Genomic DNA, 57,144 nt, shown 5'->3' on the forward strand with positions numbered 1-57,144 from the left:
CGACCAGACCAGCCACCCCCAGCGCAGCCGTGGACCGCGCAGCGCCGGGACGGCGGCGCAGAGACTGAGCACCTGGAGGGCGAGGGCCGGGACCTCGGACATGAACGAGACGCTGAGCCCACCCCACAGCGGCCCCACGGCGAGGCAGGCGACGCTCGCGAGGGCCCAGATGACCGGGAGGAAGTGCCGCAGGAAGAGGTAGGTGGCCGCGAGCGTCACCGCGGACAGGAGCGCCACCGCGATCTGCAGCGGGGCGATCGCGTCGCCGAACACGGCGATGACCGGCTGCGCGGCGATGATCTGCCCGACGAGCAGCGTGCTCGTGTAGGGATCCACCTCCAGTCGGCCGGTGTGGAAGAACTCGAACGCCAACCGGTAGTAGACCCAGTCGTCGTTGCGGGCGGCCCCGAGCGCACCGTGCACGGCAGCGTTGACGACGTAGAGACCGGCGACCACGAGCGCGGCCAGCCAGGCCAGCGCCATCTCGCGGCCAGAACGGCGGCCGGCTCCCGAGCTCCCCCATCGCTCGCCCACGAGGGCCGACCACATCTTCATCCCTGTCGTGCCTTCCTACCGAGGTGCTGGCGCCAGAAGACCACGGACTCCCCCACGGAGAGCACGGCGAGCACGAGAGCTCCGACCCCGAGTGCGACGGCCGGAGCCGCCAGACTGCCCCCGATCCCTGAGAGAACGACGATACGGACCTCAACGCCACTCGTGCGCCTTAGCCACGCCGCACCGTTCTGACCGGTCTCGCGCAGGCGGTAGACGTTGTCGTAGACACGCCAGCACACGACGGCGAGCCAGGCGTAGGCCGCGGCCCGTGCGCTCGTGTCCGCACCCGCGGCCAGGAGCAGGGCGCCGGCCTCCACGACGAGCAGCACACCGGGCAGCTGCCAGGCGATCCGGCCCGTCCCCGAGGGACGCGGCAGCACGGCGAGGTCGCACAGGTCGGCGAGGCGACGGTCCGGGCGGTCGCTGCGGAATCCGTCCCGACCACTGAGGGCCCGCGCCAGTCGCCCGGTCTGCGTCCATGCCAGGGCGATGACCGAGGCGATCCCCAGGGCCCAGAGGACCACCGCTGGGCTCATCGTGAGCAGCCCGAGCGACATGATGAGGTAGCGCTCGGCGACGGGCAGGTGCAGCACCTGCTTGGCGTCGCGCACGAGCCGGGCCCGACGTCCGGGAGGCGGTGGCACCGCCGTCGACACACCCGTCACGCGCTCGGCGCGATGCTCCGGCCACCCGTCCCCGCCGAGCAGCTGTGCCCGTGCCCGCATGGCGTAGGCGTGGTCCTCGACGTGCCGGAGGGCGAAGATCGCGAGGACGACGATCGCGAGCCACCACAGGTCGCTCCCCCGCCGCGCGGCGACCCAGGCGAGCGCCGCGACCATGGCGAACTCCTTGACGCGGTCGCTGACCGCGTCGAGCCAGCCCCCCAAGGGGTTGGAGACGCGGGTGAACCGGGCGATCTCGCCGTCGACGCAGTCGACGACGAGCGAGGCCTGCAGCAGCACCGCCGCGAGCAGCCACGCCCACCAGAGCCCGGTCGCCACGGCCGCGCACGCGGCGAGACCGAGGCCGAGACTCACCGCCGTCACCGCGTTGGGAGACCAGTCGTGCCCGAGGCCGTATGCCGTGAGCCGCCTGGAGATCGGACGGATCGCGAGCGTGGAGAACACCCCGTCGTTGCCCCGGGACGCCGCACGCAGGCGCTGCTGCCACGGGGAACCGGTCGCTCCGGCCAGCTGCCAGGCACCGCGTCGGACCTGCTGGTGGGCCAGGCTGACGGCCCGGACCGCGAGGTCGGCGCGCACGGCGGCGAGCAGGGCCACGTCGAAGGCGTCTGCACGCGTGCCGGCGACGGCCTGCGGCTCCGCGTCCGGGGCGTCGAGGTCGTCCAGTGCGTCCGCCAACGCGGCGCGGTCGGCGCCACGCACGCGCAGGACGCCCACGGCATACGCCGTCGGACCGGCCACGGGCCGCCCCGCCGCACCCACCCCGACGACGAGACGGCGGGCCGGCGAGACCCGGACGGGCGCCGGGGCGGACGTGCGGTCCACGACCGCGGCCGCGTCGACCACGAGAGCGATCGTGTCGTCGGCGCCGTCGAGCACGTCGAGCAGCGCGACCGGGCTCACGGTCAGGTCGGCGGCGACGAGCACGAGAGGAACCGTGTCGTCCGAGCGCGCGAGCACCGCCAGCGTGGCGAGCGCCGCCGGCAGGTCGCCGCCGATGCGGTGCGGGACCAGTGCGTAGTCCTCGGCCAGCCCGTCGACGTCGTGGGGACCCGCGACAGCGTCATCGGCCCCGAGGACCGCGAGGGTCCCGCCGGCGGAGCGGCCCCGGAGGGCCCGAGCGCGCGCACTTCCGACGAGGGGCGGCTCGCTCCAGGTCACCTCGTCGCGTCCACGTCGGCGTTGTACTGGTCGATGATCTCCTCGACCGGGCCGTCACCGACGAGGCTGCCCTGCTGGAGGTAGAGGCCACGCTTGGCGAAGCGGCGCAGGTCGGCCTCGCTGTGCGACACCATGAAGAGCGTCTTGCCACCGTCGAGCATGTGCTCCATGCGGAGGTAGCACTTCTCGCGGAAGGCACGGTCGCCGACGGCGAGGACCTCGTCGACGAGCACGATCGGCTCGTCGAGGGTCGTGATGAGCGCGAAGGCGAGTCGCACCTGCATGCCGGACGAGAAGTGCCGGTAGGCCATGTCCATCCCAGCCCGCACCTGCGGGCCGGCGAAGTCGACGATCTCGTCGTAGCGCTCGTCCATCTGGGCCTTGCTGAGGCCGTGCAGGCCGCCGGCGAGGTAGAGGTTGTCGCGGGCCGTCAGCTCGCCGAGGAAGCCGCCGGTCAGCTCGATGAGGGGGGCGACGCCCCCGCGGACCTTGACGCCGCCCTCGTCGGGGATCATGACGCCGGCGATCATCTTCAGCAGGGTGCTCTTGCCACTGCCGTTGCCGCCGACGAGGCCGACGGCCTCACCCGGGGCCACCGTGAACGAGACGTTGCGCAGCGCCCAGAAGGTGTCCTTGGGGGCGGTGTTCTTGCCCTTGAGGACGATCTCGCGCAACGACATCTTGCGACGACGGCTGCGGTAGAACTCGATGCCCAGGTCGTGGGCCTCGATGACGGGGCGCATCAGATCTCCTTGAGCACAGGAGCCTCGAGCCGTCGGAACACGATGGTCCCGGCGACGAGGGTGACGAACGTGATGACGACCGAGGAGATGATCGAGGGGATGTTGAGCTCGTGGGGGAAGAAGCCCCCGCGGTACATCTCCAGGATCCCGGCCATCGGGTTGAGCAGCAGGATCTTCTGCAGGAACTCCGGCGCGGCGTGGACGCCGTAGATGATCGGTGTGGCGTAGAAGCCCATGCGCAGGGCGATGCGCACGATCCTCGGCATGTCGGTGAAGATCACCGTCACGGGCGCCAGGATGAGGCCGAGGCCGACCGAGAGCAGGAACTGCAGCCCGATCGCCAACGGGAACAACAGGATCCGGTAGTGAACGGTCGTCTGCCCCGCGACGATGAAGTAGATGGCGAAGCCGGCCAGGACCGGGAGCGAGAGCAGGAACTCGATGCCCTTGGCGATGACGATCCGGACCACCCACAGCTCACGTGGCAGGTTGGTCGAGCGGACGAGTCGCGCTTCGGCGAGCAGCGCCCGTGAGGTCTCCGTCGCGCACTGGGAGAACCACTGCCAGGCCAGCACGCCCACGAGGATGAACAGCACGTAGGGCTGGTAGCCCACACGGCGGGCCTCGAAGATGTAGGTGAAGACGACGAAGTAGATCAGCGCCATGGCCAGCGGATCGATGATCGTCCACAGGTAGCCGATGGCACTGCTGGCATAGCGCACGCGCAGGTCGCGACGCACGAGCGTGTCGAGCACCTGCCTCCGCGCGATGACGCCTCGCGCCTGGGGCAACAGGATCATGCGAGCGGGTCCTACCTTCTCGTTTCGGAGCGGTCGGCGGCGACCGTCCCGGTCACCGCCGATGGGCAGTCTAGGCCCCGCCCCCGCATGGGGGTGCACTCCGCCGCCGCGGCGGCCGGGGCCGGTCCGGCACCGCTCGATGCCACAATGGACCACCGACGACACCGGACCGCGACGCCAGCGCACCTGTCGTCGCATCCGACGACAGGGACAACGAGGGGCTGTTACGTGCTGGGCCGATCTGAAGTGAAGCGACGGGCGAGCCGGGCGATGCAGGCGGTGCGTCGCTCGATCCCCCACCACCGCTGGGAGGTGCTGCGCGACCGCGTCCACCCCGCCCTGCGCCAGACCGTCGCCTCGGCCCTCAGCCCCTCGCCCGCCGGCATGGGCCGGGTGTCGGTGATCGTGCCGTGCTACAACGTCGAGGAGTACCTCGCAGACTGCCTCGACAGCATCGTCCGGCAGAAGTACCGCGACCTCGAGATCATCGTCGTGATCGACGGCAGCCCCGACCGGAGCCTCGACATCGCTCGCGGCTACGCGCGGTGGGACCGCCGGATCAGCGTCGTCGAGCAGCCCAACGCCGGCCTCGGCGCCGCTCGCAACACCGGCATCCGGCTCGCCCGAGGCGAGTTCATCGCCTTCGTCGACTCCGACGACACCCTGCCCCCCAAGGCCATCGAGACCATGGTGTCGTGCCTCTCGGCGTCCGGCTCGGACTTCGTCGTGGGCAACCTGGAGCGCCGCAACGCCGCGCGCTCGTGGGTGCCCCTGTGGGCCCAGGACGTGCACCGTCGGGACCGTATCGGCCTGCGCCTGGACGACTTCCCGGAGGTGCTGGCGGACGTCTTCGCCTGGAACAAGCTCTTCCGCCGCGAGTTCTTCGACCGCGCCGTCGGGTCCTTCCCCGAGGGCATCCGCTACGAGGACCAGGAGCCGTCGGCCAAGGCCTACTCGAGCGCTGCTGCCTTCGACGTGCTCCACGAGGTCGTCTACTCCTGGTACATCCGCGGTGACGGGACCTCCATCACGCAGCAGAAGTCGAACATCGCGGACCTCACCGACCGCCTCACCGTGATGTCCAAGGTCGCCGACGTGCTCCGCACCCGGGCGAGCGAGCACGTGCTCCACGAGTGGCAGGCCAAGTCCCTCGGCCTCGACCTGCGCTCCTACTACAACGAGGTCCCGCGCACGGGCGACGACTACTGGCAGGCCCTGGCCTCCGGGGTCGCCGCGGTCGCCCAGGGCATGGACCCGCAGACCTGGGGCCTGGTCAGCCTGCACGACCGGCTCCTGGCCCGGATGGTCGAGCAGGGGCACCGCGACGACATCCGCACGGCCCTGCGGCGTCGCAGCGAGGTGGGTGACGCCTGGGAGGCCGACTTCTCGGTCGAGCCCCCGCAGGCCCGTCCTCTCTACCTCGAGGACCTTCCGACCTTCCGGCCGACAGCCGCGGACCTCGCCCTGACGGCCGTCGACAACCGGATGCGCGTCACCGTGTTCGGCTACGAGGTCGAGGAGGACGACCTCGTCGTCACTGGCATGGCCTGGGTGCCCGGACTCGACCTGGCCTCGTCCACGACGTCGCTCACGGCTCACCTCGTCGACGAGTCGGTGGACGGCCCCCTGACGCCTGACTCCGACCTCGTGCTGTCCGTCGAGCGCTTCGACGACGTCGTGCTCGACGAGCTCGCCGCGCAGGCATCACCCAGCCAGGCGACGTCGGGCTTCCGGGTCCGGGTCGACCTCGCCGACCTCGCTGCCGCCCTCGAGGCGCGGCACCCCGCCGTCGACGACGTCGTCGAGTCGCACCCGGGCTGGCACCTCGAGCTCGAGCTGGAGCTCGACCGCGGCGACGAGAGGGCACCGCACCGGTGGCGCTCGCCGGTCACCGCCTGGGACCGACGCTGGACCGGCAACGAGCTCGAGGTCTCCCCCCTGCACGACGGCAAGCGCGTGGTCCCGGTCCACTCGGCCGCGCGGGGCCTGCACTTCCACCTCTTCGCGCCGCGGGTCGCCGCCGCGCAGGCGCGCCTGGACGGTCGCGACCTGCACCTCGTGGCCTCCAGCGACGAGCCGATCTCCGAGTTCACCATCTCGTGCGGCGCCGTCGGTGTCCGTCGGAGCTTCCCGGCGGTGCCGGTCGACGGTGGCTATGCCGCCACGATCACCGTCCCACCGCTGCCCTCGGGCGCCTCGCCGACCACCGACCACCGCTGGGGGCTGCGCGCCGTCGTGCCGAGCGGCACGCTGCCGGTCGTCTACGCGGGCTCGTCGGGTGAGCTCTCGAGCTCCTCGCCGCACACCGGCGGCCTGCGCCTCGGGCTCGTCGGCCCCGGGCGCCTGCGCATGCTCGACCGCAAGCTGCACGCCTCCGTGCACGCGGTCGACGTCGCCGAGGACCTCCGCTCGTTCACGGTGACGGGGTATGCCGCGGCCGACGTCGGTGCAGAGCCGATCCTCGCGCTCGTGTCCGACCAGGACACCTGGCTCCCGTCCGACGTGCGTCTCGACGCGTCGTCCGGGCGGTTCGAGTCCGACTTCGAGCTCTCGACCGAGCGGTGGGGCACCTCGGTCGCCCGCTCGACCGGCGGCTACTCCCTACGACTGCTGCGCGCCCCGGGCGTCGTCGACCGCAGCGTGTGGGTTCCCGTCGCTCCACACACCGTCGAGCACGTGAGCCCGCACTTCCTGCACTGGCACCAGGGCGACGACGTGTCGTTCCGCTTCACCGTGACCTCGCGCGCCCGGGCTCTCTGGGTCAACACGAGAGCGCCGGTCCCCGAGCAGGACTGGACCCGCGCGGGCCAGTTCGCCGCGCGCCGCGGCATACCGGCCCTGCTCGGCTCACCGGTCGAGGAGGGAGTCCTCTTCTCGACGTTCGGCGGCCGGTCCGCCGCCGACTCGCCCCTCGCCCTCTACAACGAGCTGGTCCGGCGGGACTACCCCCACCCCCTCGTGTGGGAGGTCGCCGACGGGACCGCCGTCGTCCCCGAGGGCGCCCGGTCCGTCGTCATCGGCACCCGCGAGCACCTGCGGGCGCTGCACACCTCGCGGCACCTCGTGGCCAACAACAACTTCCCGTTCTACTTCCACAAGCACCCCGACCAGACCTACCTGCAGACCTGGCACGGGACCCCGCTGAAGAAGATCGGCCGGCACGTGCCGGCACCGAACCTGTCGTTGTCCTACCGCGACCTCATGGTGCGCGAGGCGAGGGCCTGGGACCTGCTGCTCGCCCAGAACGACTTCTCCGCCACCGCCCTCGCCGATGCCCTGGGCTTCGAGGGCGAGGTGCTCAACGTCGGCTACCCCCGCAACGACCTGCTGAGCACGGGCTCCGAGGCCGACCGGGCGCGGGTCCGGGCGCGGCTCGGCGTGTCGCAGGCGGCGCGCCTCGTGCTCTACGCACCCACCTGGCGCGACAACGTCCGCACCGCCTCGGGTGGCTACGCCATGGTCAACCACCTCGAGCTCGACGCCGTCTCCCGGGCGTTCGGGTCCGGCTCGGTGCTGCTCGTGCGCGGGCACAGCAACACCCCAGGTCTCGGCGACAGCACGGCCGCCAACATCATCGACGTCTCGAGCTACCCCGACATCACCGAGCTGATGCTCGTGGCTGACGTCCTCATCACCGACTACTCCTCGGTGATGTTCGACTTCGTCGGCACCGGTCGCCCGATGCTCTTCCTGACCCCGGACGTGGCGGAGTACGCCGGGTCGACGCGCGGCTTCTACCTCGACTTCGCCGAGATCGCGCCGGGCCCGCTGCTGTCGTCCACCGACAGCGTCCTGCAGGCGCTCGAGGCGCTCCCCCGGACCGAGACGGCGTACCGCGACCGCTACGAGGCGTTCCGTGACCAGTTCGCCCCCCGCGACGACGGCAAGGCGGCGATCCGGGTCGTCGACGCGGTCTGGGGTCGCTGAGGGCACGCAGCCTCGTCCCGCGCCGCGCGGGACGAGGCCGTGACGGGGACCTGACCTAGACCGTGGCGCCCACCGCCCGCTCGAACTCCTGCAGGACGACCTCGTTGTAGGCCACGGGGTCGAAGCCCGGCCGGGGCACGCGGCCCTCGGCGGCGGCCACCATGCCCGCTCCGAGGGCCGGGGCGGACCGCTCGACGACCAGTCCCTCACCGTCCCCGACGGCTGAGCCCACCGAGTCGAACGACGTCGAGACGACGGGGAGCCCGAGGGTGCGTGCCTCGAGGATGACCATCGGCTGGCCCTCGTAGTCGCTCGACAGCACGAAGCACTGCGCCGCGGCCATGATCGCCCAGGGGTTGCGCAGCTGGCCGGCGAACAGCACGAGACCGTCCAGCCCGAGCCGGCTCGCGCGCGCCGTGAGGTCCGCGCGCAGCGGCCCGTCCCCCACCACGACGAGGCGGATCTCGGGGTGCGTGCGGTGCGCGATGCTGAACGCCTCGAGCAACCGCTGGTGGTTCTTCTCGGGTGAGAGGCGGCCGACGGCCACGAAGACGAACGGAGCCGTCGCGTCGGTGGCCGGCCTGAGCGCGCCGAACACCTCCTCGGGAGCGTCCTCGCTCGCGCCGCTGACGATGCGCTGGACGTCGATGGTGTTGCGCGCCGCGACGAACTTCTCGGGCGGCGCCCAGGCCGCGAGGGCGTGGGCGTTCACGTCACGCAGCGCCTCGGACACGGACACGAGGTGGTCGAACCGGGCATAGCTGGTGAAGACCGCACGGAGGTTGTTCTCGTGGGGTCGGCGACCGCCCACCTCTCGCATCTGGTCGGCGAGGAGGTCGTTGTGCTGCCACACCGACCGGGTGCCGGCGGGCGCGTGACCGAGCAGGAACGTCCAGGCAGGCGAGTAGCCGCTGAAGTCCACGACGTGGTCGAAGCGCGCCGCTCCCACGACGCGACGCCAGTCCTGCTCGAGGGCCGCATCGACCCGCGCGAGGGCGGCGGGAGGGATCTCGTCGAGGTGTCCGCGCATGAGCCGACGCCGGGTGCGCCAGAGCGACTTGCTCATCGTCGCGCTGCCCGTGCGGACGAACTGCCGCACCCGCGGGTCGATGGAGTCGGCGTTGGCGCGCCGGTCGTCGTTGTTGATGGCGCCCATCACGACGGAGACGTCCCAGGCGGAGTGGTCGATCGTGCGCAGCAGGTTGAGCGCCGCGCTCGTGATGCCGTTGGACATCATCCCGCCGAGGTAGAGCATCAGGGTTCGCCGACCGTCCCGGCGCGTGTGCCGCACCGCGTGCCCTTCGCGCCGCCCACGGACGACGACGTCGAGGACCCGTTGCGTCGCGCCACCGTCGTCCTGCGACGCGAAGCGCGCCCTGGCGGCGTCGTACCTCTCGCCGTGGGTGACGACGGGGTCGATCGAGGTTCCGCTGCCGACGGCCCCGATGAGGTCTGCGAGCTCGGCTGCGGTGCCGCTCTGGGGTCCGGGGAGCTCGTCGAGCGCCAGGTAGGAGCCGCGATAGCCGTCGTACTCGTCGCGGTCGGGGGTGTGGAAGAGGATCGGACGACCGGTCGCGAGGAAGTCGAAGAAGATGCTCGAGTAGTCGGTGACGAGCACGTCCGCGAGGCCCAGGACCGCGTTGGTGGGGACGGAGTTGGGTACGAGCCGGCCGGCGAGGCGCGGCTCGGCGACGGCATGCCGGTAGACCTGCTGGTGCACCTTGAGCAGGACCCGGTGTCCCGCCGGAAGCCGTCCCTGGAGGTCGTCGACGAGCGCCGCGAGGTCGGCGGCGTCGTTGCGGGGCGTGTGGAAGGACTCTCCCTTCCACGTGGGCGCCAGCAGCACGAGCGTGTCGTCGGCGGCGAGCGTCACCCCCGCAGAGCGAAGCCGTGACCTCGTCCGCTCGAGCCGGTCCTCGCCACCGAACTGAAGGTCGGTGCGGGGGTAGCCGACCTCGACGATCTCGCCCGGCGCGACGTTGGTCAGGCGGTAGGCGTGCTCGTACATCTGCTCGCTCATGAACGGCCCGGTGGAGAGCAGGTAGTCCGCCATCATGAAGTTGCGCAGCACGTTGCGGGCCCCCCAGCCGCCCTGCGCCTCGTCGTAGCCCATGGCCTTCAGGGGCGTGCCGTGCCAGGTGTTGAGGTAGGTCTGGCCGGGTCGCTTGCCCCAGTCCGGCGGGAACGTCGCGTTGTTCACGAGCAGCCCGGCCGTCGCGAGCGCGTGGTGGTAGCCGAGTGAGCCCCGGCGCACGAAGCGCACCCGACCGTCTCCCGAGAACTCGTCCACGGTCGAGGCATGGGCCGACAGGTCGTCGAGCACCCAGACGTGGCGCAGGTGCTGCTGCTCGGGGTCCCCGAGCAGGGCGCGGAAGATCGCCTCCGGGTTGCACAGCATCCCGTTGCCGGCGAACGACTCGTAGACCACGAGGTCCGGGTCGACGGGACGCGACCGGAACGCCACCCGGAGCTCGTGGGGGCCGGCGCGCCCGATCTTGCGGACGAGGCGTCTGACCGTCCGCGCCGGTCGGCTCTGCAGTGCCATGAGGGTGGGGGCTCCTTCGTCTCCGGAGTCGCTCCGGGCTTCCGGGGTGGGTGGGGGGTGCCCGGGCGACGCCCGCCATCGTAGTGACCAGGGCCCCTGCACTCCCAGCCCGGCCCGGCGCCCGAGGGTTGTCCCGATGAGGTCGTTTCGCGCGATTGTCGGTAGGGTCGGCGCGGCAGTCGACGACGACAACCGCGACGAAAGAAGGGAGCTGGTGAGTTGCTCCTCCCGGGCACCACGGGATGGACCGACACCATCTCCGTCTTCCTCACGGCCACGGCCCTGGTCGTCCTGCCGGGCCTGGCCGCCGGGCTGCTGCTCCGGCTGCGCCCGCTCGCCGCCCTGGGACTGGCACCGGTCCTCTCGACGACCTGTCTGTCGGTCTCCGCCGCCGTCGCGTCCCTTCTCGGCGTGCGTTGGGGGGTGGGTCCGCTCCTGCTCGGCACCGTCGTCATGGGCGCCGTGGCCGCCGGTGTCGGGGCGCTCGTGCCGCGCGTGGCCGCCTCGTTGTCAGCGCGTGGAGGATGGTGGGGCCGCTGGCAGGAGCGCGCACCGGGACCGCGGTTCGACAGCGTCTGGTGGTCGACGGTCGCCAGTGTGGTCCTGGTCCTGGTCATCGTCCTCGTGACCATCCGCACGGAGCTGCGCACGCCGGAGGTGCTGCCGCAGGGACCCGACACGATCTTCCACGTCGCGGCGCCGCAGTGGGGGCTGGAGAACGGCACGCTCTCCTCGTTCGAGATCGGGCGGTTCAACTCCCCCACCTGGTCCGGCTTCTACCCGGCGGCGTTCTACGCGTTCACGGGAACGATCTCCCTCCTGTCCGGCGCTTCGGTCGTGGTCTCGTCCTCGGTGTTCGTCGTCGTCCTCGTCGGGGTCGTCTGGCCTCTCGGGTGCATCCTGCTGGCGCTCGCTCTGCTGGGTCGGCGAGTCGTCGTCGTGCTCTCGGCCGCCCTGCTCAGCGTGGCGTTCACCACCTTCCCCTACCTGCTCATGGGTTTCGGGGTGCTGTGGCCCAACCTGCTCGGTCAGGCGATCCTGCCGGCCGCGCTCGCGGCCCTCGCCGGTGTCTTCCGCCCTCTCGGACGCCCCCGGTATGCCGTGGCCGACCCGTTGCGCTCGCTCCTCGTCCTCGTCGCTGCCGTCCCGGGCGTCGTCATGGCGCACCCCAACGCCTTCGTCACCCTGTGCCTCTGCGGCGGGCTGCTCGTCCTGGGTCGGGTGATCGGTCTCGCCGTGCGCCAGCCGTCGTGGCCGCGACGCGCCGCCGTCCTGGCAGCAGCCCTGCTGGCGGTCACGGCTGCTGCTGCCGCGTCGGTGGCCGTGCGCTCGGCGTCCATGTTCGCCACCGGCGCGGCGGGTCCGGAGCGCGAGCCGGGTCCAGCGCTGGAGGACCTCCTCGGCTTCGCGCCACGCCACACGCGGCCGCTGCACGTGCTCGCGGTCGTGGTCGGCATCGGGGTGGTGGTCCTGCTGTGGCGTCACCGCGGTGCCCGCTGGGTCGTGCCCGCCCTGGTCACCACTCTCGCCCTCTTCTGGCTCAACATCGCGGTCGACAGCGACGTCGTGCGCTGGTTCACCTGGCCCTGGTACAACAACGCGGTCCGGCTCCACACGGCGGCGATCCTGCCGGCGGTGCTCGCGGCGACGGCCGGCCTGGTCGCCGTCGCCGACCTGGTCGCCCACGCCGCCACGCGGCGGTGGGGCGCGACTCGCGGCGTCGCCCTCGGGGCCTGCGTCGCGCTCGGGATCCTGGTCCTCGATGCCGGGACCCAGCTGGGTGCCCACCGACACATCCTGCACCGCTACTTCCACCCCCAGCCGGCGGACTCGTGGGCGTCGGCCGCGGAGCTTCGCTCACTGAACGAGCTGGCCACACGGCTGCCGCCGAAAGCCGTCGTCGCGGCCAACCCGTGGAACGGCGGCACCTACCTCTACGTCGTCAGCGGACGCAAGCTGCTCGTCCCGACCGAGAAGACGAACACCCCCGGGGACCGGCAGCTGCTGGCCGCCTCCCTCGACCGCGTCGACACCGACCCGCAGGTGTGCGCCGCAGCGATGCGTCAGCAGGTCACCTACGCGATCACCGGAGGCCAGCCGTTCTCGTGGGCGGGCAACCGCGTCGAGCAGTACGCCGGGATCGACGACGTCGGCAGCTCGCCCGGGTGGCGCCGGGTGGCGGCCGCCGCCCCGTACACCCTCTACGAGAGGGTCGGCTGCGCCGACTGACCGGCTGCCGATCGCCTTGTCAGACGACGTCGGTCGTCGACGTCAGTCGGCGGCGGCGTCCGTCGGCCGGGTCAGGCGGCGTGGACTCGTGAGGAAGCCGACCCCCCAGGCCCAGTGCATGGTCGCCAGGACGACCGGCGTCACGGCGCGGGCGCGAGCGGACTCGCCCCGTGAGATGGCGGCTCCCCCTGCGACGACGCCTGCGGCATACCCGGCCGGCACGAGCCAGGCAGGCGCCCAGAAGAAGCCGGCTACCGTCGCGGCCGTCGTCACGACGACCATGGTCGGCGGTGCGAGGTAACGCGGGTTGATCGTGCCTTCGTGGTGGCGCGCGACGACGCGGCGCCACCGGCCGTAGTGGAAGTACTGCTTGGCGAGCGCCGTGACGGAGGCGCGAGGACGGTAGGTCACCTTGAGGTCGGGGGTGAACCACACCGTGCCACCGGTCTCCCGGATGCGGTGGTTCATCTCCCAGTCCTGGGCTCGGGCGAAATGGGCGTCGTAGCCGCCGACCCGCTCGAGAGCGGCACGCCGGAAGACACCGAGGTAGACGGTGTCGGCCTCACCGGCCTCGCCGCCGGTGTGGAAGCGCGAGCTGCCCACACCGAGCGGGCTGCGCATCGCAGCGGCCACGGCTCGCTCGAAGGCCGTCGTGCCCTGCGCGTCCATGATCCCGCCCACGTTGTCGGCGCCCACCCGCGCCAGCTCCCGGACCGCGACACTGATGTAGTCGTCGGGGATCTCGGCATGGCCGTCGACCCGGACGATGACCTCACCGGTGCTGGCGCCGATCGCGGCGTTCAGCCCGTCCGGCGTGCGTCCGGTGGGGTTGGGGACGACTCGCACCCGCGGGTCTCCCGCCGCGAGCGCGGCGGCGACCTCGTCGGTGCGATCACGCGAGGGGCCCAGGGCGAGGACCACCTCGAGCGGGCCGGCGTAGTCCTGCGCCAGGATCATGGCCACCGCATCACGAAGGTGCCTCTCCTCGTTGAGGATCGGCATGATGACGCTGACCGCCGGCTGGTGGTCGGAAGTCAGGTCCACGAGGGTGTCCTTGTCGTCGTCGTCGGGTGTCGGCTCGGTGGCCCGGCCTCCCCGCGCGAGCGGCGACCAGCCTACTTGAGGACCTGGCGTGCCATGACCAGGCACCGGACCTGGTCGGTGCCCGCGTGGATCCGGATGCGCTCTGAGCGCGGCACGGAGCGGGCTCCCCTTTTCAGGCCGGGCGGGTTGCGGACACGGTCACCGTCACCACGGACTGGCTGCTGGCGGGAGCCTTGTCGCCGGGCGTGACGCGCCGGGCCAGCACGTTCGCCACGGTGCCGGCATCGCTGACGAGGGCCCCGTTGCCCTGCCAACCGCCGGGTGGTCCGCCTCGGTTGTCGACGAAGCGCCATCTCGAGTCGAACCGCGAGTGGAAAGCCTGCCCGACCTCGGCGGGCGCGTGTGTCGTGGCGTACACGACGGTGGCCGTCGAAGAGTTGCGGATGGCCTGGTTGCCGCCGCCCTTCGCGCTCGTCCGGGACAGTTCGGAGCCGCCCCGAGGAACGGTCAGGACGTCGAGCGCAAAAAGGCGGTCGACGACCTTCTGGTCGGCGGCGTCGGTGTTCGTGCACGCTGCGAGGCCGACCGTGGCGGCGACCGCGGCGGCTACTGCTGCCACCGCGAGCCGCCTACCGCGTCCCTGCATCATGCCTCCAGTGTCGACGAGGGCGGGCCCCGCGACGGCCGGACACGGGCGCTGACCTGGGAGAACGTCGGTTGGACGACTACCTCAGGAGCTGGCGGGCCATGACGAGGCGCTGGACCTGGTTGGTGCCCTCGTAGATCTGGGTGATCTTGGCGTCGCGCATCATCCGCTCGAGCGGGAAGTCGCTCGTGTAGCCGGCTCCCCCGAGCAGCTGCACGGCGTCGGTGGTCACCTTCATCGCGACGTCCGAGGCGTAGCACTTTGCGGCCGCACCGAAGAACGTGAGGTCCTTGTCGCCGCGCTCGGACTTGGCGGCTGCGACGTAGACCATCTGACGCGCGGCCTCGAGCTCCATCGCCATGTCGGCGAGCATGAACTGGATGCCCTGGAAGTCGGCGATGCGCTGGCCGAACTGCTTGCGCTCCTTGACGTAGGCGACAGCCTGGTCGAGGGCACCCTGCGCGATCCCGACGGCCTGGGCGCCGATGGTGACCCGGGTGTGGTCGAGCGTGCGCAGGGCGATCTTCAGACCGTCCCCCACCTGGCCGACGACACGGTCACCGGGGATGCGGACGTTGTCGAAGTGCAGCTCACGGGTGGGGCTGCCCTTGATGCCGAGCTTGCGCTCCTTCTCGCCGAAGGTGAAGCCCTGGTCTGACTTCTCGACGACGAAGGCCGTCACGTTGGCGCCTCGGGGACCGTCGGGGTCGGTGACCGCGAGGACCGTGTAGTACTCGGAGACGCCGGCGTTGGTGATCCACGACTTCTGCCCGGAGAGCACCCAGCCGTCGCCGTCCTGGCGGGCCCGGCACCTCATCGAGGCGGTGTCGGAGCCGGCCTCGCGCTCGGACAGACCGTACGAGAAGGTCGTCTCGCCCTTGGCGAGCGGCGGGAGGTAGCGGGCCTTGACCTCGTCGCTGCCGTCGAGGATCAGCGGGAGCGAGCCGAGCTTGTTGACGGCGGGGATGAGCGACGCGGACGCGTCGACCCGGGCCACCTCCTCGATGACGATGCACGTCGCGAGGGCGTCGGCACCGACGCCGTCGTACTCCTCGGGCACGTGCGGTGCGAAGAAGTCGGAGGCGACGAGGGCGTCGTGCGCCTCCTGCGGGTAGCGCGCCTCCGCGTCGACGGCGGCGGCATACGGGGCGATCTTGTCCTCGGCCACCGCGCGGACGGCCTCCCGCAGGGCCTCGTGGTCCTCGCTGGTCCGGAACAGGTCGAAGTCGGCATTCGTGCTCACGAGCGCGATCCTACTCGCCAGTTCGGTTTAGTAGGACGTCCTAGTGATCGACGCCACGAGGGTCACCACGGCGACGCCGGGAGCTCCGCGGTGGCCCTCGCCGACGTCCACGATGAGGACAGCGGCTCCCGAAGGATGGACACGCATACGTACACTCGCCGGTAGGTCATGAGCGCCAGCGACAAGCCCCGGCTCGCTGGCCGGCAACCCTCCAACCGCGGTGGGGTGCCCCGGGTGAAGACCTGGCCCGTCGACGCCTCCCGGCGCGAGGGCAAGCGCGGAGAGCACCTCTCCCGCACCGACCCGTCGGTGCAGCGGGTCCGTCACCAGGAGGACCCCGGTCATCGACACGACCCAGGAAGAGCAGACCGATGACCGAGCCCAGCTGGTCCTTCGAGACCAAGCAGATCCACGCCGGACAGAGCGCCGACAGCGCCACGGGAGCCCGCGCGCTGCCGATCTACCAGACGACGAGCTACGTCTTCGACGACACCGACCACGCAGCCAACCTGTTCGGGCTCAAGGAGTTCGGCAACATCTACACCCGCCTCATGAACCCGACGACGGATGTCGTCGAGCAGCGCGTCGCAGCGCTCGAGGGTGGCGTGGGTGCCCTCCTCGTCGCCTCGGGACAGTCGGCGACGACGCTCGCCCTGCTCAACATCGCCGAGGCGGGCGACCACGTCGTGGCCTCGCCGAGCCTCTACGGCGGCACCGTCAACCTGCTGAAGTTCACCTTCCCCAAGCTCGGCATCGAGGTCAGCTTCGTCGAGGACCCGACGTCGATCGAGTCCTGGCGTGCAGCCGTGCGCCCGAACACCAAGGCGTTCTTCGGCGAGACCATCGCCAACCCCAAGGCCGAGGTCCTCGACATCGAGGCGGTCGCCGCCCTCGCCCACGAGCACGGCGTCCCCCTCGTCGTCGACAACACGATCGCGACGCCGTACGTCATCCGGCCCATCGAGTGGGGCGCCGACGTCGTCGTGCACTCGGCGACGAAGTACCTCGGCGGTCACGGCACGTCCATCGCCGGCGTCATCGTCGACTCGGGCAACTTCGACTACGCCCGGGACCCGGAGAAGTTCCCGAACTACAACACGCCCGAGGAGAGCTACCACGGGCTCGTCTTCGCGCGCGACCTCGGCGTGGGCAGCCCCCTGGGAGCCAACCTGTCCTACATCCTCAAGGCGCGCGTCCAGCTCCTGCGCGACCTCGGGCCGTCGGCGTCACCCTTCAACGCCTTCCTCATCGCCCAGGGACTCGAGACGCTGTCGCTGCGCATCGAGCGACACCTCGACAACGCCGCCAAGGTGGCCGCCTTCCTCCAGGGCCACGAGCAGGTGGAGCGGGTCGTCTGGGCGTCCCTGCCCGAGAGCCCGTCGCACGCCACGGCGCAGAAGTACGCCCCACGCGGCGCCGGCGCCGTGCTCTCCTTCGAGATCGTGGGCGGCCTCGACGCAGGCAAGAAGTTCGTCGAGGCCCTCACCCTGCACAGCCACGTCGCCAACATCGGTGACGTGCGCTCGCTCGTGATCCACCCGGCCTCGACGACGCACTCGCAGGGACCCGAGGAGGACCGCGTCGCTGCCGGCGTCACCCCGGGACTCGTGCGGCTCTCCGTCGGCATCGAGCACATCGACGACATCCTCGCCGACCTCGAGCAGGGTTTCGCCGCCGCCAAGGGGTGACCGACGGGAAACCGGGCTGAAGCGGAGCGGCATGGCTGGCACCATGGCAGCCATGCCGATCCGCTACCCCGCCCCGCTCCGTCCCGGTGACCGGATCGGCGTCACCTCCCCGAGCTCCGGCGTCTCCGACGCCCTCTGGGGCCGGTTCTCGTATGCCGTGCGCTGCCTCCGCGACCGCGGGTTCGAGGTCGTCGTGGGCGAGCTCAACCACGCGCCCTCCCACGTGAGCGGCCCCCGCGGAGCGCGCGCTGCCGAGCTGATGGCGATGCTCCTCGACCCGAGCATCCGGGCGGTCGTTCCGCCGTGGGGCGGCGAGACGGCCATCGACCTGCTCGACCTGCTCGACCTCGACGCGGTGGCCGCGGCCGAGCCGACGTGGTGCATCGGCTTCTCCGACACCTCGACGTGGCTGACACCGCTCACCCTCACCACGGGCATCGCGACGATCCACGGGCAGAACCTCATGGACACCCCGTACGCCGTGCCGGACGGCATACTCCACTGGGTCGACGTGGCGGGCGCCGCCAAGGGTGACGAGCTCCGGCAGCACTCCCCCGGCCGGCACCGCACCGGCGGCTGGGACGACTACGCCGGCAACCCGACGGTCTCCGAGATGACGCTCGAGGGACGCGGCTCGTGGACCCGTATCGACCCCGGCGGCAAGGACGAGCCGGCCACCTTCTCCGGTCGGCTCATCGGCGGCTGCGTGGAGACGCTCAGCTTCCTCGCGGGCGGGAGGTACGCGGACACGAATGCCTTTGCGGCGCAGCATGCCCCGGAGGGCCTCGTCGTCCTGCTCGACATCGCCGAATGGAAGTCCTACGACATCTGCCGCGCCCTGCACGCCATGCGCCTGCGCGGCTGGTTCGACGCCGCGACCGGGATCCTCGTGTCACGCACCCGGGCCCCCGAGCCGGACGGCTTCACCCAGCACGCAGCCGTCGTCGACGCCCTCGGCATGCTCGGGGTGCCGATCCTCGCCGACGTCGAGTGCGGGCACGTGCAGCCCTTCCTCGCCCTGGTCCAGGGCGCGACGACGGCGGTCGTCCACGACGGCGACACGCACACCGTCAGCCAGCGACTGGACTGACGCCGCCCGCCTCGGTCACCCGACGACCTCGTCGACGAAGCACCAGCGCCATGCCTCTCCCGGCTCGATCGAGCGCATGACCGGGTGCTGCGTCTCGTGGAAGTGGGCGGTGGCGTGCTTCATCTCGGAGGAGTCGCAGCAGCCGACGTGACCGCACTGGAGGCACAGGCGCAGGTGCACCCAGGTCGTGCCGTCGCGCAGGCACTCCTCGCACCCCTCGGGGGTGCGGGCAGCCGCACAGGAGTCGGTGTCGCGGAGGTGCTCGCAGGGAGCCTCGATCGTGTCCACGGGCAACATCTCACTCTCTGCCAGGCGACTCTCCTGGTCATCGATCCGGTCGAGCATGGTCTCCTCGAGGTCGAGGGACCCGAGCACCGTGCGGAGCACGACGTGGTCGGCCCGGCCCTCGTCTCGCAGCCGCAGCACCTCGTCGCGCTCGGCCTGCAGCATCTTCATGCGGGCCCGGCGGTAGCGGGCGCTCGGCGTCTCGTCGGCGTCGCCGCTGCGCGGCCCCAGCCGCTCCCACATCTGGTTGAGCCGGTCCTCGGAGCGCGAGCGGAGGATCTCGCGCGTCGCGTCGTCGAGTCCGTCCATGCCGTCGAGCACGTCGAGACCCGACCGGGTCGCGGCCTGCAGCACGGTCGCCGCCTGGAGCGCGTCCTCGCGGGGGTCGGGGCCACGCACACCGAGGCGCCGGGCGAGCGCCGGCAGGGTGGTGCCCTGGATGAGCAGCGTGCCGACGGTGACGACGACGGCGATGAGGACGAGCACGTCACGATGGAGGGTGTTGACGGGCAGCAGCAGGGCCGCGGCGAGGGTCACCACACCGCGCATGCCCGCCCACGACAGGACGACGGTGTGCGTCCACGGCGCGTGCGCCTCGTTGTGGAAGACCCGCGTGCTGAGGAAGCGGAAGGGGACGAGCCAGAGCGGGCGCAGCACCAGGACCGCCACGAGCGTCCCGACCGACGCGAGCGTGATCTGGCCCGCCGACAGGTCCGAGCTGCGGACGCTGTCGAGGACGTAGAAGACCTGCAGCCCGATGAGGAGGAAGACGGCGTTCTCGAGGAGGAACTGGATGGAGGTCCAGTTGATCCGCTCGCTGATGCGCGAGGCTCCCGTCTGCGTGCGCGGCGACTTGTGGCCGAGGATGAGGCCGGCGGTGACGACGGCGATGACCCCGGAGGCGTGCAGCTCCTCCGCGGGGACGTAGGCGGCGAACGGCACCATGAACGACAGGACCGTGTCGAACGCCGGCTCGGTGGAGAAGTGCCGGCGCAGCACGGCCACGACCAGCGCGACTAGGAAGCCGATGACGGCGCCCCCGACCGAGGCCCAGGCGAAGTCGAGCACGACCCCGCCGAAGGTCACCCCGTTCGAGGTCACACCCGCAGCGAGTCCCGCAGCGGCCAGGGCTGTTCGCAGCGAGACGAGGGCGGTTGCGTCGTTGACGAGCGACTCCCCCTCGAGGATGGACACGAGGCGCCGCGGCAGACCGATGCGGCGGCCGACCGCCGTCGCCGCGACCGCGTCCGGCGGCGCGACGACCGCGCCGATGGCGAAGGCGACCGCGAAGTCGAGACCGAGGGCCCAGCGCAGGAAGAGCGCCACCCCGAGGGCCGTGAAGAGCACGAGCCCCACGGACAGGCTGAGGATGACGACCCGGTTGTTGCGGAAGTCGACGAGGGAGGTCTGGATGGCCGCGGCATACAGCAGCGGCGGCAGGATGCCGAGCAGCACGACCTCTGGGCTCAGGGCCACCTCGGGCACGAACGGGAGGTAGGACCCGAGGATGCCGACCACGATGAGCACGAGGGGCGCCGGCAGGTCGAACCGGTCGGCGAGCCACGCGCCCCCGAGGACGGTGGCGGCTATCGCGAGCAGCCCGATGGCGATCTCCACGACGACATCCTGCCCCACACCGCCACGAAGGCGCGTCGACGGTCCGGCGACGCGCCTCGGACGACGGAGTCAGGCGAAGAAGCTGCGCACCGCGGCGATGACGCGGTCCTGGTCGGCGTCGGTCAGCTCGGTGGCGCACGGGAGCGAGAGGCCGCGGGCGAAGAGGCCGTCGCCGACCGCTCCACCGAGGACCGGGGCAGTGAGGAACGGGGGTTGGGCGTGCAGCGGGCGCCACAGCGCCCGCGCGCCGACACCGAGTCCGTTGAGGTGGTCGAGGAACTCGTCGCGTCCGCGACCGTCGGTCTCGGGTACGAGGACCGAGTAGAGCCAGTACGTCGCGCCGAGGCCCTCGACGCGGGGCGGCAGCACGAGCGGCAGGTCCGCGAAGGCCTCGTCGTAGCGGGCGGCGATGCGGTGCTTGGCGCCGACGAAGTCGTCGAGACGCTCGAGCTGGGCGAGTCCGAGGCCGGCCGCGATGTTGGTGAGGCGGTAGTTGTAGCCGACCTCGTCGTGGAGGTAGCCGACGTCGGGCACCTTCGCCTGGGTGGTGAGGTGTCGGGCGCGGGCTGCGAGGTCGTCGTCGTCGGTGACGAGCATGCCGCCGCCGCCGGTCGTCGCGATCTTGTTGCCGTTGAAGGAGAAGCAGCCGATGCGCCCGACGGTCCCGGTGTGCCGTCCGGCGTAGCGGCCGGCCGTCCACGTGGCCCCGAGGGACTCCGCGGCGTCCTCGAGCACGGGTATGCCGTGTCGCTCGCAGGCGTCCATGAGCGGTTCCATGTCGGCGGGCTGCCCGAGCACGTGGACGATCTCGACGGCCCGGGGTTGCGCCTCTCCTGCGACGGCGCGGCGGTCGAGCTCGGCCGCGAGCAGGGCGGGGTCGATGTTCCAGGTCGTCGTCTCGGCGTCGACGAGCACGGGCCGGGCGCCGCAGTAGGCGATCGGGTTGACCGAGCCGACGAAGGTGAAGTCGGAGCAGACGACGTCGTCGCCACGCCCCACCCCGAGCAGCAGCAGGCCGATGTGGATCGCCGCCGTGCCGCTCGCGCAGGCGACCGCGTGCTTGGCGCCGACCCGCTCGGCGAAGCGCCGTTCGAACTCCGAGACGAAGGGTCCGACGGACGAGACGAAACCGGACTCGACGGCCTCGAGGACGTAGCGACGCTCCAGCTCACCGATGTTGGGCACGGCGAGCGGGATGGTGCCCTCGGGTCCACGGGCGCCCGGAGCGTGCGCCTCGCCGGCGGGGGCGCTGCCTGCGCCGCTCACCGGTGGTACCGCCCGGCGGTCTCGGGGTCGACGCGCGGACGCAGCCACTCGGCGGTGGCGGCGAGGCCCTCCTCGAGCGAGACGGTCGGCGCCCAGCCGAGGACCTCGTTGGCCCGTGTCGGGTCCGACAGCAGGATCTGCACCTCCGAGCCCTCGGGCCGGATGCGGTCGTTCTCCGTGACGATCTCGGCGTCGCTGCCGGTGACCTTGCGGCACAGCTGCACGACGTCGCCGACGGAGACGGTGCGGCCGGTGCCGAGCTGGATCGTCGTGCCCGGCGCGACGTCGGCGAGGGCGGCCCGCACGAACCCGTCGGCCGTGTCGGTGACGAAGGTGAAGTCACGCTTGGGGGTCACGTCGCCGAGCCTCAGCTCGGTGGCGCCGGCCAGCAGCTGCGACAGGACGGTCGGGATGACCGCACGCGTCGACTGGCGCGGACCGAAGGTGTTGAACGGGCGCAGGGTCGTCACGGGCGTCTCGAAGGACAGGGCGTACGACTCGCACATCTTGTCGGCCGAGATCTTCGTCGCGGAGTAGGGCGACTGGCCACGCAGCGGGTGCGCCTCGGTGATCGGCACCTCCTCGGGCGTGCCGTACACCTCCGAGGTAGAGGTGTTGACCATGCGCGGGGTGCCGTGGCGGCGGACCGCCTCGAGGACGTTGAGCGTGCCGATGACGTTGGTCTCGACGTAGGAGCGAGGAGCGACGTAGGAGAACGGGATCGCGATGAGGGCCGCGAGGTGCAGCACGACGTCGACGCCCTCGGTCGAGGCCATGACGTGCTCGGGGTCGCGGATGTCACCGAGGACCACCTCGGCCTGCCCGTCGCGGACCGCGGCCCGGAACGCCTCGGACTCGTCGAGCCACCCCGTGGAGCCGTTGGAGTTGTAGAGGCAGAACGCCCGCACGTGAGCGCCGTCGGCGAGCAGCCGCTCGACGACGTGGGAGCCGATGAAGCCGTCGGACCCCGTCACGAGGACCGTCTTGCCTGCGATCGACCCAGCCATCGGCCTGGGCGTGAATTCCGTTGTCACATTTGCCTTCTCGTCGTGGTTCGTCATATCTGTGAGGCACGCGGGAGCGCCGGCAGTGCCCGCCGTGCCTGGGTGTCAGGCCTCGCCCTTGGCGCGGGCGAGGTCCTTCGGGGTGCCGACGTCGATCCACTCGCTCTGGATCGGCCACGCCGTCACCGGCTCCTCGCGCTCGAGGCAGGTCTCCACGAGTCCCGGCATCGTGCTGGCCCGTCCCACCGGGAGCCAGGCGAGCGCACGCGGCTCCACGGCATACACCGCCGCGTTGATGTCGAAGCTCAGCGTCGGCTTCTCCGACACGGCCGTGACCCGCCCGTCGGTGCTCTCGACGACGCCGAAGGGCACCTCGTGCTGGTAGGTGCGCGTCGCGACGGTCACCACCGCCCCCGTGCGCCGGTGCGCCTCGAGCAGGTCACTCGCGTCGAACTCGACCATGAGGTCACCGTTCATGACGAGCACCGGCTCCTCGAGGTCCGGGCGCTGCTCGCGCAGCAGGGTCAGCGACCCCGCCGTGCCCAGGGGACGGTCGGGGTCCTCACGCAGGTAGCGCACCCGGCAGCCGAGACGCGAGCCGTCACCGAGGTGCTCCTCGATCTGCTCCGCGAGGTAGTTGACGCTGACATAGATCTCACGGAGGCCGTCACCGACCAGACCCAGCACGATCCACTCGAGGATCGAGCGACCAGCCACCGTCATCAACGGCTTCGGCGTGTCCTTCGTCAGCTCCCCCAGACGCGTGCCGCGTCCTCCCGCCATGACCACCGCGACGTTGGGCAGCGGCGCCGAGCCCACGACGTCGGAGAGCGTGTGCAGCCCCACGAGCGAGCGGTCCTCCGCCAGCTCGGGCACCGCGGAGATCCGCAGCGCCTGCATGAGGTCGAGCACGAGCGCGCGCGGCGAGCCCGCCGCGACGAAGTGGGGGCTGCGGGTCGCGTGGTCCAGGGCCAGGTCGTCGAGACTCGTGCCCTTGAGGAACGCCCGACGCAGGTCGCCGTCGGTGAGCAGGCCCGCAAGCCGGTTGTCGGCGTCGACGAGCAGGCACACGAGGTTGCCACTGCGGTCGACGACCTCCAGCGCATCGCGGATCGTCGCCGTCGTCGGCGCGCACGCCGCACGCAGGTCTCGCGCCGTCACTCCTCTTCCTCCTCGTTCGTCGACCGGGACCGGTCAGGCCCCGCCTGCGGCGCCGACGCCAGGTCGACGAAGTGCTTGACCCGTGGGGCGAGCGCCGCTGTCCGAACGATAGCGAGGATGCGAGCGCTGGCCGAGCCCGAGCCGTAGGGGTTGGTGACGCGCGCCGAGTGCTCACGCCAGCGCGGGCTGAGCGCCGTCCGCAAGGCGGCCTCGACCGCAGCCCGTCCCTCCGCGGCGTGCACGACGTTGTCGCCGCGGAGCCGACCACGCTGGCGCTCGCCGATGTCGACGGCCGGGACGTGGACGGTCGCGGCCTCGATGACACCCGAGCTCGAGTTGCCGACGACGACGTCGGCCGCAGCGAGCACGCGCGGGTAGTCGCGCCCGAGGGCGGGGACGAGGCGCAGGCGCGGCTCTCGGGCCGCGAGCTCGGTCAACGCCCCGAGGATCTCGTCCCGTCCCTCGTCCATGCCGGGATGCGTGGCGACGACCGTGCCGCACGTGGCGAGCGCTGCCTCGGCGGCCTCACGGGCCCACTCCCCCACGGGGGCGCCGGGCTGGGCCGTCGGCGGGTGGTAGGTGAAGAGCGCCAGCGGCCGCTCGACGGTGGTGCCGGGCGGGTCGTCAGGCAGGTCGTCGGGCAGGTCGCCGGACACGTCGGCGGGCACAGCGCCGATCAGGTCGGCCAGCTCGGCGTCGGGGATCGGTGCTGCACCGGCCAGCCGGTCGAGGCCGGGGGCGCCGGTGACGTGGACGCGGTCGCCCGGCTCTCCGAGCTGGCGCACCCGCGCGGCGGCGTCCTCGGACGCGACACAGTGCTGGTCGGCGAGCTTGGTCACGGCGTGCCGGACACGCTCGTCGAGCGCCCCCTCGGTCACCTCTCCCCCGTGCAGGTGCACGACCGGGATCCCGAGCAGGACGGCGGCGGGCACGACGTAGAGCAGCTCCCAGCGGTCCCCCAGCACGACGAGCACGTCGATCCCCTCGGCGCGCAACGCCTGACCGGCAGCACGAGCCAGCATGGCACCCTGCTCCAGCTGCGCCCCGACGGTCACCTCCGACATCGGCTCGGCCAGCGAGACGACGGCCGCGCGCCAGACGTCCTCGGAGGCGCTCGTGGGCAGGGCGGCGACGAGGTCGTCGGCGGCATACATGACGCCGGTCAGCACGCGGAGGGTCAGGTCGTCCGCCGACTGCAGTGCCTCGAGGACGGGCGAGAGCGGACCGAGGTCGGCGCGGGTGCCGACGAAGACGGCGACGGTGAGAGGCGAGGCCATCCGTCGGATCAGCCCGCCAGGTCGGCGTCGGTCACGGGCGCGCCGGCCTCGACCGCCCGCGCGAGGACGCGGCCGCGGATGTCGACCGCAGGGCTGATGCCACCCTCGGGCCGGAGCAGCTGCAGGTCTGCACCGGTGAGCTCGGTCCCGGCAGGCATGGCGTGCGCGGCGTGCCACGACCGGCGCACGAGGACGGCGTTCTCCTCCTCCGACGGCATGCGCACCTTGACGCCGTCGCCCAGGGCGACCGCGAGCTGCTTCGTCGCGGTGACGTAGTCGGTCAGCGCGTCGGGCTCCAGGCTGGCCAGGTGGTCGGGGCCCGGAAGGGTGCGGTCGCTCGTGAAGTGCTTCTCGAGGATGGGCGCGCCGAGCGCGACCGCGCCGAGCGCCGTCGTCAGTCCCGGCGTGTGGTCCGACCACCCCACGGGGATGCCGTGCAGCTCGGTCAGACGCGGGATGACGCGCAGGTTGCACTCCTCCACGGGGGCCGGGTAGGCCGAGACGCAGTGGAAGAGGACGAGCCCGGGGGCGTCGGCGCAGGCCTCGACGGCAGCCTCGACCTCGTGCTCGGTGCCCATGCCGGTCGAGACGAGCAGCACGACGCCGAGCTGCGACATCTCGCGCAGGTAGGGCAGGTTGGTCAGCTCGCCCGAGCTGACCTTGAGTGCCGGGAGACCGAGGTCGACGAGCATCTCTGCGCTGTCGAGGTCGAAGGGCGTCGAGAGGAACGTCGTGCCGGCCTCGGTGGCGTGGTCGCGCAGCTCGACCCACGCCTCCTTCGGAAGCGTCAGGGCCTCGAGAAGGCTGCGCTGGTCCGAGCTGCCGCCGCGGTCACGCTGGTAGGGAGTCGTGGCGGCGGCGGACGAGACGAGCTTCTCGGGCGAGAAGGTCTGGAACTTCACGGCGTCGGCCCCGGACGCGGCGGCGATGTCGACGAGCCGGTGGGCGAGCGCGATGTCGCCGTTGTGGTTCACGCCGGCCTCGGCGATGACGAAGACGTCGCCGGGGGTCGGCACCTCGCGTGCGCCGATGGCGACCGGCGTGACGGCGTTCAGGTGGTCGCTCATGGGGTGCCTCCAAGGGGGCGGTCGTCTCGGGTGGCCCGGGTTGCGGGCGTGGTTGCGGGGGCGCCGACGACGGTCTCGCCGTCGGCGACGTGCCGGGTGACGACGGCGCCGGCCCCGACGGTCGCGCCCGCGCCGACGCTGACGAGGGGCAGGACGCGCGCGCCGCTGCCGACGAGGGTGCCGTCCCCGACGGACGCGCCGCCGAGGAGCACGGCCCCGGGCGCGACGTGGACGCCCACGCCGACGCTGCAGTCGTGCTCGACGACGGCCGCGGTGTTGACGACGACGGCGTCGCCGAGGCGGCTCGAGGGGCCGACGTGCGCGTGCTCGAGCACGACGGTGCCGGCGCCGAGGATGCTGCGGGTCGACACCGTGGCGGTCGAGGCGACCACGGGCGGGACCGAGAGTCCGCGCTGCACGAGCTCGCGGACGAGGCGGGTACGGGCCGGGTTGGACCCGATGGCGACGACGGCGTGCAGGCCGCGAGCCGCGATGAGCTCGAACGCCGCCCGGTCGTCGGCGACGACGTCGACGTGCCAGGACTCGCCATCGGGCGAGTCACCCGAGACCGCGACGACGGTCTGACCGGCGCGCTCGAGGACGTCGACGACCGAGCGGGCGTGGCCACCCGCTCCGAGGACGACCCAGCCGGTCTCTCCCCCTGTCACTCAGACCGTCCCGGGGGTGGCGCCGACCGTGGCACCCGTGGCACCCGGCACGTGGCCGAGCGACGCGGCCGCCTCGGCGAGCGCACCGCCGACCTTGCGGATGTTGTCGGGCTCGAGCACGGCGGGCACGCGCGGCGGGTCGAGCACGAGGCCCTCCCACGAGTTGCGCACGTACTCGTGGACGAACCACTCGTCGATCGAGGCCTGGTCGGCCTTGAGCGACTCCCAGCCGCGGTCGGCGACGAACTGCGTCAGGTCGTCGGGTGAGTCGAGCTGCGCGACGTTGCCGAGGCCGCTCCACGGCATCTCGGCGCCGGTGACGACCGGCAGGCCGAGCAGCCCCGCCTCGAGACCGACCGTGCCGGTGGCGGTGACGGTGAAGACGGCCTGCTTCATCAGCTCGCGAGAGTCGGCGAACGGGTCGATCGTCGCGATGTTGGGGTGGGCGTCGAACTGGGGCCAGTAGTCGGGGTCGCGGCGCCACATGAAGTGGGCGTGCTCCTTGACGGCGACGCCGATGTCGAGCGGCGCGAGCGCATCGGCGAGGACGCGCGCGGTGTAGGCCTGGTCGCGCCACTCCTGGCCCATGACGTCGGCGCTCGACTCGGGCTGCACCTGCAGCGGCAGGAAGACGAACTTCTCGGGCACCGGGTCCCAGCGGCGGTCCTGGTACTCACGCAGGTTGAGCCGCGCCTTGACGGGGTTGAGCCACGGCAGCCGGGCGTAGTCGCTCGGCCTCGGCAGCTGCAGGTTGGCGCCGCGGTCGACCGCGAACTCCTTGATGCGGTCGCTCGCGAGGCGCCAGATCTCCTGGCCGGTCTCGACCTTGAGGTTGCGAGCGAAGCCCATCGGGCGGCCGTGCTCGGCGCGCCAGGCATCGATGAAGGTCTGGCCCGCCGCGAGCGCCTCGGGGTCCTCGACCTGCCGCTCCCACAGGGTGATCCCCTTGGGCGCGCCGATGAGGCCGAAGCGGTCGGACGGGAGGCGTATGCCGCGTGGCCAGGTCGCGAGGCCGCCGTGGTGGGTGACGAGGCCGGCGGTGAGCAGCTCGGACGTCACGGTGAACTCGACGAGGGCGAGCACCGGCCCGCGGCCCTCGATGGCGGCCTCGAGCTCCTCGGCGGCGAGGTTGAGGAAGTTCATCGCCGTGTCGACCCGGTTGCGGCGCAGCGCCCGCTCCGACACGAGCAGGTCGAGCGGGTCGAGCCCCACACCGGCGCAGGCGCGCTTGAGAGCGGCGTGCGGCGCGAGGCCGCTGACGACGTTCGCCTTGCGCGCTGCGGCATACGGCAGCCGGACGGTCGTGGCCCGCGGTGCGTGCTTGCGCACCCAGGCGAGGTTGGCGTCCGTCCGCACGACGAGGACGAGGTCCTTGGTCTCGAAGCCGGCGTGCACGAGGGCCGGCACGAGGAGGTCGTCGTAGCCCAACCCCATGTGGACGAGCGGTGTCACCACGAAAGCGTGTCTCCTGCGTGTCGGTGCGTGCCGGATCGGGCCGAGCCGGACGAGCGCCCCATCCTATCCGCGGAGGGTACGCACGATTCGCGGCGCGATGGCCGCGGCACCCGCGGCGACGAGGAGGGCGAGCACGAGCCGCACCCAGGAGGCGGGCCCCTCGAGCGGCAGAACGGCCCCGACGAGGGCGAGGGCGACGCCGACGACCGCCACGAGGGCCACCCTGGGCGGCCAGCGCAGCGGCGAGTGGGTGCGGGCGAACCACGTGGTCGACGCCATGAGCACGACATAGCCGAGGGCCTTGGCGATCGCGACGCCGACGATGCCGCCCGTCGCTCCCGGACGCGGGGCGAGCCACAGCGCGACGAGGACGACGACGGCGAGCGAGGCGAGGGCCGCCCAGGCCAGTCGCCCGGTGCGCTCGGCGTCGAGCACGGCCAGGGACGACCCTTGGTAGAGCATGTACGACACGGACACCGTGCAGATGACCCCGAGCGCGCCGACGATCGAGACGCGGTCGAAGCTCGGGTCGGCCATGACGGCGACGAGCCAGGGTCCCAGCAGGGCCACGCCTGCGGCCCCCGCGGCGACGACCGTCGTGAGGGCCGTGCCGGTGCGGGCCGTCCAGGGCCAGCGCCCCTCGATCGGGTGCGAGAGCACGAGCGGTCCCCAGGCGTTGAAGAGGGCGACCGCGAGGACGAACGGCATGTTCCCGAGCTGCAGGGCCACCTGGTAGCTGCCGGCGCCCGACTCACCGACGAGGAACCGTGCGAGCAGCACGTCGCCCGAGAGCAGACCGAGCATGGCGGCAGCCTGGGGCAGCAGCGGCGCGGCGAGGCGGATGCCCGCGCGGACGCGCTCACGTTCGACGGTGGGTGGCAACGGACGACCGAGGACGAGAGCGAGGACGGCCGCGACCACGACGACGGCCGCGTATGCCGTGAGGTACCTCTCCGCCGTCGGCTCGCCGCGCGACGCGAGGAGGCCGGCCAGCTGGGCACCTACGGTCGCGAGCACGGCGAGCGCGAGGAACCCCCACGGCTGCAGGCGCGCCCGCATCAGGGTCTGTCCAGAGACGACCGTCGTCAGGGCGACGGCAGCGACGACGAGCGGCACCCACTGCCCGAGGTCGGCGTGCCCGGCTGCAGAGAGGGCGACCGCCACGGCCAGACCGACGACGCCGAGCCCGAGGGCGAGCAGCACCATCGTCCCCGCCAGCGCTCGCGCGACGCGTGGGCCCTCGCCACCCCGGTGGTGCTCGCGGAGCACGACCTGCGGCAGTCCGGCGGCCGCGATGGTGCCGACCATCTGCACGACGACGAGACCCGTTGCCACCCGGCCGAACTCGACGTCTCCGAGCACGCGGGTGGCGAAGGGCAGCACGAGGAGCACACCGAGTCCCTGCAGCGCGGTGCCGACGAGGTAGATCACCGAGTGCGCACCGAGGGAGGCGCCGGTGCGGTCGGCGGTGGGCGTGGTGCCTTCGGGCGTGCTCGTCACAGACCCGAAGGTACCGGTGCCTCGGGCGGTGCGTTCGCCGCCGTCGGGCGTGACGACGCCGCCGTGACCGGCCCGCCGCTGCTTCCTCTAGCCTGCAGGGGTGCCAAGCATGCCTGCCTCCTCGTCGCGCGTCGTCGTGCGCGGCTCCGGTTCGATCGGGCAGCGGCACGCGCGGGTCTTCCGGCAGGAGGGCGCAGACGTGTCGTTGTGGCCGGTCCGCGACCGTGGCCCTGCTGCTGCCGACGACGTCGACGAGGCCACCGGGGCCGCACTCCTCGACGACACGTCCGGACCGGCGACCCTGCGCGACGCCTTCGTCGTCGTCGCCACCGACACGGCCCGTCACGTGGCTGACGCCATCGAGGCCCTCGACGCCGGTGCCGAGAAGGTGCTCGTCGAGAAGCCCGTGGCACCGACCGCGGAGGACGCCCGAGCGCTGTACGAGCACCCTCGGCACCTGGACGTCTGGGTCGCTGCACCCCTGCGCGCCCACGAGGCGTTCCGCCACCTGCGACGGCTCGTCAGCCGCCTCGACCAGGGCGGGTCCGCGCACGTCTGGTCGCAGTCGTGGCTCCCGGACTGGCGACCCGACCGCGACTACCGCGACTCCTACTCGGCCCGGCCCGGGGAGGGTGGGGTCCTGCGCGACCTCGTCCACGAGATCGACTACGCCACGGTGCTGTTCGGCGCCCCGGTCCTCCTGGGCGCCGGCGTGGCAGTCGGTGGCCCTCTCGAGATGGACGCCGAGCAGGCGGCCACGCTCCTGTGGACGTCGGGCCGCGCGTTCCACGTGACGATGCGGCTCGACTACGTCACCCGCCCCTCGAGCCGTGGCGTCGTCGTGCGCTCCCCCGACGGCATCCTCGAGTGGGACGTGGGCCGAGCTGCGGTGCGCCACACCACCCCGGACGGTGAGGTGACCGAACAGCTCTTCGACCACGACCTGGACCGCGACATCGTCATGGGCACCCAGGCCCGTGCTGCCCTGACGCTTCGGCCGTCGAGCGCGGTGGACGAGCGCGTCGCCCGTGGCGCGCCGGCCACCCTCACCGAGGGCATTGCCTCGATCCGGCTCTGCGACGAGGCCCGCGCCGCAGGTGTGCCCGAGCCAGCCGCCATCACCGACACCCACTCCGAGGACGGCTCGTGACCGATCAGCACCCACCCCGCGTCCTCGCGGTCATTCCCGCGCGCGGCGGCTCCAAGGGCCTGCCCCGCAAGAACATCCGTCCGCTGTGGGGTCTGCCGCTCATCGCCCACAGCGTCCGCGCTGCCACCCTGACGCCCGAGGTGACACGGTGCGTCGTCACGACCGACTCGGCCGAGATCGCGGATGTCGTGCGCGCCCACGGCGGCGAGGCGCCGTTCCTGAGGCCGACCGAGCTCGCGGCCGACGACACCCCGATGGCACCGGTCGTGCGCCACGCGCTCGAGTGGGTCGAGCACGAGGAGGGCCGGCCCTACGACGCGGTGCTCCTCCTCGACCCGACGAGCCCCGCCCGGATGCCCTCACAGCTCGCGGAGGCCGTGCGCCGCCTCACCACGACGCCCACCCTCGACGGGGTCATCAGCGTCAGCGAGCCGACGTTCAACCCGGTGTGGGTCGGGGTTCGCCCGGACGACACCCGGGACGGCGCCCTGTCCCGCTTCTTCGAGTCCGGCACCGGCGTGACCCGCCGCCAGGACGTCGGCCGCTTCCTGCGGATCAACGGCAACTTCTACCTGTGGCGTGCCGACTTCGTGCGGCGACTCGAGGCGTCGTGGTTCGACGAGGGCACGCACGAGGGGCTGGAGATCCCCGAGGCGCAGGCCTTCTCCATCGACGACGAGTACGAGTTCCGGCTCATCGAGGCGCTCATCGGCGCAGGGCTCATCACCCTGCCCTGGCTCGACGTCACCGACCCCAGCGCCCCCCGGGAGGACCAGCGATGACGACCGCCCCCACGACCTCGCTCACCGGACGCACCGCCGTCGTGACCGGCGGCGCCGGTCCCCTCGGGCGGGTGCTCGCCGACGCCCTCGCGACCGCGGGCGCCCGCGTCGTCGTCGTCGATCTCGACGAGGCCGCCTGCGAGGCTGCCGTCAGCACCCTTCCGGGCCCGGGCCACATGCCGATCGGCGCCGACCTCCTTGATCCGCCAGGCATCTCACGGGTTGTGGACATGGTCCACGACCTCGGCGCCTGCGACATCCTCGTCAACAACGCGGCGTTCACCGGCACCTCCGGTGTCCCGGGGTATGCCGTGCCGTTCGAGGAGCAGACCGACGACGCCTTCGCGATGGCGCTGGCCCTCAACCTCACGGCGCCGTTCTCGCTGACGCGCCGGCTCGCGCCGCTGCTGCGGGCGGGTGGGCACGGCAGCGTCGTCAACGTCTCGAGCATCTACGGCCTCGTCGGGCCCAACATGGGCCTCTACGAGGGCACCCGCATGGGCAACCCCGCGGCCTACGCCGCGAGCAAGGGCGGCATCGCCCAGCTGACGCGCTACCTCTCGACCGTGCTGGCGCCGGAGGTCCGGGTCAACGCCTTCGCGCCGGGCGGCATCGCGCGCGGCCAGGACGAGGCGTTCGTCGAGCGCTACGAGCGCCTCACCCCGCTGGCGCGGATGGGGACCGAGGACGACTTCCGCGGCGTCGTCACCTGGCTCGCCTCGGACGCCTCGGCCTACGTCACGGGTCAGGTCGTCGCCGTCGACGGCGGCTGGACCGCCTGGTAGCCGCGTCCCCAGCTCCGCGGCCCCCGACACGGGTCGAGGTGGTGCCGGCACCGGGCAGGTGCCGGCACCACCTCTAACGGCGGGCTCGGAGCAGGAGGGTCAGGCCTTGAGCTCCGGGGCGACGGTCTGCTCGAAGAGCTCGATGCCCGAGCGGTCGTAGGCGGCCTCGGCGAAGTACGTGATGGCATACGTCATGCCACGCGCCTCCATGTCCTTGAACATCGACACGATCTTGTCGGGGGTCCCGACGGCAGGCTGCTTGCGCAGGTCCTCGACGGCCCCGGCGGCCTTGTCGTCGGCGACGCCGCCCTTGCGGAGCAGCTCGCCGTAGAACTGCAGGCGGTCCTCGACGTCGGCGTCGGTCTCGCCGATGACGACGTTGTAGTTGGCCGAGCGCACGATGTCGCCGAAGTCGCGGCCGAGGTCGTCGCAGTGGCCCTTGAGGATCTCGCTCTTGTGGTCGAAGCCCTCGGGGCTGCCGTCGAAGTTCGTGTAGTCGGCGTACTGCGCCGCGATCTTCAGCGTCACCTTCTCGCCACCGCCGGCGATCCACATCGGGATGCCGTTGAGGGCGCTGCCGGGGTGGCTCGTGCCCTGCAGCGGCCGGGGCGCGCAGAGGGCGCCGTCGACCTGGTAGTACTTCCCGTCGAGCGTGGCCGAGCCCTTCGTCCACATGTCACGGAAGACCTGCACGCCCTCGCGGAGCGCGCCGAGGCGGTCGCCCGCCTTGGGGAAGCCGTAGCCGTAGGCGCGCCACTCGTGCTCGTACCAGCCCGCACCGATGCCCATCTCGGTGCGGCCACCGGAGATGACGTCGACGGTCGCGGCCACCTTGGCGAGGTAGGCGGGGTTGCGGTAGGCCATGCACGTGCACATCTGACCCAGGCGCACCCGGCTCGTCGCGGCGCCGAAGCCGGCCATGAGCGACCACGCCTCGTGCGTCGCCTCACCCGAGGGCTGCGGCACCGTGTGGAAGTGGTCGTAGACCCAGATGGAGTCGAAGACGTCCCCGTCGTCGGCGTGCTTGGCGAGGTTGACCATGGCTTCCCACTGCTGGGCCGGCTCGATGCCGACGAGATCCATCCGCCAGCCCTGGGGAACGAACATTCCGAATCGCATCCCGCCATCCAACCACGCGGTGCCGGGACAGGTCCGGACGCGATCCGCCGGGCACCGCGTGTGAGGATGGCGACATGAGTCCGCACCACCACAACGACCCGGACGTCATCCGGGACCTGCTGCACACCCCGGCCACCTGGGCCGTCGTCGGGCTCGGCGACAACCCCGACCGCACCGCCTACCGCGTGTCGCTGTGGCTCCAGCGCGAGCTCGGCACGCGCCTCGTCCCGGTCCACCCGAGCGCGGCCACCGTGCACGGCTGCCAGGGCTACAAGACCTTGTCGGACATCCCGGACGGCACCGTCGTCAAGGTCGTCGACTGCTTCGTCAACAGTGAGCGGGTCGGGGCCGTCGTCGACGAGGCCGTCGCCGAGCGCGAACGCCTCGGCATCGAGGCGTTGTGGCTGCAGCTCGGGGTCATCGACGAGGACGCCGCGGCACGGGCCGAGGCGGCCGGGCTCGCCGTCGTCATGGACACCTGCCCGAAGATCGAGTACCCCCGGATCCAGCCCGGCGACGGCGCCGGCGCCATCACCGACTGACCCCGGCCGTGGTGGCGGTCGCGCTCTTCACACGCTGCTGGGGCGAGCCCGGTGCGCTTCCGCCCGTCCTCCTCGTCCACGCCACCGGAGACACCTCGGCGGACTGGGCCGAGGTGGCGGCCGGTCTCGTCGAGAACAGGCTCGTCGTGGCGGTCGACCTGCGTGGTCACGGCGCGAGCCCCCGGCCCGGCGGCTACGCGCTCACGGAGCTGGCCGACGACCTCGAGGTCGTGGCTGCCGCTCTGGCCGCCGAGCACGGCCGACCGGTCGACGTCGTCGCCCACTCCCTCGGTGGCCTCGTGTCCTGTCTCCTGGCGAGCCGCCGGCCCGACCTCGTCCGCCGGCTCGTCCTGGAGGACGTCCCCGTGCCGCACCGTCGGGAGCCACTGGCACCGACCCGACCGGAGGGCGACCTGGCCTTCGACTGGGACGCCGTGCTGCAGGTGCGGGCCCAGGTCGACGACCCCGACCCGCGATGGCCTCGCGTCATCGCGTCCGTCACCGCCCCCACGCTCGTGGTGTGGGGCGGTCCGGCCAGCCCGATGCCGCGCGAGCACGTCGCCCAGATGGCCGAGACGGTCGCGGACGGCCGGCTCGTGCGCATCGACGCGGGGCACCTCGTCCACGCCCACCAGCCGGCCACGTTCACCGCCGTGGTGCGCGGCTTCCTCGCACTGCCCGACTGACGGTGTGATGGTGTGACGTTCACGCAGGGGCCGTATGCCGTCTGCCCGGTCCGCATCCATCCCCGCGTCAGCACGGGGTCAGGGCTCGGGCTCAGTCGGTCAGACCGCGGGCGACCTGCTCGCGCAGTGACGCTCCCTTGGCGTGCGCCTGGTCGCGCAGGTCGGCCTGGAAGGTGAGCATCTGCTCCCGGACGTCGGCTGCGAGCTCGTCGCTTCCGGTCCCGACGATGCGCGCGGCCAGCAGACCGGCGTTGCGGGCGCCGCCGATCGACACGGTCGCGACCGGCACCCCCGCCGGCATCTGGACGATCGAGAGCAGCGAGTCCATGCCGTCGAGGTACTTCAGGGGCACCGGCACCCCGACGACCGGCAGCGGTGTCACGGACGCGAGCATGCCGGGCAGGTGCGCGGCCCCGCCGGCCCCGGCGATGACGACCCGCAGCCCGCGACCCGCCGCGCCCTGCCCGTAGGCGATCATCTCGTCCGGCATGCGGTGGGCCGAGACGACGTCGGCCTCGTAGGGGATGCCGAACTCCTCGAGGGCGCGGGCGGCCTCGCGCATGACGGGCCAGTCGCTGTCGCTGCCCATGACGATGCCGACGACGGGTGCCGGCCCGGTTTGGCCGCTCTGCTTGCTCTGGGGGCTCTCGCTCATTCGGTGATCACTCCTCGGAGGTAGTCGGCTGCGTGTCCGGCACGCTCTCGCGCATCGCCGAGGTCGGCGCCGCTGACGTTGACGTGGCCGATCTTGCGCCCCGGTCGCACGCCCTTGCCGTAGACGTGGACCTTGGCGCCGGGGTCGCGGGCCATGATGTGACGGTAGGCCGGGTAAAGGTGCTCGTAGTCGCCGCCGAGCACGTTGGCCATCACGGTCCACGGAGCCCGCGGGCGGGGGTCGCCGAGCGGCAGGTCGAGCACGGCTCGCAGGTGCTGCTCGAACTGCCCGGTGACGGCGCCGTCCATCGACCAGTGACCGCTGTTGTGCGGTCGCATCGCGAGCTCGTTGACGACATAGGCCGCCGCGCCGCCCGTCCCGGGCCGCACCTCGAACATCTCGACGGCGAGCACGCCGGTGACGCCGAGCTCGCCGGCGATGCGGAGCGCGGCCTCCGTCGCGACCGAGGCGAGGTCGGCGTCGAGCGCGGGCGCGGGCGCGAGCACCTCGGTGCAGATGCCGTCGGTCTGCACCGTCTCGACGACCGGCCAGGCGGCGGCCTGCCCGGACGGGCTGCGCGCGATGAGGACGGCGAGCTCGCGGACGAAGTCGACCTTCTCCTCGAGCAGGAGTCCCCCTTCGAGGGGACCGGGCTCACCGATCCGCGAGATCCACTCGCTGAGGTCCGCAGCGCTCGACGCGACCGCCACGCCCTTGCCGTCGTAGCCGCCCCGAGGTGTCTTGGCGATGATGGGCCACCCGACCTCGTCGCCGAACGCCGTGACCTCCTCGGCGGTCGTGGCACGGGCCCAGCGCGGGCAGGCGATGTCCAGCTCGGTGAGCCGGCTGCGCATCGCGAGCTTGTCCTGGGCGAAGTTGAGGGCCGCGCGGGTCGGGTGGATGGCCACCCCGTCTGCCTCGAGCGCCTCGAGGACGGCCGGTGGCACGTGCTCGTGGTCGAAGGTGACGACGTCGCAGTGGCGCGCGAACTCGCGCACGGTCTCGAGGTCGGTGTGCTCCCCCACGGGAGAGCTCGGCACGACGAGCGCAGCGGCCGCGGTGTCGCTCTCGGCGAGGACCGACAGCTGGACGCCCAGCTCGACCGCCGAGCCCTGCATCATGCGGGCGAGCTGTCCGCCTCCCACGACACCGACGACGGGAAATCCTCCGGGGGCGCGCTTCGGCTGGCTCACGCGGCCCAAGCGTAGTCGGCGTCAGACCAGCGGGTCGTGGCGGCCCGGGACCGCGGACGTCGGGCCCGCAGCGGCACCGGCGGCCGCCCCGTCATCCTCGGTGAGCACCGCCTCGACGTGGCTGGGGTCGGCGAGGTCCGGGTGGTGGGTTCGCACGGCCGCGAAGGTCCACACCTTGTTGAGCACGAAGGACACCGGGGTGACGACGGCGATGACGATGAGCTGCGCCCAGTAGAGCCGGGTGCGGAAGCCCGTCGAGTCGTCGAGCACCGTGGGTGAGAGGTGGATCGGCGAGTCGAGGTGCATGAGCAGGGTCAGCAGCACGAGCCCGACGACCTGCCCGAGCAGGCCCACGGCGAGGAACGGCCAGTACTCGTGCCACCAGCGGGCGTGCTTGCTCGTGCGGAACGTCCACGTGCGGTTGAGCTGGAAGTTCCAGAGGTTGGCCACGAGGAAGGCGATCGTCGAGTAGACGTGGTACCAGCGGACGTTGAAGTCCGTGCCGGGCACCGGCACGATGGCCTGGTTGAACCCGGGGCCGAGCTTCTTGACGACGACGAGCGTCAGCAGGTTGACGAGCACGCCCGAGGCGCCCACCACCGCAAACCGGAGCAGGAGCAGCCAGTTGTGCCGGTGGCGCACGAACAGGAACTCATGCAGGCGCCTCACGCGGGCACCCTACCCCGCAGGACCGGGGGTTCCCTGCTGCTTCGAGGACACTGCGGCGCGCGGCTCCTCGGCCACACCCGCGGCGGCCTGGCGGCCTGCCCCTCAGTCCGTCTCGGCCTCGGAGAGGAAGAGGGCGAAGCGGGCCGGCTGCGCCTGGACGAGGTCGAGGCGCCCCCCGTTGGACTCGGCGAGGTCGCGCGCCAGGGCGAGGCCCAGGCCGGTGCTGCCGCCGGCGCCGCTGCTCACGGAGCGCTCGAAGATGTGCGGCGCCATGGCGGCCGGCACGCCGTCACCCTGGTCGCTGACCTCGACGATGACCGACGGACCCGAGCGACGTGCGTGGACGTCGACGGTCCCCCGGCCGTGCACGAGGGAGTTCTCGAGCAGGGTCGAGAGGACCTGCGAGAGCGCGACCGGGGTCGACCTGACGAAGAGTCCGCGCTCGCCGCGCACGCGCACCGAGCGGCGGGCCTGCTCGAAGGCCGGCTGCCACTCGCGCTGCAGGGCGGCGATGACCGAGTCGAGGGACACGGCAGGCGACGGCCCACCGGACCCACGGGTGCGGCCGAGCAGGTCGTCGACGACGCGGGTCAGACGCTCGACCTGGGCGATCGCGATGGTCGCCTCCTCCTTGACCACCTCGCCGTCGTCGGTCTCGGAGATCTCCTCCAGGCGCATGAGCAGGGCGGTCAGGGGCGTGCGCAGCTGGTGCGAGGCGTCCGCCGCGAAGTCACGTTCGGCGGCCAGCGACTTCGTCATGTCGTGGGCGCGCCGGTTCATGACCCCGGCCACGTGGTCGATCTCGTCGATGTCGGAGTGCACCGGGGTCAGACGCGCCTCCCCCGCGGCGAAGCGGTTCGCGAGGTGGACGAGCTCGCGCGAGGACTGCTCGACGTGCGCGCGAACCCGCAGCGTGGCGAGGTAGGCCGCGCCTCCGCTGAGAGCCCCGATCCCGAGCATGACTGCCGCGAACCTGGCGATCCCGACCGTGGGGTCGGAGGTGATCCAGGAGGTGAGGGCCGACGGCCGCTGCGTCACGGCCCAGGTGACGACGACCGTGGAGAGCAGGACGAACGACCCGGCGCAGACGACTGCGCCGACGAGGACCATCCGGTCGAGCACCCGGCGCACGGTCACTCGGCCGGAGGTCGCTCGAAGCGGAAGCCGACACCGCGGACGGTGGCGATGTACTGGGGCGAGGTCGCGTCGTCGCCGAGCTTCCGGCGCAGCACCGAGATGTGCATGTCGAGGGTCTTGGTGGAGCCGAACCACGCGGTGTCCCAGATCTCGCGCATCAGCTGCTCGCGGGAGACGACCTTGCCCTGCTCGCGCACGAGGACGCGCAGCAGGTCGAACTCCTTGGCGGTCAGCTGCAGCTCCTCGCCCTTGAACCAGGCCCGACGGCCGTCGGAGTCGATGCGGACGAGCTCACCTGACGCGACGACCTCGGTCGGGGTGCGCCGCAGCAGCGCCCGGACGCGAGCGAGCAGCTCGGCGAGCCGGAAGGGCTTGGTGACGTAGTCGTCGGCGCCGGCGTCGAGGCCCACGACGGTGTCGACCTCGTCGGCACGGGCGGTGAGGATGAGCACCGGGATGGCGCGCCCCTCGGCCCGGATCCGCCGGCACACCTCGAGCCCGTCGATCTTCGGCAACCCCAGGTCGAGGAGCACGAGGTCGGGGTTCTCCTTGGCACCGTCGAGGGCGGCCAGGCCGTCCTCGCGCACGTCGACGTCGTAGCCCTCCCGCCGCAGCGCACGGGCCAGCGGTTCGGAGATGGCTGGGTCGTCCTCCGCCAGGAGCACTCGGGTCATGTCACCGTCCTCAAGATCTGCCGGTCCGGGGGCGCACCGACCGTCGTGAGCCTATCGACATCGGCCCGAATTGCACCCTGACGCCCCGACGGTCGGCGAGGCAGTTCCCCCGAGCGCGAACAGGTGGCACCCCGGCGGCGTGTCAGCGACCGGGCCAGTCGGGCCGCCGCTTCTCTGCGAACGCGGCGACGCCCTCGCGCCGGTCGCCCGAGAAAGCGGTGGCGCGCCAGCAGGCGTCCTCGATCTCGAGCCCCGCGTCGAGCCCGACATCTGCTCCGAGCCGCATGGCCCGCTTGGCGTTGCGCAGCCCGACGGGCGAGTTCGCCGAGATGGTCCGGGCCAGCTCGAGGGCTGCCTCGCGGGCCGAGCCCGCCGGGACCACCTCGTCGACGGCGCCGAGCTCCAGGGCCTGCGCCGCCGACAGCCGCGCAGCGCTGAAGATGGCCCGGGCCGCACGGGACCACCCGACCCGTCGCACGAGCAGCTGCGTGCCGCCCCCGCCCGGGATGACGCCGACACTCACCTCGGGCAGGCCGACCACCGCCCCTTCGCCCGCGACGACCACGTCGCACGACAGGGCCAGCTCGAATCCCCCACCCAGGGCGAAGCCGTCGACCGCCGCGATCGCCGGAACCGGCAGGTCGAGCACGCCGCCGTAGGCCGCCCGGGCCACCGGACGCTGCTCCATGAGGTCGGCGTCGCTGAACCCGTTGCGCTCCTTGAGGTCGGCGCCGACGCAGAAGGCCTTCTCGTGGCTCGAGGTCAGCACGACGCACCGGACCGACTCGTCCGCCGCCACCTGGGCCGTCGCTGCCGCGATGGCGCGGGCCATGGCGGTGGACACGGCGTTCATGGCCTCGGGGCGGTCGAGGACGATCTCGGCGACGTGGGCGAGTCCGGGATCCTCGAATCGCTCGACGCGGACGAGGACCGGCTGACCAGTCTCCCCGTCCGCGGTGGCGTCGGCTCCGGTGGGCACTGACGGCGTTGACGGCATGCGTCGGTCTCCTTCGGGACTCACGCGTCGGGGCGCGAGCCGGCTCGGTGGGTGGGGTCGGGGGTCGGCGCCCCCGAGACGGAACGGCGACCGGCGGACGTCGCCCGGCGCAGGAGCGAGGGCGTGACGGGACCGACGCCGCGCAGGATGCGTCGTCGCTGTCCGGTCAGCTCGAAGCCGGAGAGGCTGGCGAGCTCGCGTGCCATCGTCGCGTCGACGAGCACGCTCCCCGCCTGGGCGACGGCGGTCAGGCGCGAGGCCCGGTTCACGGTCGTGCCGAACACGTCTCCCAGGCGCGAGATGATCGGCCCCCGGGCCATGCCGCACCGCACGTCGGGCAGGACGTCGTCGTTCGTCATCGTCTCGACGAGGTCGAGTGCGATGGCCGCGGCCGGGGCCGCGCCCATCGTCGTGAAGAGCACCTCGTCGCCGACGGTCTTGATCAGACGTCCTCCGTGGGCCGTGATGACGTCGGCCGAGAGGGCTTCGAAGCGGGAGACGAGCCGCGCGAGGTCGCGTTCCGACAGGCGCCGCACGAGGGCGGTGAAGTTGACGAGGTCGGCGAAGCCGACCGACCGCATCTTCGTCATGCCGTAGGACTCGGGGTCGGCGTCGGCGAGCATGCGGGCCACGGTGGCCGACAGGTGCCGGCGCCACGCGTAGACGAGGAGCGGCTCGAGGCGGTCGGTGAGCACCGCGAGGCGCTTCGCCGTCTCGGTGGCGGTCTCGATGCCGGGCACCGACCGGGACTCGTGCTCGTCGTCGTCGACCTCGTCGGCCAGGGCCGCCGTCATGTGGTTCTCGACGGCCTCGGCGATCAGCTGCGACTGCCAGCCCGCCAGACGGTCGGCCGAGCGGGCGAAGGCACGCGTCATCGCGAGTGCGGTCGGCTCGTCGAGCAGGCCGTCGCGCACGATCCCGGCGACGGCGGCCAGCGCCTTCTGGTCGGCCTCGGTGAACAGCTCGTCGTCGGTGTCCACGACGGGAAAGCCCAGGGCGTGCCAGAACTTGCGTGCCGACAGCAGCGACACCTCGGCCCCGCGGCTCACGTCGCGTCGGCGCAGGTCGAGCGGACGGCCGAGCAGCTGCTCGGTGAAGTCCTCGTTCGGCCGCCCGGCGCGCTCGGCTCCAGGCTTGCTCGCGGGCTGGGCCTCCGGCTCGGCCCCCGGCCCGGCTCCCGACCCGCTGCCCGGCTCGCTCCCCGGCTCGCTCCCCGGCTCGCTCATGGGCCGATCATGCCAGTCCGCCGGCTGCGGCTCGCACGTGGACGACGTCACCCGCGGCGAACGTCCGCAGGCCGTCGGCCGTGCGCACGACGAGCCCGCCGTCGTCGTCGACCGCGACCGCGGTGCCCTCGGCAGCGCCTCCGGTCGGCAGGTGCACGCGCACCTCCCGACCGAGGGTGGCGCACGCCGAGCGGTATGCCGTCCGCACCGCGTCGCGCTCGCCGGACTCCTCGGGTGCGCCGACCTGCGCACCCGCCCCCACGATGACGCCTGCGAGGTGGTCGAGGTAGGCCACGAGGAGGTCCTCCCGGCGCACGGCGCTGCCGGCGAGCGCCAGCGACGTGGCCGTCTCCACGGGCAGCTCGTCGCGGGTCTGGTCGACGTTGACGCCGGTACCGACCACGACCGCCGAGCGCCCCCCGGACGTGACGAGCTCACAGAGGATGCCGCTGAGCTTGCGGTCCCCGTCGTCGGCGAGAAGCACGTCGTTCGGCCACTTGAGCCGGGACGTGAGCGGGTGGCCGGCGGCCTCGGTCACCTCGGCCACGGCGCGCGAGAGGGCCAGCCCCGCGAGGAGTGGCATCCACCCGGCCTGGGCCGGGTCCGTGACGGGCACGGCGACACTGACGGCGAGCGAGGCCCGGTCCGGGACCGTCCATACCCGACCGAGCCGTCCGCGACCACCGGTCTGGTGGTCGGTGAGGACGACCCACCAGAGGCCGGGGTCGACGTCAGGCGGCGACACGGCATACGCACCGCTCGCCGGGGACGCCCCGGTGAGCAGCTCGCGCAGGCGGGTGTTCGTCGACCCGAGGGCAGGGTGGAACTCGACCCCGCGCCACGGCCGTCCGGACGCGACCCCGGGCGTGACCCCGGGCGTGACCCCGGACGTGACCAAGGCCGCACTCACAGTCTCGATGTCGAGCGAATCGCGCACGTCCACAAGGCTAGAGTGCCGAGCATGGCAACCGATCACGCCGTCGCAGAGCAGCCGACCAGCACGTCGGACCAGAGCACGACGCCAGCGTCCCCAGCGTCCGATCTCGGCACCACCGCGGGGAAGCTGGCGGACCTCAGGCGCCGGGTCGCGGAGGTCGCCAACGCCGGTTCGGAGCGGGCCGTCGACAAGCAGCACGCGCGCGGCAAGAAGACCGCCCGCGAGCGCATCGAGATGCTCCTCGACGAGGGCACCTTCATCGAGCTCGACAAGTACGCCCGGCACCGCAGCAACAACTTCGGCCAGGAGAAGAACCGGCCCTACGGCGACGGCGTCGTCACCGGCTACGGCATGGTCGACGGGCGGCAGGTGGCCGTCTTCGCCCAGGACTTCACCGTCTTCGGCGGGTCCCTCGGTGAGGTCTTCGGCGAGAAGATCGTCAAGGTCATGGACTTCGCCATGAAGATCGGCTGCCCCGTCATCGGCCTCAACGACTCCGGCGGCGCCCGCATCCAGGAGGGGGTCGTCTCCCTCGGGCTCTACGGCGAGATCTTCTTCCGCAACGTCCGCGCCTCGGGCGTCATCCCGCAGATCTCCCTCGTCATGGGCCCGTGCGCCGGTGGCGCCGTCTACTCCCCCGCCATCACCGATTTCACCGTCATGGTCGACCAGACCTCGCACATGTTCATCACGGGACCCGACGTCATCAAGACCGTCACCGGGGAGGACGTCGGCTTCGAGGAGCTGGGCGGCGCGCAGACCCACAACACGAAGTCGGGCGTCGCGCACTACATGGGCACCGACGAGCAGGACGCCATCGACTACGTCAAGGCGCTCCTGTCCTACCTGCCGAGCAACAACATGGACACCCCACCGGCCTACGGCGACGGTGACGGCGACCTCACCGTCACCGACGACGACCGCTGGCTCGACACGTGCATCCCGGACTCGCCCAACGTGCCCTACGACATGAAGCACGTCATCGAGCACGTCGTCGACGACGGCGAGTTCCTCGAGGTCCAGCCGCTCTTCGCGCCCAACATCATCACCGGCTTCGCCCGGATCGACGGCATGTCGGTCGGGGTCGTGGCCAACCAGCCGATGCAGTTCGCCGGCTGCCTCGACATCGACGCGTCCGAGAAGGCCGCGCGCTTCGTGCGCACGTGCGACTGCTTCAACGTGCCGGTGCTGACCTTCGTCGACGTGCCCGGCTTCCTGCCCGGCACGAGCCAGGAGTGGGACGGCATCATCCGCCGCGGCGCCAAGCTCATCTACGCCTACGCCGAGGCCACCGTCCCGAAGATCACGGTGATCACCCGCAAGGCCTACGGCGGCGCCTACGACGTCATGGGCTCCAAGCACCTCGGCGCCGACATCAACCTCGCCTGGCCCACCGGCCAGATCGCCGTCATGGGCGCGCAGGGGGCCGTCAACATCCTCTACCGCAAGGAGCTCAAGCACACCGCGGAGCAGGGTGGTGACGTCGACGCGCAGCGCCAGCAGTTCATCACGCACTACGAGGAGACGCTGGCCAACCCCTACATCGCGGCGGAGCGCGGCTACATCGACACCGTCATCAGCCCGTCCAACACCCGGATGAACGTCACCCGGGCCCTGCGGGCGCTGCAGAACAAGCGCGAGACGCTGCCGCCCAAGAAGCACGGGAACATCCCGCTGTGAGCGCCGGCCCGACGCAGCTTCCAGCGGCGATCTCGCCGGCGGCTGCCATCCACGTGACCGGCGGTCCGACCGCGGAGGAGCTCGCCGCGCTCGTCGTGGTGCTCGCCGCTCTCGGCGGCGGCGAGGCCGCCCCGGACCACGCGCGGTCGGCGTGGTCCGACCCGTCCTGGCGACTGGTCGGTCCGTCGGCGCGCCACGGCGGCTGGAGGAGCACCGGCCTGCCGCGCTGACGCAGTCGGCCGGCCGGCAGGGCTTTGAGTAGTCCGACTCATCCTCTTCGTCCGGGACGTCCCTAGGTTTCGAGCACCTAGAACCTCGAACCAGGGAGAAACCCAGTGAAGCGTCGCCTCCTCTCGTCCGCCACCGCCCTCGGCCTCGCCCTCAGCGGCGCCACCGCCGTCGTCACCGCCGCACCGGCCAGCGCCATGTGCGCCGAGGCCGGCCAGACCTACTACACGTTCAGCTCCGTCTCCACCGTGTGGAAGCGCACCAGCCTCAGCAGCTCCTACGTCAAGGGTCCCGGGTCCGTGTCGCTGACCAAGGGCCGCACGTGGAACGTCCAGGCCTCCATGACGGCCACGGTCTCCGCGGAGGCAGGCGTCGTCTTCGCCAAGGCGAGCACGTCGCTCGGCATCACGGTCGGGGCCGGCTACAGCGGCACCCAGTCCTTCACCTACACGCTCAACGTCCCCAGCGGCCAGACCAAGCGCCTGCAGCAGTACAAGGCGGCCAAGCGCTTCGTCGTCACCAAGAAGCGGTACACCTCGACCTGCAGCAGCGTCGTCGTCTACAGCTCCACGGTCACGGCGCCCGTCAAGTCCGGCGCCGATCGCTACTTCCTGTACGCCCTCGTCTCGTGACGAGCGGCCCGTGGTCGCCCCTTCGGGAGGGGCGACCACGGGCCGTGGCGGGCCCGCTCGGTTGGCCCATCCACAGCCGGTTCCCCTAGTCTCGTTGCCCATGTCCGTCGACTCGACCCCCACCCTCCGCATCGCGCAGCGCTACACGCTGGGCGAGCGCATCGCCGTCGGAGGCATGGGTGAGGTGTACCTCGCGACCGACGACCGCCTCGGCCGCCGGGTCGCCGTCAAGGTGCTCTCCCCCGCGTTCGCCGAGTCCCCGGACTTCATCGAGCGGTTCCGGCGTGAGGCCCTGACCGCCGCCCGGCTCTCCCACCCGAACATCGCGCAGGTCTACGACTACGGCGTCGACGGCGCGTCCCACTTCATCGTCATGGAGTATGCGGAGGGCTCGGACCTTGCGCACCTGATCCGGGAGCACGGCCGGCTCACCCCCAGCGACGCCGTGCGCGTCGCCGAGCAGGTGTGTGCCGCCCTGGCGACGGCCCACCGTTCCGGGGTCGTGCACCGGGACGTCAAGCCCGGCAACGTCATCGTCCGACCGGACGGCACGGTCAAGGTCACCGACTTCGGCATCGCCCGCGCCTTGGGGCAGGCGTCGCTCACCGACACCGGCACGGTGATGGGGACCGCCGCGTACGTCGCTCCCGAGCAGGCCCGCGGTGAGGCCACGACGCCGTCGTCCGACCTCTACTCCCTCGGCATCCTGCTCTTCCAGATGCTGACGGGAGCCGTCCCGTTCGACGGCGACACCCCCGTCGCGGTGGCCATCCGTCACCTCGACGAGCCCGTGCCGCTGCCCAGCTCCCGGGTGGCCGACCTGCCGGCGAACCTCGACGAGGTCGTCGCGCGGGCCACGGCCAAGTCCCCGGCCGACCGCTTCCCCGACGCCGACGCGATGGCCGCTGCGCTGCGCGTCCACGAGCCCCTCGCCGACGCCGCTACCCGCGCCCTGCCGTCAGGCGACGCGACCGCCGTCCTCGATCTCGGCGCCGCGGCGGCGGCCGAGGCCGCGACCCGCTCGGGGCAGGCCACCGTGAGCTATCCGGCCGCCTCCGCGGCGGCCGTCCCTGCCGCCGACCTTGCCAGCAGCCCTGCGGCCGACCCGGCGCTGAGCACGGCGAAGATGCCGGCGGCCTCGCCGCCGGCGGAGCGTCCCGCCGAGACGACTCGCCGCTCGACCGCCGCTGCGCGTCGTGGCCGGTCGGGTGCCAACCGTGTCGTCTGGGTGCTGGGGGCCGCCGTCGTGGCGCTCGTCGCGGTCCTCGCGTACGTCCTGCTCTCGGGATCGGACCCGCAGACCCCGGCCGCCGCGGGCACGCGTCCCTCGGCAAGCGCCTCCTCGTCGCCCTCCGCGCCGCCCACGACCGCTCCGCCGGCCGACGGCAGCGCCGTTCCGGCCGGCCTCGTCGGCCAGCAACGCGACGCCGCGGTCAAGGAGCTCATCGGCCTGGGGGTCAACGTCCGTTGGGTCCTCGTGCGCTCGGGCGAGCCCGAGGGTGCGGTCATGGGTTCCTTCCCCGCCGAGGGACAGCCGATGTCGAAGGGGCAGACCGTGGCCCTCGTCGTGAGCCGCGGGCATGCACCCGACAAGGTCAACTCCTCCTTCGTCGTGCCGGACGGCGTCGTGGGCGCCGGCGCCAAGGACGCGACGCAGCGCCTGGGCTCCGAGGACGTCCGGGTCACCAGGGTCACGGTCCCCTCCGACGGCTCCAAGGAGGGCCAGGTGCTCGCGACCTGGCCCGCTCCGGGTGCGCGGACGGCCGACGGGGTCGTCGTTCTCGTGGTGGCCGGTGGCGACAAGGGCGGCTCGTCCGGCGGCAACGACTGACGGCAGGCGCGGACGGGTCCGACCGGCGCACAATGCGCTGGCACCCGAGCGCGGCCTCGATTACCTTCGCCGGGTGACCGCCAACACCCAGACCGCGCGACCCCGCACCGACGTCGACCGCATCGCGGAGACCTACTTCGACGCTGCCGTCGCCCTCAGCCCCATCAACGCGACCTTCCTCGGCGTGCCCGGCGGCGAGGAGGACCTCGACGACCTGTCCCCCGCCGGCAACGCCGCCGCTTCCGAGCTGCGCCGCACGACCCTGACCCGGCTCGCTGCCGCTGCTGCGGCCGACGACGTCGACCGCGTGACGATCGACGCCATGACCGAGCGCCTGCAGCTCGCGGAGGACCGGTATGCCGCCGGGCTGGACGAGATGTCGCTCAACGTCCTCGCGTCGCCCCTCCAGAGCGTGCGCGACGTCTTCGACCTCATGCCGCAGCACACCATCGACGACTGGCGCACCTTCGCGACCCGCATGGGCAAGATCCCCGCCGCGCTCGAGGGCTACCGCGAGTCGCTGCTCCTCGCTCGCGAGCGCGGACAGGTCTCGCCGCGTCGCCAGGTCGAGGCCTGCGCCGAGCAGTCGCGCGAGCTCACCGCCGACGACGGCTACTTCGCCAAGGTGGTGGCCGACGCGACGGTCGGCGACGAGCCGCTCGAGGGCGAGGTCCAGCAGGCGCTCGCCGCGGCGGCCCAGGCTGCTGCTGCGGCATACGGGTCCATGGCCGACTGGCTCGAGCAGGAGCTGCTGCCACACGCCCCCGAGGCCGACGCGTGCGGCCGCGAGCGCTACGCCCTCGAGTCGCGCTACTTCCTCGGCGCCACGGTCGACCTCGAGGAGACCTACCGGTGGGGCCAGCAGGAGGTCGCGAGCCTCCACGCCCAGATGAGCGAGATCGCCGACGGCCTCGAGGCCGGTGCCTCCGTCCAGCGTGGCGTCGAGATCCTCGACGCCGACGAGAAGTACCAGCTGCACGGCACCGACGCGCTCAAGGCCTGGATGCAGGAGCGCGCCGACGAGGTCATCGCAGACCTCAAGGACGTCCACTTCGACATCCCGGGGCCGGTCCAGCGCATCGAGTGCATGATCGCGCCGACGCAGACCGGCGGCATCTACTACACCGGTCCGTCCGACGACTTCAGCCGGCCCGGTCGCATGTGGTGGTCGGTGCCCAAGGGCAACACCGAGTTCCGCACGTGGAACGAGCTGACCACGGTCTACCACGAGGGCGTGCCGGGTCACCACCTCCAGGTGGCGCAGACCGTCTACCGCTCCGAGCTGCTCAACCGGTGGCGCCGGCTCGAGGCGTGGACCTCCGGCCACGGTGAGGGCTGGGCCCTCTACGCCGAGCGGCTCATGGCCGAGCTGGGCTACATGGACGATCCCGGCAACCGCATGGGTTGGCTTGCAGGACAGTCGCTTCGGGCTGCTCGCGTCGTCATCGACATCGGCGTGCACTGCGGCTTCGACGCACCGGACGAGGTCGGCGGGGGCGCCTGGGACTACGACAAGGCGTGGGCCTATCTCACCCGTTACGGCTTCATGGACGAGAAGATCCTGCGCTTCGAGCTCAACCGCTACCTCGGCTGGCCGGGCCAGGCGCCCAGCTACAAGATCGGTGAGCGGCTGTGGCTGCAGCTGCGTGACGAGGTCCGGCAGCGCGAGGGTGACGCCTTCGACCTCAAGGCCTTCCACCGGCGGGCCCTCGACATCGGAGGCGTCGGCCTCGACACCCTGCGCGCGGCGGTGCTGCAGGAGATCTGAGCCTCGCACCTGCGGCGCCGCTCCCCCGGGGCGGCGCCGTCGGCGCCCCAGAGCCCGACGCGGCGCCTACCATGGCGTCATGTCGAGCCCCCTCCCCGACGTGCCGGACGTCCCTGCCGTCCCCGCCGTGCCCGCCGTGCCCGCCGTCCAGCTCGTCCTCGCCTCGGCCTCACCCGCGCGCCGCTCGACGTTGCGCGCTGCGGGTGTCGAGCCGGTCGTCGTCGTCAGCGAGGTCGACGAGGACCTCACCGTCGCCGAGTCGACCGAGCGCTACGGCATGCTGGAGCCCGCCGACATCGCGCTGCTGCTGGCACGGGCCAAGGCGGAGGACGTCGCGAGTCGGGTCGACGACGACGTCGTCGTGCTCGGCTGCGACTCGGTGCTCGAGCTCGACGGCGAGGTGCACGGCAAGCCGGCCGACGCCGCGGAGGCGGTCCTGCGGTGGCGCCGGATGCGCGGTCGCGCCGGCGTGCTCCACACCGGGCACTGGCTCATCGACGAGCGGGACGGGAGCGGGGCCACCCTCGGTGCGACGGCATCCACGACCGTGCACTTCGCCGAGGTCTCCGACGCCGAGATCAAGGCCTACGTCGCCACCGGCGAGCCGCTCACGGTGGCGGGCGCCTTCACCATCGACGGGCTCGGTGGCGCGTTCGTCAGCTCGGTCGAGGGCGACCCCCACAACGTCGTCGGCCTGTCTCTGCCGTTGCTGCGCGAGCTGCTCGCCGACGCGGGCATCGACTGGTTCGACGTCGTCGGGAGCCTGCGACGCCGGCCTGACTGCGGCTGACTGCCGCCGGCTGCGACAGATCGGGCCTCAGGGGTAGAGGTCGTCCGTGAGGTTCTCGATGACGAGGTAGTGCTCGGTCCACCACCACATCTGGGCGGCGCCGACGACGACGATGAGACCGAGCAGCCAGTAGCGGTAGCGGCCCCACCAGCGCAGCTTGAGGAACCAGGCGATGACCAGCGTCATCGGGAAGGCCAGCAGGGCGTAGCGCACCCGGCTCGGCGTCGTGCTCGTCACGAGGATGATGTAGGCCGGGTAGGCGCCGGCCCAGCCCCAGATCTCCGGCCCCCAGCGCCACGAGTTCTTCGAGAGCATGAACCACGTGAAGGCTGCGATGCCGAGCACTCCGGCGACCTGGCCGACGACGCCCCAGTAGTCGTAGAGCAGGTTCCACCACAGGTAGAGCTTGATCTTCGTCTCGATGTTCCAGGCGAGCATCGTGTCGTTGTAGGCGTTCGGTGTGTCGGTCGCGATCGTGACGATCGTGGGCCAGAGGAAGGTCAGGGCGCCGGCGTATGCCGCGAGCGCCCCCAACCCGACACGCAGCCGCACCGGGTGCTCTCCCTCGTCGTGCTGCCGCCAGCGCACGACCCAGTGGGCGACGATGACCGGCACCATGGCGATGACGACGTTGCGGCTCAGCGAGAGCACGAGCAGGGCCAGCACGACCCACCAGTACCGCCGCTTGCGCAGCAGCCACAGCACCGTGACGACGCCGAGCAGGGCGGTCGACTCGGTGTAGGAGGCCGAGAAGGCCGGGGAGGCGATGAAGAAGCAGGTCGCGACGACGGCGACGATCGCCTCCCAGCGCCCGACCGCCTGGTCGACGAGCTTGAAGAGCATGTGCATCGCGACGAAACCGATGATCGTCGACAGCACGGGAGCCACGACGGCGAAAGGCAGCCCGGTGACCTTCATGACCAGTCCGGCCGTCATCGGGAACACCGGGAAGAAGGCCCACGGGTTCATGTCGATGCCGCCCCAGCCGACCCGAGGCAGGACCGAGGGGTAGCCCTGTTCGGCGATGACCCGGTACCACTGGCCGTCCCAGCCGGTCATCACGGCGTTGTAGCCGGGGTCCGCCGGGGAGGGGTAGAAGATCCGGATGTTCGCCGTCCCGATGGGCAGCGCGATCTGGTAGCGCGAGAGGTAGGTGGCCGCGACCCACACGAAGAGCCGCGAGACGGCGAAGACGGCGAACGGGAACCAGACCGGGAAGCGGCGCCAGAACAGCTGCTTCGCCTCGGCCTCGCGGTCGGGGTGCTCGAGCCGGTGACCGAGACGCGGCTCAGACCGGCGGGACGGCGCGTCGGCGCTCGCTGAAGTGACGGTCACGCCGGGAAGCATAGGCCAGTCGGCGCACGAGGTCCGAGCGCAGCTCATCCGCCTCGATGATCGAGTCGAGCACGAGGTCGGCCGCGAGGCGCTCGATGTCGACGTCCTCCTCGTACTCGCGGCGGCGGTCGGCGACGAACCGCGCCTGCTCGGCCGGGTCGGCGATCTCGGCGATCTTGTTCGCGTAGACCGCGTTGACGGCGGCCTCGGGTCCCATGACGGCGATCCGGGCGGTCGGCAGCGCGATGGTCGCGTCGGGCCCGAAGCCGGGGCCGCCCATGGCGTAGAGCCCGGCGCCGTAGGCCTTGCGCACGATGACGCAGAACTGGGGCACCGTCGCGGACGAGACGGCGCTGACCATCTTGGCGCCGTGGCGGATGATCCCGCCGCGCTCGACCTCGGAGCCGATCATGAAGCCCGGGACGTCCGCGAGGTAGACGAGCGGGATGTTGAAGGCGTCGCAGAGCCAGATGAAGCGCGCGGCCTTGTCGGCGCTGTCCGTGAAGAGGACGCCGCCCTTGACCATGGAGTTGTTCGCGACGATGCCGACGGTCTGCCCCTCGAGGCGCCCGAAGCCGATGACGAGCTCGCCGGCCCAGAGGGGCTTCAGCTCGAAGAAGGAGTCGTCGTCGACGAGCCCGTCGATGACCTCGTGGACGTCGAAGGGCACCGACTCGCGCTCGGGAACGGTCGCGGGGGTCAGTGGCGTCGCGGGCTCCTCGGCGGCATACGTCGGCGGGTGGTCCCGCCAGCTGCCGGGAACGTAGGAGAAGTAGAGCTTGGCCAGCTCGATGGCCTCGGCGTCGTCGTGGGCGAGCAGGTCACCGACACCGGAGACGGTGCAGTGCATCCGCGCGCCACCCATCTCCTCGAGGGAGACCTTCTCGCCGACGACCATCTCGGCCATGCGCGGGCTGCCGAGGTACATCGAGGCGTTGCCCTCGACCATGATGATGAGGTCGCAGAAGCTCGGGATGTAGGCGCCTCCGGCCGCACTCGGGCCGAACAGGCAGCAGATCTGGGGCACCTTGCCCGAGAGGGCGACCTGGTTGTGGAAGATGCGTCCGGCACCGCGGCGACCGGGGAACATCTCGACCTGGTCGGTGATGCGGGCGCCGGCGGAGTCGACGAACCAGAAGACGGGAAGCTCCTCGCGCAGCGCCGTCTCGGTGGCGCGGACGATCTTCTCGACGGTGCGTGCCCCCCACGATCCGGCCTTCACGGTCGGGTCGTTGGCGATGACGATCGCGGCACGGCCGTCGACGGTCCCCCGACCCGTGACGACGCCGTCGGCCGGGAGCCCGGGCTGGAGGGCGTTCGCGTAGCGGCCGTCCTCGACGAAGGAGCCCTCGTCGAAGAGCAGGGCGATGCGGTCGCGGACGTAGATCTTGCCCTGCGCGTCGAGCTTGGCCTGCGCCTTCTCCGGCGCGCTCGCGGAGGCCGCCTGGGCGGCCGCGAGGCGGGCCCGCACGTCGGCGACGCGAGGGTCTCCCTGGGGGTTCGGGGCGCTCCCGGTCATGCCGGCAGACCCAGGCCGCGGGCGATGAGCATGCGCTGGACCTCCGAGGTGCCCTCGCCGATCTCGAGGATCTTCGCGTCGCGGTAGAAGCGCGCGACGGGGTACTCCTCCATGAAGCCGTTGCCGCCGAAGACCTGGGTGGCGATGCGCGTGGCGGTGACGGCGGCCTCGGTCGAGTAGAGCTTGGCGATGGCGGCTGCCTGCTTGACCTCCTTGACCGAGCGCTTGCCGGCGTGGAGCTCGTCCTTGAGCCAGGCGGCCTTGTACGTCAGCAGCCGCGCACCCTCGACCATGACGGCGAGGTCGGCGAGCTGGAAGGAGACACCCTGGTTGACGCCGATCGGCCGGCCGAACGCGGTGCGCGTCTTCGCGTAGTCGGTGGCGAGCTCGAGGCAGGCCTGGGCGCAGCCGACGGCGAGCGCCGAGATGGCGATGCGCCCGTCGTCGAGGGTCTTGAGGAACTGCTTGAAGCCCTCGCCCTCCTCGCCGAGCAGGTGGTCCGCCGGGACGCGGCAGTCCTCGAAGGTGAGGCCGTGGGTGTCGGAGACGTGCCAGCCGAGCTTGTGGTACGCCGGCTCCACGACGAAGCCGGTGGTGCCGGCCGGGACCATGATCGCCGAGACCTGCGGCGAGCCGTCCTCGTTGGTGCCGGTGCGTGCGGTGACCGTCACGACCGACGTGATGTCGGTGCCGGAGTTCGTGATGAAGGCCTTCGCACCGTTCAGCACCCACTCGTCACCGTCACGGACGGCGCGCGTCCGGGTCGCCCCCGCGTCGGAGCCCGCCTCCGGCTCGGTGAGGCCGAAGCCGGCAAGGGCGCGCCCGGCGACGAGATCGGGCAGGAAGCGCTGCTTCTGCTCCTCGGTGCCGTAGGTGAGGATCGGGTTGATCCCGAGCCCGACCCCGGCGGAGAGCGTGATGCCGATGGACTGGTCGACGCGACCGAGCTCCTCGATCGCGACGCAGAGGCTCGTGAAGTCGCCCGCGTCACCGGCGCCGCCGTACTCCTCCGGGACGACGAGGCCGAACAGTCCGAGGTGACCCATCTTCGGCACGAGGTCGGTCGGGAAGTAGGCCGCGGCGTCCCACTTGGCGATGTTGGGCGCGACCTCCTTCTCGGCGAAGTCGCGGACGACCATCCGGAAGTCCTCGTGATCCTGGCTGAGCTCGAACATCGCTGTTCTCCTGAAGCTGTCGCGGTCATCACGCGCTCGTGACGCGTGCTTGACGTTGACGTAAACGTAAAGCACTATCGACCTCATGACAAGTGCGCCGACGTGGACGATCGCCGAGGTGGCGGAGGAGTTCGACGTCACTCACCGCACCGTCCGTCACTACGAGGACCTCGGCCTGATCTCCCCCGAGCGCCGCGGCACGCAACGGGTCTACCACCGCCGCGACCGCACCCGCCTCGGCCTCATCCTGCGCGGCAAGCGGCTGGGATTCCCGCTCGAGGAGATCCGCACGATCATCGACCTGTTCGACGCGCCCCGCGGTCGGCGCACCCAGCTCGAGTACGTCCTCGACCAGATCGACGAGCGCCGGGCCGACCTCGACCAGAGGCTCCGGGACGTCCAGGACGCCATTGCCGAGCTCGGCGAGTTCGAGCGACGGTGCCGTGAGGACCTCGACAAGCTCGCGTGACACGATGGGCACATGAGCTCTGACGACACGAAGATCTCCGCGTACGCCCATCCCGAGCGCCTCGTGACGACCGAGTGGCTCGCGGAGCAGATCGCCGCCGGCTCGGTCGGCGGCCCGGACGGGATCGCTCTCCTCGAGTCCGACGAGGACGTGCTGCTCTACGCGACCGGCCACATCCCCGGCGCGGTCAAGATCGACTGGCACGTCGACCTCAACGACCCCGTCGCACGCGACTACGTCGACGGGGCCCGGTTCGCCGAGGTGATGGGCTCGCGCGGGATCCGTCGCGACACGACCGTGGTCATCTACGGCGACAAGAGCAACTGGTGGGCGGCCTACGCCCTGTGGGTCTTCAGCCTCTTCGGCCACGAGGACGTGCGCCTCCTCGACGGCGGCCGAGCCAAGTGGATCGCCGAGGGCCGTGAGCTGACCCGCGACGTCCCGTCGCCGACGCCCGTCGACTACCCGGTGGCCGAGCGCGACGACGCCCCGATCCGCGCCTTCAAGGACGACGTCCTGGCCCACCTCGGCAAGCCGCTCGTCGACGTCCGCTCCCCCGGCGAGTACTCCGGCGAGCTGCTCCACATGCCCGACTACCCCCAGGAGGGGGCGATGCGCGGCGGCCACATCCCCGGGGCGAAGTCGGTGCCGTGGGCGCGCGCGGCCAACGAGGACGGCTCGTTCAAGTCCCGCGAGGACCTCGAGGCGATCTACCTCGAGGAGCAGGGCCTCACGCCGTCCGACGACGTCGTCGCCTACTGCCGCATCGGCGAGCGCTCGTCGCACACCTGGTTCGTGCTGACCCACCTGCTCGGTTTCGAGGCGGTCCGCAACTACGACGGCTCGTGGACCGAGTGGGGCAACACCGTGCGCGTCCCGATAGAGAGGTGAACCCCGTGAGCGAGACCGCACTGCCCGCGTCGCTGGCCGAGATCGCGGAGGACTTCCGATCGGCGACCAACGACCTCAAGCTGCAGCTGCTGCTGGAGTTCAGTGACGAGCTGCCCGGCCTGCCGGACCGCTATGCCGGGCACCTGGACCAGCTCGAGCGCGTCGACGAGTGCCAGTCGCCGCTCTTCCTCACCGTCGAGGTGGGCGACGGCGTCTCGCTGGACGAGCGCGTCGTGAACCTCTTCTTCGACGCCCCTGCGGAGGCGCCGACGACCCGAGGTTTCGCCGGCATCCTCCACGAGGGCCTCGACGGCCTGACCGCGGCCGAGGTGCTCGACGTGCCGGACGACGCCCCGATGCGCTTCGGTCTGGCCGAGGCGGTGTCGCCACTGCGCCTGCGCGGCATGGTGGCCATGCTGGCCCGCATCAAGCGCCAGGTCCGCGCCAAGACCGCCGGCTGACCGGGTTCAGTAGCCCCGCGACGCGTCGGCTGCCTGTCCGGCTCCGGCCAGCTGTCCTGCGAACTCGTCGCCCGACATCGGCTTGGAGAACATCGGGTAGTCGTACTTGATGGCGTTCGCGTGCTCCTCGGAGCTGGTCGCCGCGACGCAGTCGCTCAGGGTGACGACCTCGTAGCCGCGCTCGTAGGCCGAGCGCATCGTCGACTCGACGCAGCAGTTCGTGAGGAAGCCGCCCAGGGCGATCGTCGTGATGCCCTTGCTGCGGAGGATGAAGTCGAGGTTGGTGCTCGCGAAGGTGTCGAGGCCGCGCTTGCCCTCGACGACGATGTCGTCACCGCTCGGCGTGAGGGCGTCGATGATCTGCGAACCCCACTCGCCCTTGACGAACGCGTTGGAGTCGACGACCCCCTTGAGGATGCCGTAGGGGCTGCCGCTGATCTCCTTGTAGCCGCCGGCGAAGGAGATCGGGGCGTGGATGATCGTGGCGCCGGCCTCACGAGCAGCCTCGACGACTCTCTGCGTGTTCTCGAGCATGTCGGTCTCGGCCATCGAGTCGGCGACGGCGGCATGCAGTGCGCCGCCCTCGCTCGCGAAGTCGTTCTGGTACTCGATGAGCACGACGGCGGTGTTGCGCGGGTCCATCTGGAGTCCTCCGGTTCGTTGGTGGCGACACCGACCATCCTCGCGGCCGCTGCGCCGCTCCACCAGACCCTGGCGCCGTCATCCTCCGATGCGGGTGCGGACCTCGTAGAGCTCGGGGAAGAAGGTGAGGTCGAGCGCCCGTCGGAGGAAGTCCACCCCGGTCGACCCACCCGTGCCGGTCTTCTGGCCGATCGTGCGCTGGACCACCTGCAGGTGACGGAACCGCCACTGCTGGAAGTTGTCCTCCAGGTCGACCAGCTCCTCGCACGTCTCGTAGACGCCCCAGTGCTCGGCCGGGTGGGCGTAGACGCCCGCGAAGACGTCGACGAGTCCGTCGTCGAGGCGGTAGGCCTGGGTCCAGTCACGGTCCAGCAGGGCCGGCGGCACGGCATACCCACGTCGTGCGAGATAGGCGAGGAACTCGTCGTAGAGGCTCGGCTCGTGCAGGAGCGCATCGAGCGCCGCGCGGGCGCCCTCGTCGTGCGCGAACACCGCCACCATGTCGGCGTTCTTGTTGCCGAGGAGGAACTCGACCTCGCGGTACTGCGCCGACTGGAAGCCCGAGCTCGCCGCGAGGAAGGGCCGGATCTCGGCGTACTCGCTCGGCGTCAGCGTCGCCAGCACCGACCACTGGTCGGTGAGCGTGTGCTGGATGTGCTTGACCCTCGCCAGCCGCTTCAGGGCCGGGGCCAGCTGGTCGTCGCGGAGCAGGCTTCTGGCAGACCGCAGCTCGTGGATGAGCAGCTTGAGCCACAGCTCGGACGTCTGGTGCTGGATGATGAAGAGGAGCTCGTCGTGCTGCGGCGGCTCGCTGAGCGGTTGCTGCGCGCTGAGCAGCGTGTCGAGACGGAGGTAGTCGCCGTAGGACATCTTGCGCGTGAAGTCGCGCTGGATCCCCTCCTCCAGGTCGCGCTTGCTGCGCCGGTCGAGCCCACCCTGGGCAGCGTTGTCCATGGCCGCGATCCTAGGGGTCGCGTCAGCGCGGCCGCGGGCGGATGCTCACCAGGTGCGAGACGACGCCGGGGACCCACCCGGTCTCACCGCGCATCCAGCGGGCACCGACGAGGTTGTGCGGCACGACCACCGTGTCGGCGCGGGCCGCGACCAGCCCCAGGTCCGTCCCGAACACGTCGGTGACGACCGCCCACTCGCGAGCGCTGTGGCGTGCGAGGTACTCACCGATGGCGACGGCGTACGTCTCGACGACGACCTCCGGCCCCTCGCCCGACCCGCCCTCGTCGGACCAGCGGCGGTAGGCGGCGTCGTAGTGGGCTCCGATGGACGCGAGGTCGTCGACGTCCACCCCCTCCCCGGCCGCGTGCTCGAGCGCGGTGGCGATGCGCGCCCGCTCCTCGTCACCGAGCGGGTTGGCGACGGGACGACCCGTGAAGTCCGCCGCCGTTGCGTCGTCGGTCTCACCCGGGTCGAGCTCGGCGACCGCGGTCGCGTCCGTCGGCACGGCGTCGTCCTTGCCCTTGCGCGAGAACAGTCCCATGCCGCCAATCTAGTGGCTCGGA

General features: G+C 71.8%; 50 protein-coding genes and 1 riboswitch (1 of these 51 cut by a window edge). Of the genes, 18 read left to right on the forward strand and 32 right to left on the reverse strand.

Translation table 11 applies throughout. The annotated features are described in order from the left end of the window. The 4 genes in view from ABD831_RS18880 to ABD831_RS18895 are tightly spaced (each overlapping or abutting the next) and all read right to left on the reverse strand, a layout consistent with a single transcriptional unit that may run on beyond the window. Positions 1–555, reverse strand: the 5' end (the start) of a protein-coding gene (locus tag ABD831_RS18880) for a glycosyltransferase family 39 protein (protein WP_344950340.1). The gene continues 1,245 nt to the left of window position 1, outside the view; the window shows 555 of its 1,800 coding nt (coding positions 1–555); its start codon is at positions 553–555; its stop codon lies beyond the left edge, outside the window. Next, entirely contained in the window at positions 552–2,399 is a 1,848-nt protein-coding gene (locus ABD831_RS18885; RefSeq protein WP_344950343.1) for a CDP-alcohol phosphatidyltransferase family protein, read from the reverse strand. The genes ABD831_RS18880 and ABD831_RS18885 overlap by 4 nt, the downstream gene beginning before the upstream one ends. After that, the gene (locus tag ABD831_RS18890) at positions 2,396–3,142 is read right to left on the reverse strand and encodes an ABC transporter ATP-binding protein (protein ID WP_344950346.1); all 747 of its coding nucleotides are present in this window, start codon (positions 3,140–3,142) and stop codon (positions 2,396–2,398) included. Before ABD831_RS18890 ends, ABD831_RS18885 begins: the two co-directional genes overlap by 4 nt. After that, positions 3,142–3,942: an ABC transporter permease gene (locus tag ABD831_RS18895; protein WP_344950349.1), complete on the reverse strand. Its 801-nt coding sequence runs from the start codon at positions 3,940–3,942 to the stop codon at positions 3,142–3,144. Before ABD831_RS18895 ends, ABD831_RS18890 begins: the two co-directional genes overlap by 1 nt. A gap of 270 nt (positions 3,943–4,212) precedes the next feature. On the opposite strand from ABD831_RS18895, the gene ABD831_RS18900 reads away from it, so the two are divergent. Continuing rightward, positions 4,213–7,869 carry a bifunctional glycosyltransferase/CDP-glycerol:glycerophosphate glycerophosphotransferase gene (locus tag ABD831_RS18900; RefSeq protein WP_344950352.1) on the forward strand — a complete coding sequence of 1,219 codons (3,657 nt, stop codon included), beginning with the start codon at positions 4,213–4,215 and terminating at the stop codon, positions 7,867–7,869. Between the two features lie 55 nt (positions 7,870–7,924). Here the strand turns inward: ABD831_RS18900 and ABD831_RS18905 are convergent, their stop codons facing one another. Further along, positions 7,925–10,414 (reverse strand): CDP-glycerol glycerophosphotransferase family protein, encoded by a 2,490-nt coding sequence (locus ABD831_RS18905; protein ID WP_344950356.1) that lies wholly within the window; start codon positions 10,412–10,414, stop codon positions 7,925–7,927. Between the two features lie 219 nt (positions 10,415–10,633). Here ABD831_RS18905 and ABD831_RS18910 point away from each other — a divergent pair, with 219 nt between their 5' ends. After that, complete coding sequence (locus ABD831_RS18910) at positions 10,634–12,643, forward strand: DUF6541 family protein (protein ID WP_344950358.1); 2,010 nt, start codon at positions 10,634–10,636, stop codon at positions 12,641–12,643. A 42-nt stretch (positions 12,644–12,685) separates the two neighbouring features. Here the strand turns inward: ABD831_RS18910 and ABD831_RS18915 are convergent, their stop codons facing one another. The 3 genes from ABD831_RS18915 to ABD831_RS18925 all read right to left on the reverse strand — a co-directional run bounded on the left by ABD831_RS18915 (position 12,686) and on the right by ABD831_RS18925 (position 15,576). Continuing rightward, entirely contained in the window at positions 12,686–13,687 is a 1,002-nt protein-coding gene (locus tag ABD831_RS18915; RefSeq protein ID WP_344950362.1) for a glycosyltransferase family 2 protein, read from the reverse strand. A 172-nt stretch (positions 13,688–13,859) separates the two neighbouring features. Further along, a complete protein-coding gene (locus tag ABD831_RS18920) occupies positions 13,860–14,306 on the reverse strand; it encodes a hypothetical protein (protein WP_344950366.1) in 447 nt (148 codons plus the stop codon). Between the two features lie 106 nt (positions 14,307–14,412). Continuing rightward, positions 14,413–15,576 (reverse strand): acyl-CoA dehydrogenase family protein, encoded by a 1,164-nt coding sequence (locus ABD831_RS18925; RefSeq protein WP_344950369.1) that lies wholly within the window; start codon positions 15,574–15,576, stop codon positions 14,413–14,415. A 164-nt stretch (positions 15,577–15,740) separates the two neighbouring features. Further along, positions 15,741–15,860, forward strand: a riboswitch (SAM riboswitch). 87 nt (positions 15,861–15,947) lie between these two features. Between ABD831_RS18925 and ABD831_RS18930 the strand changes: the two genes are divergently transcribed. Then, positions 15,948–17,264, forward strand: a complete 1,317-nt coding sequence (locus ABD831_RS18930; RefSeq protein ID WP_344950372.1) for a bifunctional o-acetylhomoserine/o-acetylserine sulfhydrylase — start codon at positions 15,948–15,950, stop codon at positions 17,262–17,264. Positions 17,265–17,295: 31 nt separating this feature from the next. Further along, entirely contained in the window at positions 17,296–18,354 is a 1,059-nt protein-coding gene (locus tag ABD831_RS18935) for an LD-carboxypeptidase (protein WP_344950375.1), read from the forward strand. Positions 18,355–18,369: 15 nt separating this feature from the next. Here the strand turns inward: ABD831_RS18935 and ABD831_RS18940 are convergent, their stop codons facing one another. The 9 genes from ABD831_RS18940 to ABD831_RS18980 all read right to left on the reverse strand — a co-directional run bounded on the left by ABD831_RS18940 (position 18,370) and on the right by ABD831_RS18980 (position 29,654). Next, a complete protein-coding gene (locus ABD831_RS18940) occupies positions 18,370–20,256 on the reverse strand; it encodes a Na+/H+ antiporter (protein ID WP_344950378.1) in 1,887 nt (628 codons plus the stop codon). Between the two features lie 69 nt (positions 20,257–20,325). Next, positions 20,326–21,522 carry a DegT/DnrJ/EryC1/StrS family aminotransferase gene (locus ABD831_RS18945; RefSeq protein WP_344950381.1) on the reverse strand — a complete coding sequence of 399 codons (1,197 nt, stop codon included), beginning with the start codon at positions 21,520–21,522 and terminating at the stop codon, positions 20,326–20,328. After that, complete coding sequence (locus tag ABD831_RS18950) at positions 21,519–22,529, reverse strand: SDR family NAD(P)-dependent oxidoreductase (RefSeq protein ID WP_344950384.1); 1,011 nt, start codon at positions 22,527–22,529, stop codon at positions 21,519–21,521. Before ABD831_RS18950 ends, ABD831_RS18945 begins: the two co-directional genes overlap by 4 nt. Before the next feature lie 102 nt (positions 22,530–22,631). Continuing rightward, the gene (locus ABD831_RS18955; protein ID WP_344950387.1) at positions 22,632–23,687 is read right to left on the reverse strand and encodes a nucleotidyltransferase family protein; all 1,056 of its coding nucleotides are present in this window, start codon (positions 23,685–23,687) and stop codon (positions 22,632–22,634) included. Then, positions 23,684–24,964, reverse strand: a complete 1,281-nt coding sequence (neuC, locus tag ABD831_RS18960; protein ID WP_344950390.1) for a UDP-N-acetylglucosamine 2-epimerase — start codon at positions 24,962–24,964, stop codon at positions 23,684–23,686. The genes ABD831_RS18955 and neuC overlap by 4 nt, the downstream gene beginning before the upstream one ends. An 8-nt stretch (positions 24,965–24,972) precedes the next feature. Next, a complete protein-coding gene (locus tag ABD831_RS18965) occupies positions 24,973–26,031 on the reverse strand; it encodes an N-acetylneuraminate synthase family protein (protein WP_344950393.1) in 1,059 nt (352 codons plus the stop codon). Beyond that, on the reverse strand, positions 26,028–26,699 hold the full coding sequence (locus tag ABD831_RS18970) for a NeuD/PglB/VioB family sugar acetyltransferase (protein ID WP_344950396.1): 672 nt from the start codon (positions 26,697–26,699) through the stop codon (positions 26,028–26,030). The genes ABD831_RS18965 and ABD831_RS18970 overlap by 4 nt, the downstream gene beginning before the upstream one ends. Then, positions 26,700–28,151 (reverse strand): hypothetical protein, encoded by a 1,452-nt coding sequence (locus tag ABD831_RS18975; protein WP_344950399.1) that lies wholly within the window; start codon positions 28,149–28,151, stop codon positions 26,700–26,702. A gap of 66 nt (positions 28,152–28,217) precedes the next feature. Beyond that, the gene (locus tag ABD831_RS18980) at positions 28,218–29,654 is read right to left on the reverse strand and encodes a lipopolysaccharide biosynthesis protein (protein ID WP_344950402.1); all 1,437 of its coding nucleotides are present in this window, start codon (positions 29,652–29,654) and stop codon (positions 28,218–28,220) included. 109 nt (positions 29,655–29,763) lie between these two features. Between ABD831_RS18980 and ABD831_RS18985 the strand changes: the two genes are divergently transcribed. Genes ABD831_RS18985 through ABD831_RS18995 form a run of 3 tightly spaced genes read left to right on the forward strand, consistent with a single transcriptional unit; the run spans position 29,764 to position 32,371 of the window. Continuing rightward, on the forward strand, positions 29,764–30,804 hold the full coding sequence (locus tag ABD831_RS18985) for a Gfo/Idh/MocA family protein (protein ID WP_344950557.1): 1,041 nt from the start codon (positions 29,764–29,766) through the stop codon (positions 30,802–30,804). After that, positions 30,801–31,586, forward strand: coding sequence for an acylneuraminate cytidylyltransferase family protein (locus tag ABD831_RS18990; protein ID WP_344950405.1), 786 nt, complete (start codon positions 30,801–30,803; stop codon positions 31,584–31,586). The genes ABD831_RS18985 and ABD831_RS18990 overlap by 4 nt, the downstream gene beginning before the upstream one ends. Then, positions 31,583–32,371 (forward strand): SDR family oxidoreductase, encoded by a 789-nt coding sequence (locus ABD831_RS18995; protein WP_344950408.1) that lies wholly within the window; start codon positions 31,583–31,585, stop codon positions 32,369–32,371. The genes ABD831_RS18990 and ABD831_RS18995 overlap by 4 nt, the downstream gene beginning before the upstream one ends. 99 nt (positions 32,372–32,470) lie before the next feature. On the opposite strand, the gene ABD831_RS19000 is transcribed toward ABD831_RS18995, so the two are convergent. Next, positions 32,471–33,490 carry an LLM class F420-dependent oxidoreductase gene (locus ABD831_RS19000; protein ID WP_344950411.1) on the reverse strand — a complete coding sequence of 340 codons (1,020 nt, stop codon included), beginning with the start codon at positions 33,488–33,490 and terminating at the stop codon, positions 32,471–32,473. A 74-nt stretch (positions 33,491–33,564) separates the two neighbouring features. Between ABD831_RS19000 and ABD831_RS19005 the strand changes: the two genes are divergently transcribed. Together ABD831_RS19005 and ABD831_RS19010 are read left to right on the forward strand one after the other, a co-directional pair. After that, entirely contained in the window at positions 33,565–34,032 is a 468-nt protein-coding gene (locus ABD831_RS19005; RefSeq protein WP_344950414.1) for a CoA-binding protein, read from the forward strand. An 11-nt stretch (positions 34,033–34,043) separates the two neighbouring features. After that, entirely contained in the window at positions 34,044–34,718 is a 675-nt protein-coding gene (locus ABD831_RS19010) for an alpha/beta fold hydrolase (protein WP_344950418.1), read from the forward strand. A gap of 91 nt (positions 34,719–34,809) precedes the next feature. Here the strand turns inward: ABD831_RS19010 and purE are convergent, their stop codons facing one another. The 8 genes from purE to ABD831_RS19050 all read right to left on the reverse strand — a co-directional run bounded on the left by purE (position 34,810) and on the right by ABD831_RS19050 (position 42,206). Then, the gene (gene purE / locus ABD831_RS19015; protein ID WP_344950421.1) at positions 34,810–35,373 is read right to left on the reverse strand and encodes a 5-(carboxyamino)imidazole ribonucleotide mutase; all 564 of its coding nucleotides are present in this window, start codon (positions 35,371–35,373) and stop codon (positions 34,810–34,812) included. After that, positions 35,370–36,566, reverse strand: coding sequence for a 5-(carboxyamino)imidazole ribonucleotide synthase (locus ABD831_RS19020; RefSeq protein WP_344950433.1), 1,197 nt, complete (start codon positions 36,564–36,566; stop codon positions 35,370–35,372). Before ABD831_RS19020 ends, purE begins: the two co-directional genes overlap by 4 nt. A 21-nt stretch (positions 36,567–36,587) precedes the next feature. Continuing rightward, on the reverse strand, positions 36,588–37,235 hold the full coding sequence (locus tag ABD831_RS19025) for a GtrA family protein (RefSeq protein ID WP_344950436.1): 648 nt from the start codon (positions 37,233–37,235) through the stop codon (positions 36,588–36,590). A 102-nt stretch (positions 37,236–37,337) separates the two neighbouring features. Beyond that, entirely contained in the window at positions 37,338–38,357 is a 1,020-nt protein-coding gene (locus ABD831_RS19030) for a sensor histidine kinase (protein ID WP_425582854.1), read from the reverse strand. 11 nt (positions 38,358–38,368) lie between these two features. Continuing rightward, positions 38,369–39,046: a response regulator gene (locus ABD831_RS19035; protein WP_142179813.1), complete on the reverse strand. Its 678-nt coding sequence runs from the start codon at positions 39,044–39,046 to the stop codon at positions 38,369–38,371. Between the two features lie 142 nt (positions 39,047–39,188). Continuing rightward, entirely contained in the window at positions 39,189–40,043 is an 855-nt protein-coding gene (locus ABD831_RS19040) for an enoyl-CoA hydratase-related protein (protein WP_344950440.1), read from the reverse strand. A gap of 20 nt (positions 40,044–40,063) precedes the next feature. Further along, the gene (locus ABD831_RS19045) at positions 40,064–41,269 is read right to left on the reverse strand and encodes an adenylate/guanylate cyclase domain-containing protein (protein WP_344950444.1); all 1,206 of its coding nucleotides are present in this window, start codon (positions 41,267–41,269) and stop codon (positions 40,064–40,066) included. Positions 41,270–41,276: 7 nt separating this feature from the next. Beyond that, positions 41,277–42,206 carry a biotin--[acetyl-CoA-carboxylase] ligase gene (locus tag ABD831_RS19050; protein ID WP_344950447.1) on the reverse strand — a complete coding sequence of 310 codons (930 nt, stop codon included), beginning with the start codon at positions 42,204–42,206 and terminating at the stop codon, positions 41,277–41,279. Positions 42,207–42,230: 24 nt separating this feature from the next. On the opposite strand from ABD831_RS19050, the gene ABD831_RS19055 reads away from it, so the two are divergent. The 6 genes from ABD831_RS19055 (at position 42,231) to ABD831_RS19080 (ending at position 49,135) form a co-directional block, all read left to right on the forward strand. Further along, positions 42,231–43,886, forward strand: a complete 1,656-nt coding sequence (locus ABD831_RS19055; RefSeq protein WP_344950451.1) for an acyl-CoA carboxylase subunit beta — start codon at positions 42,231–42,233, stop codon at positions 43,884–43,886. Further along, positions 43,883–44,116, forward strand: coding sequence for an acyl-CoA carboxylase epsilon subunit (locus ABD831_RS19060; protein WP_344950454.1), 234 nt, complete (start codon positions 43,883–43,885; stop codon positions 44,114–44,116). The genes ABD831_RS19055 and ABD831_RS19060 overlap by 4 nt, the downstream gene beginning before the upstream one ends. A gap of 105 nt (positions 44,117–44,221) precedes the next feature. Then, the gene (locus tag ABD831_RS19065) at positions 44,222–44,746 is read left to right on the forward strand and encodes a hypothetical protein (RefSeq protein ID WP_344950457.1); all 525 of its coding nucleotides are present in this window, start codon (positions 44,222–44,224) and stop codon (positions 44,744–44,746) included. A gap of 100 nt (positions 44,747–44,846) precedes the next feature. Next, on the forward strand, positions 44,847–46,577 hold the full coding sequence (pknB, locus tag ABD831_RS19070; protein ID WP_344950460.1) for a Stk1 family PASTA domain-containing Ser/Thr kinase: 1,731 nt from the start codon (positions 44,847–44,849) through the stop codon (positions 46,575–46,577). A 73-nt stretch (positions 46,578–46,650) separates the two neighbouring features. Next, positions 46,651–48,345 carry a DUF885 domain-containing protein gene (locus ABD831_RS19075; protein WP_344950463.1) on the forward strand — a complete coding sequence of 565 codons (1,695 nt, stop codon included), beginning with the start codon at positions 46,651–46,653 and terminating at the stop codon, positions 48,343–48,345. Positions 48,346–48,424: 79 nt separating this feature from the next. Further along, positions 48,425–49,135, forward strand: a complete 711-nt coding sequence (locus ABD831_RS19080; protein WP_344950467.1) for a Maf family protein — start codon at positions 48,425–48,427, stop codon at positions 49,133–49,135. Positions 49,136–49,162: 27 nt separating this feature from the next. Here ABD831_RS19080 and ABD831_RS19085 read toward each other — a convergent pair whose 3' ends face one another. From ABD831_RS19085 to ABD831_RS19095, 3 genes are read right to left on the reverse strand one after another with little or no spacing between them, the layout of a single operon-like run. Continuing rightward, on the reverse strand, positions 49,163–50,470 hold the full coding sequence (locus tag ABD831_RS19085) for a hypothetical protein (protein ID WP_344950470.1): 1,308 nt from the start codon (positions 50,468–50,470) through the stop codon (positions 49,163–49,165). After that, the gene (locus ABD831_RS19090; RefSeq protein WP_344950475.1) at positions 50,424–51,989 is read right to left on the reverse strand and encodes an acyl-CoA carboxylase subunit beta; all 1,566 of its coding nucleotides are present in this window, start codon (positions 51,987–51,989) and stop codon (positions 50,424–50,426) included. The genes ABD831_RS19085 and ABD831_RS19090 overlap by 47 nt, the downstream gene beginning before the upstream one ends. Next, positions 51,986–53,164 (reverse strand): acyl-CoA dehydrogenase family protein, encoded by a 1,179-nt coding sequence (locus ABD831_RS19095; protein WP_344950478.1) that lies wholly within the window; start codon positions 53,162–53,164, stop codon positions 51,986–51,988. Before ABD831_RS19095 ends, ABD831_RS19090 begins: the two co-directional genes overlap by 4 nt. 85 nt (positions 53,165–53,249) lie before the next feature. On the opposite strand from ABD831_RS19095, the gene ABD831_RS19100 reads away from it, so the two are divergent. Genes ABD831_RS19100 through ABD831_RS19110 form a run of 3 tightly spaced genes read left to right on the forward strand, consistent with a single transcriptional unit; the run spans position 53,250 to position 54,985 of the window. After that, entirely contained in the window at positions 53,250–53,633 is a 384-nt protein-coding gene (locus tag ABD831_RS19100) for a MerR family transcriptional regulator (protein WP_344950481.1), read from the forward strand. Between the two features lie 12 nt (positions 53,634–53,645). Next, complete coding sequence (locus tag ABD831_RS19105) at positions 53,646–54,524, forward strand: sulfurtransferase (RefSeq protein WP_344950484.1); 879 nt, start codon at positions 53,646–53,648, stop codon at positions 54,522–54,524. A 5-nt stretch (positions 54,525–54,529) separates the two neighbouring features. Next, positions 54,530–54,985, forward strand: coding sequence for a SufE family protein (locus ABD831_RS19110; RefSeq protein WP_344950487.1), 456 nt, complete (start codon positions 54,530–54,532; stop codon positions 54,983–54,985). Positions 54,986–54,991: 6 nt separating this feature from the next. Here the strand turns inward: ABD831_RS19110 and ABD831_RS19115 are convergent, their stop codons facing one another. The 3 genes from ABD831_RS19115 to ABD831_RS19125 form a co-directional block, all read right to left on the reverse strand. After that, positions 54,992–55,627, reverse strand: a complete 636-nt coding sequence (locus ABD831_RS19115) for a cysteine hydrolase family protein (protein WP_344950490.1) — start codon at positions 55,625–55,627, stop codon at positions 54,992–54,994. 78 nt (positions 55,628–55,705) lie between these two features. Then, positions 55,706–56,581 carry a tryptophan 2,3-dioxygenase gene (locus tag ABD831_RS19120; RefSeq protein WP_344950493.1) on the reverse strand — a complete coding sequence of 292 codons (876 nt, stop codon included), beginning with the start codon at positions 56,579–56,581 and terminating at the stop codon, positions 55,706–55,708. Positions 56,582–56,603: 22 nt separating this feature from the next. Continuing rightward, positions 56,604–57,122, reverse strand: coding sequence for a DUF3806 domain-containing protein (locus ABD831_RS19125; protein WP_344950496.1), 519 nt, complete (start codon positions 57,120–57,122; stop codon positions 56,604–56,606). Positions 57,123–57,144: the final 22 nt, after the last annotated feature.

The organism is Terrabacter ginsenosidimutans (assembly GCF_039539425.1).
Lineage (GTDB): Bacteria > Actinomycetota > Actinomycetes > Actinomycetales > Dermatophilaceae > Terrabacter > Terrabacter ginsenosidimutans.

Bases quoted from the DNA above. Each gene is read 5' to 3' on its own strand.
- ABD831_RS18985 (WP_344950557.1), top strand. From the start codon at position 29,764: ATGCCTGCCTCCTCGTCGCGCGTCGTCGTGCGCGGCTCCGGTTCGATC.
- ABD831_RS18890 (WP_344950346.1), bottom strand. From the start codon at position 3,142: ATGCGCCCCGTCATCGAGGCCCACGACCTGGGCATCGAGTTCTACCGC.
- ABD831_RS19120 (WP_344950493.1), bottom strand. From the start codon at position 56,581: ATGGACAACGCTGCCCAGGGTGGGCTCGACCGGCGCAGCAAGCGCGAC.
- ABD831_RS19115 (WP_344950490.1), bottom strand. From the start codon at position 55,627: ATGGACCCGCGCAACACCGCCGTCGTGCTCATCGAGTACCAGAACGAC.
- ABD831_RS19105 (WP_344950484.1), top strand. From the start codon at position 53,646: ATGAGCTCTGACGACACGAAGATCTCCGCGTACGCCCATCCCGAGCGC.
- ABD831_RS19055 (WP_344950451.1), top strand. From the start codon at position 42,231: ATGGCAACCGATCACGCCGTCGCAGAGCAGCCGACCAGCACGTCGGAC.
- ABD831_RS18965 (WP_344950393.1), bottom strand. From the start codon at position 26,031: ATGAGCGACCACCTGAACGCCGTCACGCCGGTCGCCATCGGCGCACGC.
- ABD831_RS18930 (WP_344950372.1), top strand. From the start codon at position 15,948: ATGACCGAGCCCAGCTGGTCCTTCGAGACCAAGCAGATCCACGCCGGA.
- ABD831_RS18950 (WP_344950384.1), bottom strand. From the start codon at position 22,529: ATGGCTGGGTCGATCGCAGGCAAGACGGTCCTCGTGACGGGGTCCGAC.
- ABD831_RS19095 (WP_344950478.1), bottom strand. From the start codon at position 53,164: ATGTTCGAGCTCAGCCAGGATCACGAGGACTTCCGGATGGTCGTCCGC.
- ABD831_RS19045 (WP_344950444.1), bottom strand. From the start codon at position 41,269: ATGAGCGAGCCGGGGAGCGAGCCGGGGAGCGAGCCGGGCAGCGGGTCG.
- ABD831_RS18895 (WP_344950349.1), bottom strand. From the start codon at position 3,942: ATGATCCTGTTGCCCCAGGCGCGAGGCGTCATCGCGCGGAGGCAGGTG.
- ABD831_RS19080 (WP_344950467.1), top strand. From the start codon at position 48,425: ATGTCGAGCCCCCTCCCCGACGTGCCGGACGTCCCTGCCGTCCCCGCC.
- ABD831_RS18905 (WP_344950356.1), bottom strand. From the start codon at position 10,414: ATGGCACTGCAGAGCCGACCGGCGCGGACGGTCAGACGCCTCGTCCGC.
- ABD831_RS18995 (WP_344950408.1), top strand. From the start codon at position 31,583: ATGACGACCGCCCCCACGACCTCGCTCACCGGACGCACCGCCGTCGTG.
- neuC (WP_344950390.1), bottom strand. From the start codon at position 24,964: ATGGCCTCGCCTCTCACCGTCGCCGTCTTCGTCGGCACCCGCGCCGAC.
- ABD831_RS19005 (WP_344950414.1), top strand. From the start codon at position 33,565: ATGAGTCCGCACCACCACAACGACCCGGACGTCATCCGGGACCTGCTG.
- pknB (WP_344950460.1), top strand. From the start codon at position 44,847: ATGTCCGTCGACTCGACCCCCACCCTCCGCATCGCGCAGCGCTACACG.
- ABD831_RS19000 (WP_344950411.1), bottom strand. From the start codon at position 33,490: ATGCGATTCGGAATGTTCGTTCCCCAGGGCTGGCGGATGGATCTCGTC.
- ABD831_RS18900 (WP_344950352.1), top strand. From the start codon at position 4,213: ATGCAGGCGGTGCGTCGCTCGATCCCCCACCACCGCTGGGAGGTGCTG.
- ABD831_RS19040 (WP_344950440.1), bottom strand. From the start codon at position 40,043: ATGCCGTCAACGCCGTCAGTGCCCACCGGAGCCGACGCCACCGCGGAC.
- ABD831_RS19035 (WP_142179813.1), bottom strand. From the start codon at position 39,046: ATGACCCGAGTGCTCCTGGCGGAGGACGACCCAGCCATCTCCGAACCG.
- purE (WP_344950421.1), bottom strand. From the start codon at position 35,373: ATGAGCGAGAGCCCCCAGAGCAAGCAGAGCGGCCAAACCGGGCCGGCA.
- ABD831_RS19090 (WP_344950475.1), bottom strand. From the start codon at position 51,989: ATGACCGGGAGCGCCCCGAACCCCCAGGGAGACCCTCGCGTCGCCGAC.
- ABD831_RS19100 (WP_344950481.1), top strand. From the start codon at position 53,250: ATGACAAGTGCGCCGACGTGGACGATCGCCGAGGTGGCGGAGGAGTTC.
- ABD831_RS18935 (WP_344950375.1), top strand. From the start codon at position 17,296: ATGGCTGGCACCATGGCAGCCATGCCGATCCGCTACCCCGCCCCGCTC.
- ABD831_RS19125 (WP_344950496.1), bottom strand. From the start codon at position 57,122: ATGGGACTGTTCTCGCGCAAGGGCAAGGACGACGCCGTGCCGACGGAC.